We start from the raw sequence: 43,326 nt of genomic DNA, 5'->3' as shown, positions 1-43,326 counted from the left end.
GACGAGACAGGGATGTCTCGTCGAAAAAACCTGCCAGCGGAGTGGACCCGCGCCGCATAGCGGTGTGGGCGCGGAGGCAGGGTGTGTTTCTTTTGGTTATCTTTTCTTTGCACAAGCAAAGAAAAGTAACTCGCTCCCCGCAGGGGAGTGAAAGCTCTTGATCTTGATCTTGATCTTGCTATTGCTTAGCGCAACAACCGAAGCCAAAGCCAAAGCTCCCCCCATCCGCCCTTCGGGCCCCCCCGCCTTCGCGGGGGCAGGCCCTTTATTCCCCCGCAGGCGGGAGAAGGGAGTCTTCATGCACTTCTTGCCTTGCCCCAAAAGCAGAAGGGCCGCAATGCGGCCCTTCCTTCAAGCAATCTCAGCTAACTCACTTCTCAAGCAACGGCTTGCGCGGGAAACGCTCCTCGCGCATCGCAGCGTTGTAAACAAACGACGCCACAATCGCCGCCGCCTGCTTCAGATCCTCCGCCTCGGCGTGATCCCAGGTATCCAGATGGCTGTGGTGCACATTGCTGAAATAGTCCAGACGGTCCTGCACGAACTGGAAGCCCGGCAGACCTACCCGGTCATAACTGATGTGATCCGTGCTGCCGGTATTGCGCGACACCACCGTGGTTGCACCCACATCGTTGAACGGCTTCAACCACGCCTCGAAGATCGGCATCGCCGCCATGTTTTCCTGCGCATAGATACCGCGGAACCGACCCGAACCATTGTCCATGTTGAAGTAGACCTGGAACTTGTCGTAATCACGCAGCTTCTGCAGCGCCCCGGTCGGCTCGCGCAGCGACGCTGGCAGCGCCTTCTGCGCCGCATCGGTCGGCTCCGGATAACGCGCGAAGTGCTGCGCCACATACGCCTGCGAACCAATCAGGCCCTGCTCCTCACCGCTCCACAAGGCCACCCGGATGGTCCGCTTCGGCTTGGCACCCACCGCCTTGAGGATGCGCATCGCCTCCATCATCACCGCCACGCCGGCGGCATTGTCGGCCGCGCCAGTGCCGGTGTGCCAGGAATCCATGTGCGCGCCCAGCATCACGATCTCATCGGCCTTGCTGCTGCCACGGATCTCGGCCAGGGTGTTGTGGCCTGGCTGGTTGCTGTCATCGGTGAAGCGCGCCTGCACATCCACCCGCAGCTTGACGCTCTGCTTGTCCTTCAGCGCACGCACCAGCGGATTGAAATGCTCGGCGATCATCGCCAGCTCGGGGATGCCCACCGACTCGCCGGCCTTGCGCGAACCACCACCGGCCACGCGGATGATGCCGTTGTCCCAGCCACTGATGCTGATCGCCGCCAGCGCACCTTCCTCGACGAAGAACGCATTGACCGCCTTGCCCAGCTCCTGGCGCTCGTTGTACTCCTTCACCCGCTTGGCACGGTCTTCCTCGGCCGTCTTGGGAATGGTGAAGGCCTGCAGGCCTTCCAGCGAGGTGGCATCGTGGCGATGCGAATCAGACTCCGTGCCACGCTTGTACTCACGCGCATCGCCCAGCAACAGGATCTTGCCGCGCAGCTTGCCCTTGTACTTTTCCAGATCCGCCAGCTTCTTGATGTCGACCTGGATCAGCTCACCTTCCACCGGACCGTTGGTGCCCGGGGTCCACGCCTTGGGCAGGGCATGCAGCGGCTGCACGCGCTGGCCCAGCATCTCGACGCTGGCCGAGGTGAACTCCCAACCACGGCCAAAGTCCTCGAAGGCCTCGTCATGCACATTGACCAGGCCCCATTCGTTGAACTTGCCACGGCTCCAGCTATTGGCCTGGATCATGGCTGGCGAATTGGTCAGGCGCGGGCCGATGGTTTCGGTCAGGTGGCTGAAGGTATCCATCACCTGCGAACGATGGAAGGCCTCCTGACGGATCTTGCTGACCATGTCCAGATCCACCTGTTCGGCCGCGTGCGCCGTAGCGCCCACCGCCAAGCCCATGCACAACGCCAACAAACCCCGCTTGATCATGCTTCCCCCGGCCTTAGGCCCAATGACAACAAACCACCGAGTCTAGCCAGCCGTTGGCCGCATCGAGTCGGCCAATGGTCATGGTTTGCCGATAGCCGTCGCGATTCAGTCCACGCAGGTGACCACCGCATGCGCCAGCGCAGGCTGCAGCTGGCTTTGCCAATCACGGTCATTGGCCACCTGGGCACGCTTGCGGCTGGCCTCGAAGGCGGCAAAGTCGAGATCGGCATAAGCCCAAAGCTGTTGCCCATCAGTCTGTGCCAGCACGCCATCTGACGGGAACCCCACATCCATAGGTGCATAGATCGCGGCCTCGCCGGTATTTGTATCCAACGCTGGACTCCATTCGGCCAGCCCGGCAGTAACCGACTGCGCCACGAACATGCGATTTTCAAGCGCACGGGCCAGGCAACCGATGCGCACACGCATCGCACCGGCGGCAGTATCGGTACAGCTGGGTACGATCAACAAACGCGCCCCCGCCTCGTACTGGCGCCGTACCGGCAACGGAAATTCGCTGTCGTAACAGATGGCCACGCCGATGCGAATGCCGTCAATCTCGAAGACTTTCAGTGCATCGCCTGGATCGATGATGCCCGTGTTCTTCTCGAAACCGGTCAGCTGCAGCTTGTCCTGCCACAGGTGCAGGCCTTGCGGTGTCAGCCAGTCGCAACGGTTGCGGAACCGACCATTGCCGCCATCAAGCAGGAAACTTCCGGCCACCACGTGCATGTCCAGTTCCCGCGCCAGGCCGGAAAACAGTTCCAGCCAGCGCTGGCGGTACTGCTGGATGGCAACCAGCGAAGCGCACAGGTCGCTGAAGATCGGGCGACCAAAACTCGCCGCCAGTTCCAGCGACAGGTATTCCGGCAATACCGCGATACGCGCACCGGCGGCGGCCGCCTCACCCAGCACCAGCGCCTGGCGCGCCGCGAATTCTTCAAAGCTGGCGGGCGAGCCCACCGGATAACGAGAAACGGCGATCCTCATGCGACGGGCTCCAGGTTGCGGGTCCAGAATGTCAGAGGATGCATGACGCTGCCCTGCCCTGCCTCCTCCCACTGCAACTGCATGGTCATGCCCGGCTGACGCTGGTAACCGCGCTTGTGCCAGAACATTGCATTGTCGCGATGCCCGGGCGGCCGACGCGGGTCGTCGTCGGCCCGATCCACTGCACAGAACGCGGTCAGCGTGAAGCGGTCCAGCGCACGCGCATGCGCCTCGCGTGCATCGAAGAACGCATGACCCACACCCTGGCCGCGATACGCAGGCAGCAGCACGGATTCGCCGAAATAGAAGACCCCAGCAGGATCGATACCCGCCTGCTCGAACGGCTTGCGGAAAGCCGGACCATCATCGAGCAGTGGCAATCCGGTCGACGCCCCCACCACCGCGTCGCCGGAGCGTCCAATTACGCACACCGCATCCGGCGTCGCCGCGTAGGCCGCGAGGTAGTCACGCTCGTAGTCGAGGCTGCCCTGGTAGAGATAGGGCCAATCATTGAACACCTGGATACGCAGCCGCGCGATGTCGTCAAGATAGGGCAGCAGTTGCTGGCCACGCAGGCTGGTGATGATGGGAGTTGAGTGCATGGGCGAATTCTAGAGCTAACGGTGGGAAGACGAGCCTCTTCAGCTTATTCGTCGTGACGCCCCTCTCCCCAACCCCTCTCCCGCGAGGGGAGAGGGGCTTCAAGCTGCAATTGCATTTATCGCGTCTTTGGCCGCCGCAGTAGGCAACTGAGGAGTCTTATCCGCCAAAGGGGCCGCGGCGGTGACCGCCAGCTCAAGTCGCCTCTCCGGCTCCGGTTTTGGTTTTGGTGGCGGTTGCGGTTGCGGTTGCGGTTGCTACCGCTCTTGCTCTCAGCTTTTGACGTACCGGGCCCCTTCCGCAGCGACGGAGCTGGCAGCCAAGACCCCGCACGGGGCGACGTGCAGGACGCACGTCGTTCTTCGACGGTACAAGGATGTATCGTCGAAAAATCCTGCCAGCGGAGTGGACCCGCGTCGCGCAGCGGCGTGGGCGCGGAGGCAGGGTGTGTTTCTCTTGGTTATCTTCTCTTTGCACAAGCAAAGAGAAGTAACTCGCTCCCCGCAGGGGAGTGAACGCTGTTGCTGTCGCCTAGGCCTTTCATAAAAAGAGAGCAACAGCAAAATCCAAAGCCCCCCATCCGCCCTCCGGGCACCTTCCCCGCAAGCGGGAGAAGGGAGTGTCATGCAGCTCGGTGCATGTCTTCGGCCCGCCTTCGCGGGGATGCGCTTCGAATACCGCGCTTTTCGACTGCACGCCCATGGATTTCTGCTGAAAATCGGAGAACCGCAATATCACGCAACCCACCAAGCAACCACTCCACTCACTCCCACCACCCATATACCACCAAACGCTCCACAGGCAGCACCACAAACCATGCCCGTCCATCCAATGCCACCGCCGAATAGCCAGCCCCATGACCGGATGGCAACACCTCGGCAGCAAACGAAGCCCCCTCCGCCGCAAACGCCGAATACACCCAATCCCCTGACTCGAAGTACCGCAGCCCCTTGCGCCGGATCGCCAACGCCGTCGACAACGACAAGCGCAGCGCTACCATCCCCTGCGCCTGCCCACCAGCAAACATACTGCCAAGCAACGCCCGCTCCACCTGCCCCGGCGCCAAGCCGAAGTGCAACAAGCCGCAGGTCTCGATACCTGCCGGTAACAAGCGCTTCGCACGGCGATGGATCAATGCACGATTCATGTCATTCCTCCCTGCGAAAGAGGCGGGATGGCCAACGCCACCCCGCCCCGTCATCGCAACTGCCAGATCAGGCCTGCTTGCTCACCGCACGATTGCTCAGCTCGTACCAATCGACCTTGCGGGTGATCCACATGATCGCGGCGAGGATGCCGAACAACAGCAGCGACCCCATCAGCAACGCGTTGTTCTCCGAAACCAGCAGCACGTACAGCACGCCGTACAACATCGTCAGCATCGTCGCGAAACCGACACCACGCTTCCAGCTGTGCAGCACTCCGCTCAGATAGAAGCCTTGCAGGCCGATACACGCCGCCGCCGCGATCAGATAGGCCTGCCAGAACGCAATCTGCTCGGACAGGCTCAGCAGCAACAGGAAGAAGATCGCCAATGCCAGGCCAACCAGCAGGTACTGCAGCGGATGGATCTTCAACTGCTTGATCAGCTCGAACAGCGCGAAACCAACGAAGGTCAGCAGCACGAACAGGATGCCGTACTTGCTGGCCCGGTCCACCTGCGTATAGGTATCCACCGGGTCCACCAAAGCCACGTTCAATGACTCCACGCTGCCGCCGTCGCTACGTATCGCCCTGACCAGCTGCGACTGCGCCGCCGAGGCCAGCGAAGACACCGCCCACTCTGCCTTGAAGCCACTGGTATCGATGCTGCGCTCGTTGGGCAGGAAGCTGCCACCGAACAGCGGGTGCTGCCAGGTTGACGACAGCGAGACGCGGGTGTCATCGCCGACCGGCGCAACCGCCAGCGAACGCGTGCCGCCCAGCACGAACTCCAGCTCGACCTTGCCACCCTCGCGCAGCACGCCCTGCATTGAATCCGGCAATACCGACAGCGGCGCATGCAGGCCCTTGGAGGTTCCTTCCAATACGCCAGCGCCGGGCTGCAACTGGATCGCACGGCCGTCGACGCGCAGGTTCGGCGTGCCTACCAGACCGCGCACATCGGACACGCCCAAGGCCAGATAGGGACGGCCGTAGCTGCGCCCCGGCACCGCCACATAGCTGCTTTCGGCGAACTCGGCCTGCAGTTTGGCCTGCCAGTTGTAGACCGGCACCTTGAACAGGCCGACGGTGCGCTCGTCGGTGCGCATAGTGCCCTGCACATTCAAGCGCGTCGGCATCTGCAGGTCGTAGCCGCTCTCGACGCGCATTTCAGTCCTGCGCGGATTGTTGCCCTCGGCCGGAATCTCGACTTCGCGCTGCTGGGTCCACGGCAGCACCCGCACCGGGCCGATCAGCGACTGCTCGCCAGCCCAGCTCTGCGATACTCGTTCGACCGCCTCGTCGCGGTAACGCTCACGCTCATTGATGGTGCTGCGGATCAGCAGCAGGGGAATCAGCAGCAACAACACCAGCCCGCCGACAATGGCGAAGCGCAACAGCAGTTTCAGGGAAGTCATGTCCCGTCCTCGTGTGGAAACAGGGACAGGTTGAATGCGGCCGGTGAGCAGGGTTTGTGCCGAGTTTGAAGCGAATGTGAAGTCAGCCGGCCGGCAGCAGCAGGCGCGCTTCGGCGCCACCTTCGGGATGGTTGCCCAGCTGCGCAACGCCGCCATGCAGGCGCGCCACCTCGGCCACGAATGGCAGGCCCAGGCCGGAACTGCGTTGTCCCGTACCCGGCCGCGCCAGCGAATAGAAGCGCTCGAACACCCGCTCCTGCGCGTATCCCGGCACACCGGGGCCGTTGTCGCGCACGGCGATGCGCCAGTTCTGTTGCTGGTGTTGCACACTCAGCACGATGCGGCCACCCGGCGCGGAGAACGCGATCGCGTTGTCCAGCAGGTTCGAAAGCGCCTGCCGCAGCAGGAAGGTATCGCCCAGCACCGCTGCGCGCTCCGGCAGTTCCACATCCAGTTCGATCTGCCCCGCCTGCAGACGTGGCGCCGCATCCTCGGCCAACGCGCGACAGACCGCGACCAGATCCACCTCGGTACGCCGCTGCAGCCAGCCGTGCTGTTCAACCTCAGCCAGCCGCAGCAACTGGTCGATGGTTTCGGTCAGGCGCCGTTCCTGCTGCACGATGTTGGCAGCAAAACGCTGCCGGTCTGCTTCCGGCAAGGGCTCCTGCAGGAGTTCGGCAGCGCCACGTATCGCCGCCAGCGGACTCTTCATTTCGTGGGTCAGCGACTGCACGTACTGCTCGACATAGGCCTTGCCTTCGAGCTTGCGGCGCATCGTTTCCAGCGCCTGGCCGAGGTCGCCGATCTCGTCGCGTCGCCGCTTCGGCGGTGGCACCGGCTCACCGGCGCTCACCGCCTTGGCATAACGATTCAGTCCGCTGATACCGCGCGACAACCACCAGGTCATAAGCAGGCCGATCAAGGCCGACAGCCCGATCAACCAGGCGCCACGCGCGATGATGGCGCGCTGGCTGGCAACGATGAAGGGATCGATGGTGTCGTTGGGCTGCGACAGCGTCAGCACGCCGATCAGCGTGCGGCCATCGGCCGGGTCGTACATCGGCGCGGCCACGTGCATGACGGTGTTGGTTTCGTCGCCCGGAATCTCCGGGCTGGAGCGTGCCCCGTACTCGCCGCGCAGGGTTCGGTAGACATCATTCCAACGCGAGTTGTCGCGGCCCACGTCCTGCCCGCGTGAGTCGTAGACCACGATGCCTTGCGCATTGGTCACCGTCACCCGGTAATCGATGCTGCGCTTGGGGAACCGCCACACCATCGCCTTGGGATCGCGGCGCTGGGCGGTGGCCAAGCGCGCGGCGAAGTCACCATCGCCGATATGGCCGGCCTTCAGATCCGGCGCAGCCATGACCGCCAGCACATTGGCCGCGTCCACCAGGGTGGACTCCATCGCCTGGCGCACGCCGGGCTTCACTTCGTTGACGAACACACGCATCACGAAGAACGCGGCGATGCCGACAATCAGGAAGAACCCCAGGAACAGCTTCAGCCCGATCCGCATCGGTCAGACATCCAGGGCGTAGCCGACGCCGCGATGGGTGCGGATCGGTTCGCCCTGCGCGCCGGCCGCACGCAGCTTCGCGCGCAGGGTTTTGACGTGGGTATCGACGGTACGGTCGGTGCTGTCGCTGGCGTGGTCCCAGCCACGCTCCATCAACTGCGACCGGCTCAGGATCGCCCCGGGCCGCTGCAGCAGTGCTGCCAGCAAGGCGTATTCGTAGCGGGTCAGGTCCAGCAGCGCCTCGTCGTAGCGGATACGGCGGCCGTCGTGGTCAATCGCGAACCGCCCCAGCAGCTTCCAGCCACCCTCTTCGGCTGCAACTGACGCAGTCCGGCGCAGTCGCGCGCGCACCCGGGCCACCATCTCGCGCGGCGAGAACGGCTTGGTCACATAGTCGTCGGCCCCCAGCTCCAGCCCCAACACACGGTCGAACTCGTCGTTACGGGCGGTCAGGAAAATTACCGGCACCTGGCTGAAAGTGCGCAGTTCACGGCAGACCTCGAAACCGCCCAGGTCGGGCAGGCCGACGTCCAGCACCACCACATCGGCGCCATGCTGGCGCAGCAAGGCCAGTGCTTCGCGGCCCAGCGTGCAGTGACTGGCGGCATAGCCTTCGCTGCGCAGCGCATAAAGAAGGGTGTCGGCGATGGCGGCCTCGTCTTCGACGACGAGTACCCGGGCAGGTTGGCTGGACATTGCATCAGCATAGCTGGCCCTGCTGCAGACGCCAGCGGCCGGCAGCAATCGGCACGCCGTGGAAACAGCCGGATCGGCCCTCGGCACCGCTGCGCACACAGGCGCCCAGCCGGCTCCCTCCAATGAAAACGCCCACACCACGCCGCAAGCCGTAAACTTCGCCGATGAATTATCGCCACGCCTTCCACGCCGGCAACCACGCCGACGTCCTCAAGCACATCGTCATGCTGGCGATGATCGACGCGCTCAAGCGCAAAGACTCGCCCTTCTTCGTCCTGGACACGCATGCCGGCCGCGGCCGTTACCTGCTGTCCGCCGAGGAAAGCCGCAAAACCGCCGAAATCGATGAAGGCGTGCTGCGGCTGATGGCCGCCCCGGCCTTGCCGGAAGTGGTCGAGCAGTACCTGCGTGCCGTCCAGGCCGACAACCCGGTCGGCGCCCTGATCTCCTACCCTGGTTCGCCGCTGCTGGCCGCGCGCGCCCTGCGCGAACAGGACCGCATGGCCGCCTGCGAGCTGCAGAAGGACGAGGTCACCGCGCTCAAGGAACTGTTCGCGCACGACCGGCGGGTACAGGTGCATGCAGGCAATGGCTACGAAGCCATCCGCGCCTTCCTGCCACCGAAGAGCGGCGCCATCAAGATCGGCCGGGCGTTGGTGCTGATCGACCCACCCTATGAGGTGCAGGATGCCGAGTACCCGCTGATCATCTCAACCTTGCGTGAGATCCTGACCCGAGTGCCGCAGGCGCAATGCGCGGTCTGGTACCCGATCAAGCAGCGTCGTACCCTGCAACCGTTTTTCCGCAAGGCGGCCGCGCTGCCGGCCAAGTCCATCCTGGTCACCGAGCTGATGGTGAGGTCCGATGACTCCCCCCTGCGTCTGAATGGTAGCGGGATGCTGTTGCTGAACCCGCCCTGGCAGTTCGAGCAGGTGCTGGCCCCGGCCCTGCCCGTGCTGAAGCAGCATCTGGGAGAAACCGGCGCCTCAACCCGGCTGGAGTGGCTGAAGACGCCCGAGTGACGGGCATCGCCGCCAAACTGCAGCCGCTTTGGACCGCGTTCACAGAACGTAGCAGCCACGGTGACAGAATCAGGCGACTTTGGAGGAAACGTAGTCATGGCCACTCGCAACCGCATGCCCCCGTGGCATGAAAATTTCAAGGCACCCAGCGGCCGAGAGCTGCTGATACGACCTATCCGCCCTGAAGACGGTGCACCACTGCAAGGCGCGTTTGCCCTGTTCGGGCCGGAAGAAGTGCGCGACAAGTTCCTGCAGTCGGTCGAATCATTGTCTGATGAGACTGCGCAACGCTTGACCCATCCCAATCCAAAAACCGAGATCGCATTGGTGGCAGCCGAACCGCTGCCACCGGGCGAGGCACTGGTGGGCGCAGTGGCCCGGGCGTCCATCATTCCCGGCACCCGTGACGCTGAATACGCAATCCTGGTGAGCCGCTTCCTGGCCGGCCAAGGTCTCGGCCGGCAATTGATGCGCAAACTGGTCAAATGGGCGCGTGGCAAATACCTTGATCGCCTGTACGGCGACATCGCCCAGGACAATGAGCCGATGCTGCAACTGGCCGCTTCGCTGGGCTTCAAGCAGGTGCCTCACCCAGCGGCTGCCCCGGGACTGGTACGCATGGTGCTGGAACTGGCGACCTGAGCAGCGGTTCCAGACCTCATCTCCCGACAGGCGCCGGCAAGGCGCCTGTCGCTTTTAGGGCCAGTGCGCCGCCCGGCGTCGCAAATCGGACCTGCCCGGCAGGGCGACAGGGGCGCATCTGGTAAAATTTGCGGTCCATGTCGCCTATCACCTACCCCATTCCGCCGCTGCCCCGTTCGGGCCAGCTCCGCGCCTGGTGGCGCGCCCCGGCTTCCAGCAGCGCCCTGGCCTGGCATGTCGCCTGCGCGGCGCAGGCCCACGCCAAGCCGCTGCTGCTGATCACCCGCGATAACCAGAGCGCGCATCAGCTGGTGGCCGACCTGCAGACCCTGCTGGGCGCGGACAGCCAGCTGCCGGTAGTGCCGTTCCCCGACTGGGAAACCTTGCCCTACGACCAGTTCAGCCCGCACCCGGACATCATTTCGCAGCGTCTGGCCGCATTGCACCGCCTGCCGACGCTGAAGCAAGGCATCGTCGTGGTGCCGGTGCAGACGCTGCTGCAGCGTTTGGCGCCGCTGAGCTATATCGTCGGTGGCAGCTTCGACCTGAAGGTTGGCCAGCGCCTGGACATGGATGCGGAGAAGCGTCGCCTGGAAAGCGCCGGTTACCGCAATGTCGCCCAGGTCATGGATCCCGGTGATTTCGCCGTGCGCGGCGGCCTGCTTGATGTCTATCCAATGGGCGCCGATGCGCCATTGCGCATCGAGCTGCTGGACGAGGATATCGACTCCATCCGCGAGTTCGACCCGGAATCGCAGCGTTCGCTGGACAAGGTGACGGCAGTGAAGATGCTGCCCGGCCGCGAAGTGCCTATGGATGAGGCCAGCCTCAACAAGGTACTCGCATCGCTGCGCGAACGCTTCGACGTGGATACCCGGCGCAGTCCGCTGTACCAGGACCTGAAGGCCGGCCTGCTGCCCTCGGGCATCGAATACATGCTGCCGCTGTTCTTCAACCAGACCGCGACCTTGTTCGACTACCTGCCGGACGGTTTCATGACCGTTCTCGGCAGCGGCGTCAGCGAAGCCTCCGATGCGTTCTGGCTGCAGACCAACAGCCGCTACGAACAACGTCGCCACGATATCGAGCGACCGCTGTTGCCGCCTGACGAGATCTACCAGTCGCCGGACAAGCTGCGCGAGCAGTTCAACAAACTGCCGCGCGTGGAAGTGTGCGCGGCCGATCATCCGCGCGCCGCCGAAGCGCAGCCGCTGGGTGACCAGCCACTGCCGCCGTTGCCGGTCGCTGCCAAGGATGCACCGGCAGGGCAGGCATTGAAGTCCTTCATCGAGCACTACCCGGGTCGGGTGCTGATCGCGGCGGATTCGCCGGGACGGCGTGAGGCCTTGTTGGAAGTGCTGCAGGCGGCGGAGCTGCGGCCTGAGGTTGTGCCCAGCTTCAACGACTTCCTCCCTTTCCCCATCGGGGGAAGGTGGCCTGAAGGGTCGGATAGGGGTAAGGCTGCTAGCCAAAGCCAGACAGCTGGTGGGCTTACGCCCCCTACCCTCTCCCCAACCCCTCTCCCGAAGGGAGAGGGGCTTAGTCGCTTCGCCATTACCGTTGCGCCGCTGGATGACGGCTTTGCGCTCAGCGAGCCGGCCCTGGCCGTGCTCACCGAACGCCAGCTGTTCCCGGAGCGCGCCGGTCAGCCGCGGCGTACGCGTCGTGCCGGACGTGAGCCCGAGTCCATCATCCGCGACCTGGGCGAACTGACCGAAGGCGCGCCCATCGTCCATGAAGACCACGGCGTCGGCCGCTACCGCGGTTTGATAGCGATGGATGTCGGCGGCATGCCCGGCGAATTCCTCGAGATCGAATACGCCAAGGGCGACCGCCTGTATGTGCCGGTCGCGCAGCTGCACCTGATCAGCCGTTATTCCGGCGCGTCGCCGGAAACCGCGCCGCTGCACTCGCTGGGCGGCGAGCAATGGGCCAAGGCCAAGCGCAAGGCCGCCGAGAAGGTCCGCGACGTGGCGGCCGAACTGCTGGAGATCCAGGCGCGTCGCCGCGCCCGCGCCGGGCTGGCGCTGGATATCGACCGCGCCATGTACGAACCCTTCGCGGCCGGCTTCCCGTTCGAGGAAACCCCCGACCAGCAGGCCGCGATCGAAGCCACCCTGCGTGACCTGCAGTCCAGCCAGCCGATGGACCGCGTGGTCTGCGGCGACGTCGGCTTCGGCAAGACCGAAGTCGCCGTGCGTGCGGCCTTTGCCGCGGCCAGCGGTGGCAAGCAGGTGGCCGTGCTGGTGCCGACCACGCTGTTGGCCGAGCAGCACTACCGCAACTTCCGCGACCGTTTCGCCGATTACCCGCTGCGCGTGGAAGTGCTGTCGCGCTTCAAGACCAGCAAGGAAATCAAGGCCGAGCTCGACAAGGTGGCCGAAGGCACCATCGATGTGATCATCGGCACGCACCGCCTGTTGCAGCCGGATGTGAAGTTCAAGGACCTCGGCCTGGTCATCGTCGACGAAGAGCAGCGCTTTGGCGTGCGCCAGAAAGAAGCGTTGAAGGCCATGCGCGCCAACGTGCACCTGCTGACCCTGACCGCCACGCCGATCCCGCGTACCTTGAACATGGCGATGGCCGGGCTGCGTGATCTGTCGATCATCGCCACGCCGCCGCCGAACCGACTGGCGGTGAAGACCTTTGTCACCGCCTGGGACAATGCGCAGCTGCGCGAGGCGTTCCAGCGTGAACTGTCACGTGGCGGCCAGCTGTATTTCCTGCACAACGATGTGGAAAGCATGGGGCGGATGCAGCGCGAGCTGTCCGAACTGGTGCCCGAGGCACGCATCGGCATGGCCCATGGGCAGATGCCGGAGCGCGAGCTGGAACGGGTGATGCTGGATTTCCAGAAACAGCGCTTCAACGTGCTGCTGGCCAGCACCATCATCGAATCGGGCATCGACATCCCCAACGCCAACACCATCATCATCAACCGCGCCGACCGCTTCGGTCTTGCGCAGTTGCATCAGCTGCGTGGTCGCGTTGGTCGTTCGCATCACCGTGCGTACGCCTACCTGCTGGTGCCGGACAAGCGCTCCATCACCCCGGACGCGCAGAAGCGCCTGGATGCCATCGCCTCGATGGACGAGCTGGGCGCGGGCTTCACCCTGGCCACCCACGATCTGGAGATCCGCGGTGCAGGCGAGCTGCTCGGCGAAGACCAGAGCGGGCAGATGGCCGAGATCGGCTTCAGCCTCTACACCGAGCTGCTGGAGCGCGCAGTGCGTTCGATCAAGTCGGGCAAGCTGCCGGACCTGGATGCGGGCGAAGAAGCACGCGGTGCCGATGTCGAACTGCATGTGCCGGCGCTGATCCCGGAAGACTACCTGCCCGACGTGCACACCCGCCTGACCTTGTACAAGCGCATCAGCTCGGCGCGTGACAACGAGCGCCTGCGCGAACTGCAGGTGGAAATGATCGATCGTTTCGGTCTGTTGCCGGATCCGGTCAAGCACCTGTTCGCCATCGCCGAGCTCAAGCTGCAGGCCAACGAACTGGGCATCCGCAAGCTGGAGCTTGGCGAAAACGGTGGCCGCATCGTGTTCGACAGCAAGCCCAACATCGATCCGATGGTGGTGATCCAGCTGATCCAGAAGCAGCCCAAGCTCTACCAGATGGATGGCCCGGACAAGCTGCGCATCAAACATCCGCTGCCGGAAAGCGCCGACCGTTTCAACGCTGCACGTGCGTTGTTGACCACACTGCGCCCCGCAAACAGCTGAATAAATCAATTGGTAAAGATTGCGTGACGATGAAAGGGCGTTGAAAATAACGCCCCCTCTCTTACGCTCGCAGCCGCCCCCCACGCGGCTCCGTCATCATGTTGACCATCACCACGCCCGTGGGCCTGTCGCATCCACCGGATGACAGCTCCTGCGCCATCGATGTATTGGCAGCCGCGCTGGACCAGCGCGACAGCTATACCGACCATCACTGCGATCGCGTGTCGCAACTTGCCCAGGCCATGGGCCGCCGCTGCGACCTGTCCGAGGAGCGCATCGGCCATCTGGTGCTTGCCGCACGATTCCACGATGTCGGCAAGATCGGCATCCGTGACGACGTACTGTTGCATCCGGGCAAACTGGACGAAGACAAGATATCGGTCATGCGCACCCATCCCGAGCGCGGTGCACGCCTGTTCGCCGCCACCGGCCGCAGTGACGCCAAGGCTGTTGCCAAACTGATTCGACACCACCACGAAGCCTGGGATGGCAGCGGCTATCCGCACGGTCTGCAGGGCGAAGACATTCCGCTTGAGTCACGCATCCTGACCATCGTCGATGGCTTCGATGCGATGACTTCACAGCGCCCGTATCGCGGCCCGATGCCGATGCAGCGCGCCATCGAGATCCTGGCCAACGACCGCGGGCGTTTGATCGACCGGCGCCTGTTCGGCGAGTTCATGGGCCTGCTGCGCGGCGATAGCGCACCGGCCGCCTGAGGCTTCGCCTCACAACACCGGCGACATCATTGCTACGGCGTTGCGCACCAAGCGCGTGGCCAAGTGCCACGCCATCACCTGTGGCAACAGCACAGGCTCGGATACCGACAGATAGCCCTCCTGCCGCTGCACGATGCCGGCGGTAACCGCGTTGTCGGCAATCAGAAGATTGTTCTCGAAGTTCAGCTCCAGACTGCGCCGGTCCATGTTGGCCGAGCCGATCAAGGCGATCTCGCCATCGATGGTCAGTGACTTGGCGTGCAGCAGGCCCAGCGGATACTCGTGGACCTCCACGCCACACTGCAGAAGATCGGCATAGGTGCTGCGACTGCTCTGCCCCACCAGCCAGGAATCATTGTGCCTGGGGAAGATCACCCTTGTGCGTACGCCCCGTCGTGGTGCCGCGCAGATCGCGCGCAGCAGTGCTTCGTCCGGCACGAAGTACGGCGTGCTGATGATCAGCTCATGGCGCGCCGCATAGATGCAGGCCACGAACATATCAGTCATCGCGTTGTGGCGGGTAACCGGGCCGGTTTCAAACGCCATGGCCAGACAGCCATCGTCGAACTGCGGTTGCATCGTCGCTGCTGCGAAAGCATCCAGCCCCTGCTCTCCGGTTTCCGGGATCCAGCCACTGAGAAACAAACGCTGTATCTGCGCCACCACCGGGCCTTGGCAACGCAGCAGCAGGTCTATCCACGGTGCATAGCGCGGCTTGACCCGGAACTCCGGGTCGGCGCAGTTCTGGCTGCCGCAATAGGCGATGCAGTTGTCGATGATCACGATCTTGCGGTGATCGCGCAGGTCCATGCGGCTGAAGGCCACATGCTGCAGGCGGGTCAGATCATCCAGGGTGCGCACCAGCTTGACCCCGGCCTGCTGCAGCTGCGACCAGCGGGGGCTGCCACTGAAGGCCCGCGAGCCCAGCGCATCCACCATCACCCTGCAGGCGACACCGCGCCTGGCAGCCGCCGCTACCGCGTCGGCAACGCGGCCACCGGCACCATCATCCAGCCAGATGTAGAAGGCGATATGCACGCTCTGCTGCGCTTGGCTGATGTCCTGCACCAGTTGATCCATGGCTGCACGGCAATCCTCCATGGGGGCGTTCGCTAGCGACTGCGCGGCACCCAGCAGCACGACCCGGTTGCCCGGCTGTGGCACAAAGCCATTGATCGATTGCGCCAGCGCAAACAAGGATGCAGCCTTGCCATCGATTTCCGCAGCGGCGGTGTCGTGCGGATCGCCCGCCGCCTGCAGCATTCGAACGGTCTGCCGCAGGCGGCGCGCACGCGCACGTCCAATATTGGTTTCACCCAATAGCAGATAGGCGAACATGCCCAGCAATGGCGCCAGCATGATCACCGCCACCCACGCCGCGCGCGACGCCGGTGCACGGTTGGGCCGGGTCAACGCGCGCGCGGCCACCAGCAAATGCGCGATGAAAATCAGCACGCCCACTACCCATTGAATGGGAGCCTGCGGCCAGCCCAGTTCAAATAACATGCTGCTCCTCCCAACGCTGATGACGGAACAAGGCAGATCAATAGCACGCTGTTCGTGTGGCTGGAATCAGCGCGCTTCCCTTTCCAGCCAACGACAGATGAACCGAGCATCGCAACAAACACCGTCGCCCGCTATTTTTCACCTATCGCAAAGGCCTGGCGGCGCCTGCTATGCCGGCAGACAGCCGGATGGTCCGGCTTGGAGGAGAACGTGATGCGCATGTCCCGATCAGCACAAACGATACTGGCAGCAGTTTTACTCATTGGCGGCTATTCATTGGCACTGGCCGCACCACCCGCTGACACCACCTTGCCAAGCTATACAGAGCTGGATAAAGACAAGGATGGAATCGTCACCCTGTCCGAAATAGGTGTCTATCCGCCGGGTGTTGCTGCGCGACTGCAGCACTGCGACAGCAACAAGGACCACAAGCTGAGCCAACGGGAATACGCGCAGTGCGCGGCCAGCCCCCACCCACATACCCCAGCCAAATAGCCCAGCCCACCCAATCCTTCAGAGCGGCAGCCAGGGCGTCTGCGCCAATGCGGATTGCAGGCGAACCAACAACACATCGGACTGTTCCAACCGCTGTTCACCGATTGCGGCCAATGGCCAGATACCGGAGGCATTGAATGCCACCGCGCCATTGCACCGGGCCAGCGTCGGCACGTGCACGTCGGCGTGATGCTGCAACTGACCAAGCGCGGCCAAGCCATCCATCAGCAGGCGCTCGGTGCTGCCGCGCAGCGCCGACGCCTGTGGCCAGCACACCTTGGTGCCGTCCCAGAACGCCAGGTTCCAGGTCGTGCCTTCGCTGATGCGGCCTTGCGCATCGACAAACAAGGCGTCATCGAATCCGCGTTGCAACGCCTGCCTGCGCAACTGGAACAGCGGGAAGGTTCCCACGTGCTTGATATGCGCCAGCTCGCGTTGATACGGCAGCGGCAGCACTGAACGCGCAATCGCTGGAATCGATGCCGGCGCGGCGATGGCCATCAACACATCCACCGGCACTGCACGCAGCGGCTGGCGGAAATCGAACTGCCGCGAGAACACTGTGATCCGCACCGACGCATCCGCCGCATCGAGCTGCTGCAGTGCCTGCCGCAACCATGCCACGACCTGCTCGCAATCCAGTTCAACCCCAAATAGCTCGCGCGTACCCTGTTGCAGCCGCTGCAGGTGCAGCGCCCAACCCTGCACCGCGCCAGCGCGCACCTGTAGCGAGGTGAAGTGACCGTAATTGACCAACGCCGCACTCAAGGCGCCGGCATCGGCCAGTTGCCCGTTGCAGAACAGCACCGTCACGGCAACGCCTGCGCCTGCGCCCACATCGCGCGCAGGATCCCTGCCGCCGGTGCGCGCTTGGCCAGCCATGCCGACTGCCCTGCCCAGGCCTGCATCGCGTCGAGCCGGTTGGCGGCACTGGCCTGCTTGCGCATGCCGGCGGTCAGTCCGCGCTGCACCGGATAGGGACGTGGCACTGGCGCGTCGGCCGCCTCGGCAGCGCGCACATAAGCGGTATCGAGGGCGCGTCCAAGTCGGCCACTGAAGGCCCGCGTCGCGCGCGTGGCTTCGGGCTCGGCAACAGCCAGCGCCTGTTTCCACGCCGCAGGAATATCGGATTCATCGGCGGCCAGGAATGCCGTACCCACCTGCACTGCGCTGGCCCCCAGCATCAGGGCGGCCGCGACACCACGACCATCGGCAATGCCGCCAGCAGCGATCACCGGCACGCTCAGGTGATCGACCAGACGCGGCAGCAAGGCAAACAGACCGACCATCTGCCGCTCGGCGAGCGCTGGGTCAAACGCACCACGATGACCGCCCGCCTCCAGGCCCTGCGCGACCACTGCATCGGCACCGGCGGCCTGCGCCTGCAGCGCTTCACTCAAGGTGGTCGCGCAGGCGAACCAGGCAATGCCTGCGGCCTGCAGTCGTGCCACCTGTGCAGCAGAAAACACGCCCATGATGGTTGATGCCACCGCGGGTCGGGCGGCAATCAGCGCATCGAACTGGGCATCAAAATCGGCAGGACCGGCGTCGCCGGCGTCCGCCGCGACCTGTGGTCCCCATTGCGCAAGAAATTCGCGCGTCGCCGTTTCGGCGGCAGGGTCACGCAGCGGAGCAGGATCCGGCACCCATAGATTGACCTGCGCCGGCCCCTGCGACTGCTGGCCAAACGCCTGCATCCATTGGCTGATCTGTTCCGGCGTGGACAGCACCGCGCCCATCGCGCCCATGCTGCCGGCGTTGGCAAGCGCTGCAGACAGCGGCACCGGGCAGGCGCCGGCCATCGGCGCCAGCAGGATGGGAAGTTCAAGACCGAAGCGCTGGCAGAACGCTTCGGTCCGGGTCGAGATGAGGGCGTTGTGCATGGCGGTGATCATACCGCCGATGCCCGCACCACTCAGCGCAGCGAAAGCGCGTAGGAACGCACCAGCTGGCTGTCCATCTCCTCGTTGAAAGTGAAGTTCACGTACTGCGCATCATCGGCAGCGAAATCCACGTCCACCCGTGAGCGGCCGATCTCGGCACCGGATTCGTCCAGTGCACGCGCCAGGAACGCGCCCTTGTACGGCTTGGTCGCCACCACATACACCGACGCATCCTTGGAGCCCATGCCGCGGCTCTTGCCCAAGGTCACGGTCATGCCGTTGCTGACCACTTCCGGGGCGACGTCGAGCTTGAGCGACATGCGCTTGTCGACGCCTTCGCCCAGACCGGCAACGAAGTCGGTGGCAGTGCCGCTGATCGCACTGCCCGCCTTCTGTGACAGCGAGCGATCCTCACCGCAGGCGCTCAGCGCCAGCACCGCCAAAACCAGATACATCCTGTTCTTCATGCACCACTCCCTGTTCAACCGGTTGGAATCAAACGTTATCAACGGAACGGCAGGCCGCCCTTGCCACCCATGGCACCGAGCATGCCCTTCATGTTGCGCATCATGCCCTTCATGCCGCCACCGGCAAGCTTGCCCATCATCTTTTCCATCTGCATGTACTGCTTCATCAGCTTGTTGACGTCGGCCGGCTGGGTGCCGGAGCCACGCGCGATGCGGGCACGACGCGAACCATTGAGCAGGCCCGGGTTGCGGCGCTCCTTCTTGGTCATCGAGCCGATGATGGCAATCATGCGCGGCACTTCCTTGCTCTGGCTGACCTGCGCCTTGAGGTGCTCGGGAATCTGCCCCAAGCCCGGCAGCTTGTCCATCAGGCCGCCGATGCCGCCCATGTTCTGCATCTGCTCCAGCTGGTCGCGCATGTCGTTCAGGTCGAACTTCTTGCCCTTGGCGACCTTCTCGGCCAGCTTCTGAGCCTTGTCCTTGTCGACCTGCTGCTCGACCTGCTCCACCAGCGACAGTACGTCGCCCATGTCGAGGATGCGGCTGGCCACACGTTCCGGATGGAACACGTCCAGGCCGTCGACCTTTTCACCGGTACCGGTGAACTTGATCGGCTTGCCGGTGATGTAGCGCACGCTCAGCGCGGCACCGCCACGGGCGTCACCGTCGGTCTTGGTCAGCACCACGCCGGTCAGTGGCAACGCTTCACCGAAGGCCTTGGCGGTGTTGGCGGCGTCCTGGCCGGTCATGGCATCGACCACGAACAGGGTTTCAGCCGGGTTGACCGCCGCGTGCAGGGCCTTGATCTCGGCCATCATCGCTTCGTCGATGGCCAGGCGGCCGGCGGTATCGACCAGCAGCACGTCGGCGAACGACTTGCGCGCGTCTTCGATGGCGGCACGGACGATGTCCACCGGCTTCTGGTCCGGGGCGGACGGGAAGAACAGTACGCCGACCTGTTCGGCCAGGGTCTTCAACTGCTCGATGGCGGCCGGACGGTAAACGTCGGCGGACACCACCATCACCTTCTTCTTGCGCTTTTCCTTCAGGTGCTTGGCCAGCTTGCCGACCGTGGTGGTCTTGCCCGCACCCTGCAGGCCCGCCATCAGGATGATGGCCGGCGCCGGCACATTGAGATTCAGGTCGGTGGCCTGGGCGCCCATGACAGCGGTCAGCTCATCGCGCACCACCTTGATCAGGGCCTGGCCCGGGGTCAGCGACTTGAGCACCTCCTGGCCAACCGCGCGGACCTTGATCTTCTCGATCAGGGCCTGCACCACCGGCAGGGCCACATCGGCCTCCAGCAGGGCGATGCGCACCTCGCGGGTGGCCTCGCGGATGTTTTCTTCAGTCAGGCGGCCGCGCCCACGCAGGCGCTCGATGGTGCCGGAAAGGCGCTGGGTCAGTGACTCGAACATGCGACGGAACCTGCGGAAATCGTGGAAACAGAGGCGGTAAGTATAGCGGCCAGCCGCCGCCACCGCCGGTTCACGTCGCCAGCGACGGGCCTGTATGCGAAACTGCATCGATGACAATCGTTCTCATCGCCACCGCCCTCTATCTGGTGTCCACCGCCCTGCTGGTCCGCGGGCTGGCCGGCGAACGCAGCCCACCGCCCCGCAACTGGCTGCTGCCCACCATCGGTGCGGTGCTGCTGCATGCCGGTTACCACCTGATGGTGGCGATGAACACCGCGGGGGGGCCGGACATGCACTTCTTCGCAGCCCTGTCGCTGGTGGGCCTGGGCATGGCGGCATTGACCTCCGTGGTGGGTGCACGCGGGCGGATGTCGGCCTTGGGCGTGGTTGTGTTTCCGATGGCGGCGATCCTGTTGCTGGCCTACCACGGCTACGGCCATGAACCGAGCAAGCTGCTGGGCTGGCGCCTGGCCACCCACGCCTGGCTGGCACTGCTGGCCTACGCCACCCTGAGCGTGGCGGCCTTGCTGGCGATCATGTTGTGGTTGCAGGAGCGGGCGCTGCGCCGCCGCGACTTCCGCCCCTGGCTGCGTGCCCTGCCACCGCTGGCCGACCTTGAAACCCTGCTGTTCCGCACGATCACGGTGGGCTTCTGCCTGCTGACCCTGACCCTGCTGACCGGCGTGTTGTTCGTCGACAACCTGCTGGCGCAGAAGCTGGTGCACAAGACCGTGCTCAGCGTGCTGTCGTGGATCGTCTTCGGCACCTTGCTGATCGGCCGCCGCCGTTATGGCTGGCGCGGCAGCAAGGCCGTGCACTGGACGCTGACCGCGATGGCGCTGCTGTTGCTGGCCTTCTTCGGCAGCCAGTTCGTGATCGAACTGATCCTCGGCCGCGGCCGATAAGCGGTAGGCGGTAGGCGGTAGTGCCGAGCCATGCTCGGCAGGGGCCTTCCCGGCAATGCATCAGCCCACCGCCATCTTGTAGGAGCGGTGCAAGCCGCGAAGCTGGCTGCAATGAAACGCCGGCTATGCCTGCAATCTGATCGACTATCAGCTTCGCGGCTTACGCCGCTCCTACGGGCTGGGTCTTTGATAAGGCCCCTGCCGAGCATGGCTCGGCACTACGCTGGGCATTCCCGGGAAAGCCTCTGCCGAGCATGGCTCGGCACTACAGCCGCCCTCACTCCATCGCCGCTTCCAGCGCCTGCGACAGACGCTCCACTGCGATCACTTCCATACCCTTCACCGTGCCGGCCTTGGGCGCATTGGCCTTGGGCACGATGGCGCGCTTGAAGCCATGCGTCGCCGCTTCGCGCAGGCGATCCTCGCCATTGGGCACCGGGCGGATCTCGCCGGACAAACCCACTTCGCCAAAGGCAATGGTCTTCTCCGCCAGCGGCCGGTCCTGCAGCGAGGACAACACCGCCAGCAGCACCGGTAGATCGACGGCGGTTTCCTGCACGCGGATACCACCAACCACATTGACGAACACGTCCTGGTCGCCGACCAGCACGCCGCCATGACGGTGCAGCACCGCCAGCAGCATTGCCAAGCGGTTCTGTTCCAGACCCACCGCCACCCGCCGCGGGTTGGACAACGGCGAGGAATCCACCAGCGCCTGCACCTCCACCAGCAACGGGCGCGTGCCTTCACGGGTGACCATCACGCAGCTGCCGGGCTGGCGGGTACTGCCGCCGGACAGGAAGATCGCCGAGGGATTGGGTACTTCCTTCAGGCCCTTTTCGCCCATCGCGAACACGCCGAGTTCGTTGACCGCGCCGAAGCGGTTCTTGAAGGCGCGCAGGATGCGGAAGCGGCTACCGCTTTCACCTTCGAAATACAGAACCGCATCCACCATGTGCTCGAGCACGCGCGGGCCGGCAATGCCGCCCTCCTTGGTGACATGACCCACCAGGAATACGGCGGTGCCGGTCTCCTTGGCGAAGCGCACCAGCCGCGCCGCGCTCTCACGCACCTGGCTGACCGAACCCGGCGCGGCCGTCAGCGCCTCGGTCCACAAGGTCTGCACCGAGTCGGCGACGATCAGCTTGGGCCGCGCCTTCACCGCGTGCTGCAGGATGTTCTCGACACCGGTCTCGGACAGTGCGTTGATGCCCTCCAGTGGCAGGTCCAGGCGCACCGCCCGGCCGGCCACCTGCGACAGCGACTCTTCACCGGTGACGTACAGCACCGGCAAGGTGCTGGCCATCTTCGCCACCGCCTGCAATAGCAGGGTGGACTTGCCGATGCCCGGATCACCGCCGACCAGCACCACCGCACCTTCCACCAAACCACCGCCCAGCACCCGGTCGAACTCGCTGATGCCGGTGGAAACCCGCAGATGCTCGGTCTGCTGCACATCCTTCAAGGCGGTGATCTTGGGCGCCTCGACCTTGCCGGCCCAGCCACTGCGGCGTGCCGCCGGCGCCTTTGCCGCGGCGGCGGTCTCCAGCACGATCTCGCTCAGCACGTTCCATACACCACATTCGGTGCACTGGCCCTGCCACTTGCTGTACTCGGCGCCACATTCGCTGCAGACGTATGCGCTGCGGGTCTTGGCCATGAACATTCCTATCTGCGTCAGCGCCGCAGGATAGCCCACCGATGTCGCAAACGCTGCGACAGCTAAAGTCCCCGCCACTGCTGCCGCTAGGTAAGCGGGGCTTTGCTCCGTCACGATGTTCAGGAATCCGCATGATCGGCAGTTACAACCAGGGCCTCGTCGTCGTCTCGTTGTTGGTGGCAATACTTGCCTCCTACACCGCATTGGACATGTCCGCGCGCGTGGCCAGCAGCCAAAGTCGACGGGCGGCACGCATCTGGCTGATAGGCGGCGCAGCGGCGATGGGGCTGGGCATCTGGTCGATGCATTTCATCGGCATGCTCGCCTTCAAGCTGCCGATCCCCGTCGGCTACGACCTTTTCCTCACCACCTGCTCGCTGGCGGCCTCCGTTGGCGCATCGATGTACGCGCTCTGGCTGGTCTCCCGCCAGCACCTGCCGCTCAGCCGCCTGCTGGCCGGCGCGGTGCTGATGGGCCTGGGCATCGCGGCCATGCACTACATCGGCATGGCCGCGATGCAGATGCAACCCGGCATCGACTATGACCCGGCGTGGTTCACCCTTTCGATCCTGATCGCCATTGGCGCCTCGGCGGCGGCACTGTGGATCGCACAACGCCTGCGCCATGAACAGCCGCGCCTGATGCCGATGCGCCTGCTCGCATCGTTGGTGATGGGTGTGGCCATCGTCGGCATGCACTACACCGGCATGGCCGCCGCGCGCTTCCCTGCCGACGCGATCTGCGGGGCCATCAGCGACGGCGGGCTGGATACACATCTGCTCGCCGGCCTGGTCATCGTCACCACCATCGCCACCCTGGCGGTCGCGCTGCTGGCCTCGGTCTTCGACGGACAGATGCGGCTGCGTACCGGCATACTGGCCCACTCGCTGGCCAACGCCAATGAAAAGCTGGTGCAGGCCGCGCTGCACGACCCGCTAACCCAACTGCCCAACCGGGTACTGCTGCAGGACCGCATCGAACGGGCGATCGAGAAGGCCAATCGCCGCGAGTTCGGCCTTGCCCTGATGTTCTGCGACCTGGACGGTTTCAAGAACGTCAACGATGCCTACGGCCACCAGCTCGGCGACCGCCTGCTGGTGCAGTTCAGCAAAAAAGTCAGCGCCCTGCTGCGCAGCCAGGACACCTTCGCCCGACTCGGCGGCGATGAGTTCGTCATCGTGATGGCCATCGACACACCCGACGATGCCGCCTTGATGGCCGAACAGATCAGCGCCGCCATCAGCGCGCCGTTCCTGATCGACAATGCCGAGCTGCTGGTCAGCACCAGCATCGGCATCGCGCTGTACCCGGAGGACGCCAGCAACGAGCGCGAGTTGATGATGCATGCCGATGCGGCGATGTATCACGTCAAGCACAGTGGGCGAAACGGCCACGCGTTCTTCACTTCGACAATGCAGGCCGGCACCCGCCAACGCCTGCGCCTGCTGCAGGACCTGCGTCACGCAACCGCGCGCAATGAGCTGGTGCTGCATTACCAGCCGAAATTCCCGGCCGGCGGCAGCCGCGCCAACGGTGCTGAAGCGCTGCTGCGCTGGAACCATCCAGAGCTCGGCATGCTGTCGCCCGATGTATTCATTCCCGTTGCCGAGCGCAGCGGCTTGATCATCCAGATCGGCGAGTGGGTGCTGGACGCGGCCTGCGCGCAGCTGCGTGCCTGGCATGACGCCGGCAACACCGATTGGTCGATGGCGGTGAACCTGTCTCCCCTGCAGTTCGCCTCGCCGACGCTGGTGGAAACCGTGCGCTGCGCGCTGGAACGCCATGCGCTGGACCCGCGCCAACTGACCCTGGAAGTGACTGAAAGCACGGCGATGAAGGACGTGGACGCCAGCCTGCAGATGCTGGAAGCGCTGACCGCGATGGGCGTACGCATCGCCATCGACGACTTCGGCACCGGTTACTCCAGCCTGCTCTATCTCAAGCGCATGCCGGCCACCGAGCTGAAGATCGATCGCGCCTTCGTCCGCGACCTGGAGCACAACAGCGAGGATGCGGCCATCGTCTCCTCGATCATCGCGTTGGGCCGCACGCTGCAGCTGCAGGTGGTCGCCGAAGGTGTGGAAACCGAAGCGCAGCGCAATTTCCTGGGCGAACTTGGCTGCGATGTATTGCAGGGCTATCACCTCGGCCGGCCAATGGCGGCCGCCGATTTCGTAAGCCGCAACAGCTGAAGCCAGACCGCAGGCGTAAGCCGCGAAGCTGGCAACGCCTGAAAAGCCCAAAAGCCACCCCTTCCCCCAGCCCTCCGTTGGCCTGCCCCTATGGTGGGGTCCACGGGCTTCGGGCGGAGCCTTGCGGGGCTGGGGTTCCACCCAAAAGCCACCCAAATTTTGGGGGCGCGGCGTACCCCGCGAAGCCCGTGATTCTGCAGATCCCAGGAATGCTGATCCCTGGAATATGGTCAGCTTCGCGGCTTACGCCGCTCCTACAACTGCGGCTGGCGGATGTATTGTCGGGAACGCCTTTGCCGAGCATGGCTCGGCACTACAAAAAAAACAAAAACAAAGGCCGCCTTGCGGCGGCCTTTGCTGTGCATCAAGCGATCAAACCGCTCAGTGCATCATGTGGGCGTTCATGTTCCACATGACCCACAGCGTACCCAGCACGATGATGCCGATCACCACCAGGGTGAACATGCCGGCATTGACGTTCCAGCGGGCAGCCGAGGAACGATCAAGGTGCAGGAAGAACACCAGGTGCACCAGCAGCTGCAGGATGCCTGCAACCACGATCACCGCGCCGGTGGCGAAGCTGGACATGCCACCACTCATCACCACCCAGAACGGGATGATGGTGAGCACGGCAGCCAGCACGAAGCCGATCAGGTAAGACTTGACGCTGCCGTGGCTCTCGCCAGCGGCACCGTGTGCATGATTGTCATGTGCGGACATTACATCGCTCCCGACAGATAAACGACAGAGAACACGCCGATCCAGACCAGATCCAGGAAGTGCCAGAACAGGCTCAGGCACGCCATGCGGGTCTTGTTGCGCGGAGTCAGGCCATCCTGCTTGAGCTGGATGAACATCACCGCCAACCACAGCAGACCAGCGGTCACGTGCAGACCGTGGGTACCAACCAGGGCGAAGAACGCCGACAGGAAGGCACTCTTGTCCGGGCCGTGGCCGTTATGGATCAGGTGGTTGAACTCCCAGATTTCCATGCCCATGAAGCCGGCACCCAGCAGCCAGGTGATGGCCAGCCAGAAGAACATCAGGCCCTTCTTCGACTGGTGCATGGCGATCATGCCCAGGCCGAAGGTCAGCGAGGACACCAGCAGCAGCGCGGTTTCCCACGCCACGAACGGCAGCTCGAACAGGTCCTTGGCCGACGGGCCACCATTGGTGCCGCCGGACAGAACCACATAGGTCACGAACAGGGTGGCGAAGATGAGCAGATCGCTCATCAGGTACACCCAGAAACCGAAGACGGTGTTCTCGCTGGTGTCGTGATGCTCGTGATGGTCATCGCCATGGTCCGCAGCGTGCGCTGCGGAACCGTGGGTCATCGTGTGGGCGTTCGTGCTCATGCCTTCACCTCGGTCTTCACCAAGCCCTGAGCTTCCAGGTGCTTACGGTGTTCGTTCTCGATACGTTCCACCTCGGCAGCCGGCACCCAGTAATCCACGTCCTTGTCGAAGGTACGGTAGATGAAGGTGGCGATCATGCCGACCAGGCCGATGATGGCCAGCACCCACATGTGCCAGACCATCGCAAAGCCCAGCACCAGGCTGAACGCGCCGATGACAACACCGGTACCGGTGTTCTTCGGCATATGGATGTCGCTGTACTTGGCCGGCTTCTGCCAGGCTTCGCCGCGCTGCTTGCGGTGCCAGAATTCGTCCAGCTCCTCACCCTTGGGCAGGGTGGCGAAGTTGTAGAACTGCACCGGGGAAGCGGTTTCCCACTCCAGGGTACGGGCATCCCACGGATCGCCGGTCAGGTCAGCATTCTTCTTGCGGTCGCGGATGGACACGGCGATCTGGATCACCTGGCACAGGATGCCGAGGGCGATGATCGCGGCGCCGACAGCGGCAACGATGAAGTACGGCTGGTAGTCCATGTTCGGGTAGCTCTGCATACGACGCGTAGCACCCATGAAGCCCAGTGCGTACAGCGGCATGAAGGCCACGTAGAAGCCGATGAACCAACCCCAGAACGCGCGCTTGCCCCAGGTTTCATTCAAGGTGAAGCCAAACATCTTCGGCCACCAGTAAGTGATACCGGCAAACATGCCGAACACCACGCCGCCGATGATGACGTTGTGGAAGTGGGCAATCAGGAACAGCGAGTTGTGCAACACGAAGTCGATGGCCGGGATCGCCAACATCACGCCGGTCATGCCGCCGATGGTGAAGGTGACCATGAAGCCGATCGTCCACAACACCGGCGAGGTGAAGTGCACGCGGCCGCGGTACATCGTGAACAGCCAGTTGAAGATCTTCACGCCGGTCGGGATCGAGATGATCATCGTCGTGATGCCGAAGAAGGCATTGACGTTGGCACCCGAGCCCATGGTGAAGAAGTGGTGCAGCCACACCAGGAACGACAGCACACCGATCGCACAGGTGGCGTAGACCATGCCCTTGTAGCCGAACAGGGTCTTGCGCGAGAACGTGGCGATCACTTCAGAGAACACACCGAATGCCGGCAGCACCAGGATGTAGACCTCGGGGTGACCCCAGATCCAGATCAGGTTGATGTACAGCATGGCGTTGCCGCCACCATCGTTGGTGAAGAAGTGCGTACCCAGGTAACGGTCCAGGGTCAGCAGCACCAGGGTGATGGTCAGCACCGGGAAGGCAGCAATGATCAGCAGGTTGGTGACCAGGGCGGTCCAGCTGAACACCGGCATGTGCATCAGCTTCATGCCCGGGCTACGCATCTTGAGGATGGTGATGAAGAAGTTGATACCGCTCAGCGTGGTACCCAGGCCGGAGACCTGCAGCGCCCAGATGTAGTAATCCATACCGACGCTTGGACTGTATTCCAAGCCTGACAAGGGCGGGAACGCCAACCAGCCGGTCGCCGCGAATTCACCGATCCACAGCGAGATCATCATCAGGCCGCAGCCTGCGACGAACAGCCAGAAGCTCAGCGAGTTCAGGAACGGGAAGGCAACGTCGCGCGCACCAATCTGCAGCGGCACCACCAGGTTCATCAAACCGGTGATCAGCGGCATGGCCACGAAGAAGATCATGATCACGCCGTGGGCGGTGAAGATCTGGTCGTAGTGGTGCGGCGGCAGATAGCCTTCGGCACCGCCGGCGGCCACGGCCTGCTGGGCACGCATCATGATCGCGTCGGAGAAGCCGCGCAGCAGCATCACGAACGCCACGATCAGGTACATCGCGCCGATCTTCTTGTGGTCCACCGAGGTGAACCACTCCTTCCACAGGTAGCCCCACAGCTTGAACTTGGTGACCGCGGCTACAACAGCCAGGCCGCCCAGCACCGCGCCGATGAGGGTGGTAAGCACGATCGGATCGTGCGGCAGTGAATCAAGAGAGAGTTTTCCAAGCATCGTCATTCTCCCGAGGCGCCATGGCCGGCATGTGCGGCTTCGGCGGGCTCGTTGGCAGTGTGACCGGCGTGGCCGTCAGCCGTGGCGGCAGCAGGCGCAGCGGCGGCAGGAGCCTCGTGGCTCATGGCGGCGTGGTCCATCGCGTCATGGCCCATCGCAGCGTGGTCCATGGCTTCGGCCTGCATCGCCTCGTGGCCAGCACCTTCGTGCGACATCTTCTTGCCATCGTGCTTCATGCCGAAGTGGTGGTTCTCACCGGCATGCTTGGCAATGATGGCGTCGAACAGGCCCTTCTCGGTGCTGCCGTAATAGGTCACCGGGTGCCAGTCGTGGTTCTGCTCGGTGGTGAGTTCGGTAAATGCCTTCTGGTCCATGACCTTGGCATCGCCGCGCACCTTGGCCAACCAGGCCTGGTATTCCTCGTTGCTCACCGCGTGCGCGGTGAAATGCATCTTGCTGAAGCCTGCACCGCTGTAATGCGAGGAACGGCCTTCATAGCTGCCGGCCTCGTTGGCGATCAGGTGCAGCTTGGTTTCCATGCCGGCCATCGAGTAGATCATGCTGCCCAGATGCGGAATGAAGAACGCATTCATCACCGTATCGGCGGTGATCTTGAAGTTCAGCGGGGCATCAACCGGGAAGGTCAGCTCGTTGACCACGGCGATGTTTTCTTCCGGGTAGACGAACAGCCACTTCCAGTCCAGCGAGATCGCTTCGATCACCACCGGCTTGGTATCGGACTCCAGCGGCTTGTACGGATCCAGCGCATGCGAAGAACGCCAGGTCAGCACGGCCAGGACCAGGATGATCATGCACGGGATCGACCAGACCACCACTTCGATGGCGGTGGAGTGAGACCAGTTGGGCTCGTAACGGGCCTTGGTGTTGGATGCGCGGTACTTCCACGCGAACACCAGCGTCAGCACGATCACTGGGATGACCACCAGCAGCATCAGCACCGTACAGGTGATCAGCAGCGTGAGTTCGTCCCGGGCGATCTGGCCCTTGGGGTCAAACAGGGCCCAGTCGCAGCCCGTCATCAAGACGGCCATAGCGACAATGAGGCCCGGACGCAAAAAGCGTCCAAGAGTTTTCAACGGAATCATCGGTCGATCCAATTGCGAGGGAGAGCCGCACCTGGCAAGCCCATACATGCAAACGCAAACAAGCGCCCGGGGATTGCCCACCGGGGAGACATGTAGGGGGTTGTCAGATTTCAGCCCCGCAATTTTAGGCCTTCACACACCACTTAAGAAAGGGATTGACAATGATTTCGCGCAGCAAAAGCGGGCAATCCCGTGCGACACGTTGTCGCACCTGCGCGCAGCGAGGGGCAGATACAGCAAAGCCCTGCGTTGTTCACAACGAAAGCGACTCATCGCCTTCGCGGCCGCCAGCATCCAGCAACTGCGACGGCAAAAGCCGGCCCCGAAGAGAAGATCTGCCGATGCGATGAATGCGCGCAGTAACCGCCCCCCGTCCCGTTCAGGTTTATGAGCAACAACATGCACGCCCCCATGCTCAAACGCGCATCGGGCCTCACATACAGAAAAGGCCCGCGCAAGGCGGGCCTAATCTGGTGCCGGAAATAGGAATCGAACCTACGACCTACGCATTACGAATGCGCCGCTCTACCAACTGAGCTATTCCGGCGAAGGCGCGAATTGTAGGCAAAGGCGGGAGCCGCGGTCAATCCACCCGCTGCAAGAGACTGTCCCGAGCCTTGGGGCAGTTGGCGCTGGCCAAGCCCGGCAATTGCCCGAAGTGATCATCAGTCCGAGTGCAGGAGGGAAACCACAGCACTCGACCCGGCACCACAACACCATCTACCGCCCCAGCCGCCGCACCGCAGCCAGCCGATACGCCCTGAGCCTTGCGTGCAGCATCGGGTCGCCTGCAAACCCTATCCCGGCCGGTAACAACGCCGGATCGAAGGCCACTTTGCGCTGGCTGGCCTGCTGCGGCAGCAGCCGCTCCAGCCAGATGTGGCCAAGCGCGAATGATGGCGTGGCCGGGTCCCAGCCGCGGCTGATGTCGGCCGGATCCTCATCCTCGGGCACCGGGGTGAACAGCAGGGCGAATACCACGCTGCCCTTCGATAGTTCGCCGCGCAGACGCTTGTCCAGGTAGTCCGGACCGTCCGGCGGCGCGCGGGCGACGTAGTGTTTGGTCGCGCGCACACTGAGGCGGCCGATGCGCGCGTGCCCGTCCGGAGCGATCAGCCGGTAGGCGTGCAGCATGTGGTAATCCAGGGCGCTGAAGCTGCTGGTCACCGCACCTGCGCGCAATTCCTCGAAACGCGCCGCCGCCGGGCATGCAGCCAACTGCGCCGCCAGCATCGCTGGTGAGCGCTCGCGTTGATTCAGTGCATTCAAGAAAGCGAGAAACGCTTCCGGATCGCTGGCCGGAAAGCCTTCCAGCGAGTGCCCTATCAGCACCATTCCCGCCTTGTTGCCAATCCGCAGGGCGAGGCCGCGCGGTTCGCCGGCGGGGCTGCGCTGATCTATATGTGGATTGGCACCGGAGCTGGAAAAGCGCGCGACTACGCGCTGGTCCTCGCCGCCAAATACGGCGGCCATGCAGAACTGCGGCGCAGTGGCGGTGGCACGGAAATGCCCTTCCACCAGCAGGCCGCGTGCATGATTCACCCGGCCACCGGTGGCCACCTTTGCCCCGGCGCGCAGGGCAGCGAACAGCGCCTGCGAGATGTCTGTCGCCATCGTCGTGTCCTCGCACCGCACCGCCGCGGCAGCAGACAGCAGCTCGCGCAGGCGCGGCGCAGATCAGCACTCACTCATACCAGGGCGCAGCGCGATATGTTTGTATTCCAGAAAGTCTTCCAGGGCGGCCAGTCCATTCAGTCGCCCCAGCCCGGACTGCTTGAAGCCGCCCTCCTCCGTGCCGTCGAAAACCCGCGCCCAGTCATTGATCCAGACCGAGCCGGCATCAAGCGCCTCGGCAACACGCAATGCGCGGTCCACGTCGCGCGTCCAGACGCTGGCAGCCAAACCGTATTCGCTGTCGTTGGCCAGGCGGATCGCCTGTGCCTCGTCATTGAAGCGTTGAATGGTGAGCACTGGGCCGAAGGTTTCCTGCTGGATGATGTCCAACGCGTTGTCGAACACTTCCAGCAAGGCCGGGCGGAAGAACGCGCCTTTGCGCAGCGGACCGGTGGTAATGGGGCCTCCACGTTCGACCACGATCGCGCCGGAGCCGATTGCGTGCTCGACCACCGCATCCACCCGCGCCACATTTGCGCGATCGATCAACGGCCCCATGTCACTGTGCGGGTCCGCCGCCGGGCCCACCTTGACCATGCGTAGGCGCGCGCCCATGCCATCACGCACCGCGTCGTAGAGCGCGTCATGCACCAGCAGGCGTGAGCCGGTCATGCAGAACTGGCCACTGAAGACGGTCAGCGCTTTCTCCAGCATGGGCAATGCCTGGCCCAGATCGGCATCCTCGAACAGGATCATCGGCGTCTTGCCCCCCAGCTCCATGCCGAAGCGTTTGAGGTGCCTGGCCCCGCTACCGCTTATCGCCCGGCCGGTGCGGGTGGATCCTGTAAAACTCACCACCGGTACTTGCGGCGACTCCACCAGGTAACTGGAGCCCTCCGCGCCGCTTTCGAAGAACAGATTGATGACACCACGCGGCAGGGATTCGGCTTCGGCCATGATCCTGGCCATGGTGCTGGCGATCTGCGCTACCTGCGCCGGCAGTTTGATCACTGCGGTGCAGCCAGCGGCCAATGCCGGTGCCAACGAACGGATGGTCAGCACCACCGGCGAGTTCCAGGGAGCAATCACCGCTGCCACCCCCATCGGCTGGCGCAGGACCATCGACAGCCGGCCCGGCTTCGGGCGCAGCGCGCGGCCCGCCTCCAGCATCGCGGTCGCCGCCGAATAGCGCAGCTTGCTGGGCACCATGTCCAGTTCGAACTTGGCCTCGGCGGCGATCTTGCCGTTCTCCAGTGAAAGGATCTTGGCCAAGCGATCCCGGTTGCGTTCGAATGCCTGCGCCAGCTGTTCCAGCACCTGCGCGCGCAACTCATGGTCGTGCGCCCACAGGGTCTGCTGGAAGGCCTGCGACGCAGCCGCTACCGCCGCCATCGCCGCAGCACGACCATTGTCCGGGTAACTGCCGATCACCTCATATGTAGCCGGATTTATAGAATCCTTGAGCACGCCATCAAAACGCGGAATGCCATTGATCCAGTTGGCAGCCCGCCGCAGGTGATCCGGGGATTTGCTCGATCCGCTCATGCGGCCTCCGCACGTTGATTAGTCAGGGTCCACCGGCCCGTGCCGGTCGTTTGCTGCAGAGCGCCACACTGCGGATACCAGCAGCTCCACCAAGGGCGCGCTGATGTTGACCACGATCGACACGATGATCAGCGTCGACCCCATCACCCGCAGCGGCAATGGCCACTGTTTGAAGTACGAGCCGAACACACTCACCACCGTCAACACGGTGGGATACACCGCCAGCCAGATCAGCACGGTGCGCTTCAAACGCGATGCGAGCTCGTTGCGCCACATCAGCAGCCTGCATCCCGCATCCACTGGCTGATGCGCTCGGCCAGCATGATCACCGTCGGATTGGTTGCCACGCATGGCACGTCCGGAAATGCTGAGGCATCGGCCACGCGCAACCCGTCCACACCGCGTACGCGCCCCTGGTAGTCGGTTACCGCGTGCGCATCGTTCGCACCGCCCATCGGCGCGGTGGAGGTGGGGTGGTGGTAGATGTCCAGCGCCATGGGCAGCGCCGCCTCCAGTGCCTCGTACGAGGTTGCCAGCGCGCCCGGCACCATCTCCTCGGCAATCAACGCCGCCAAGGGGGCTTGTCTGGCGATATGCCGGATCAGCTTGATGCCTTCCACCATCAATTGCCGGTCCTGTGCATCGTTCAACAGGTTGAGTGCAATGACCGGTGCCACCTCCGGCGCGCGCGAACGCAGCGTCACCGAGCCCAGCGCGCGTGGCCGGGTCAACGCCAAGGCCAGCATGAAGATCGCCCCGGTGGGCGAGGCCTGCGGGTCACCGTAATGCACTGCCGACACATGCAGATCACCGACATTGGCGGCAGCCTGGGACGAGCGCGCCCACAGGATCGCGCCGACCGGCGGCACCGGCAGACCGAGCCGATCCGGGCGCGCGGCCCAGGTGGTATAGAAGAATGGGTGTTCCTGCAGTCGCTGGCCGACCGGCAGGTCAGCAACCACCTCGATATCCAGCTCCTGCAGATGCTTCGCCGGGCCAATCCCGGAGCGCAGCAACACCGCTGCGGTGCCATAGGCGCCGGCACTCAGCACGATGTTGCCAGCGGCAATACGTTGGCCATCGGCCAGCAGCACCGCTGCCGCGCGTCGGCCCTCGAAAATGACACGATCAACCAGGACCTCGCTGCGGATCGTCAGGTTGGGTCGCATCCGCACATCAAGCGAAAGATAGGTCATGCCGGTATTGAGCCGCTGCCCCATCCGGTTGTTCATCGGATAAGGACCGACGCCGAACGGCTGCTCGCCGTTGAAGTCATCCACCCGCGCAAAGCCCGCCTGCACTGCCGCGGCGATGAAGGCGCGCTGCATGTCCGACACTTCATCATCCTGCAGGTAATGGATGGGCCACGGCCCGCTGCGGCCATGCACGGCATCCTCGCCGTGCACCGTGCTCTCGCTGCGCTGGAAGAACGGCAGCACCTCCTGTGCCGTCCAGTGTTCCAGACCCGCCGCGGCCCAGCGCTCGAAGTCACCGGCTGGCGCGCGCATCGCCACACCCGCATTGACCGCCGAACAGCCACCCAGCACCTTGCCACGCGGGACCGGTATCGTCGTCCCGTAGCGCGTTGGTTCGGCCGAATATCCCCAGTCGTGCGTGGCATCGCCGCCGATGATGTGCTGCTGGCGTACCGCATCGGGGTAGGCGTCGGGCGCATAGGCTGGCCCGGCCTCGATCAGCAGGACACGCCGGTACGACTCCTCGCTGAGCCGACGCGCCATCACCGCGCCCGCCGAACCGCCCCCGACAATCACCACGTCGTAGTGCGACTCCTCCGAACTGGCCAGCGCATGCGCACTGTCACCGCGCACCTGCGCCCCTGTACCCGCGTATTTTTGCCGAGTCGCCATGGCGAGCACCTCCTTGCCGCAGAACCGTCAAACCAACCTCCGCCAGCTTCAAACAGCCGTGCCGCAAGCGCTGCCGTTGGCGGAACCTTGGCGTCCATCGTCGGTCGCCGGCGGCGCAATCAGAATCCATGCAACTGTCATCACAGCCAGGAACAAATGTCCTCAGTCCTCTCATCGCTGGAATCATTGAATGGTTTGATCGCGTTCGCTTCCGCAGTGCGGGCGGGAAGCTTTTCGGCCGCAGGCCGGCAACTGGGCCTATCCGCTTCGGCGGTCGGCAAATCCGTCGAGCGACTGGAGTTGCGCCTGGGCATGCGCCTGCTCAACCGCACTACCCGTTCCCTCGCGCTCACCGATGAGGGCGAGGTGCTATACCGCTACGCGAACAAAGTGGTGAGCGACCTGCAGGAGGCCGAGCGCGAACTGAACATGCGTCAACGCACGCCACGCGGACGCCTGAAGATCACTGCCAGCCCCCTTCTGGGGCGCAAGTTCGTGCTGCCCGCACTGCGCGACTTCGCCATGCAGCATCCCGAAGTCAACGTCGCGCTCAGTCTCGATGCCGACCGTCGCGACATCGTCGAGGATGGCTTTGACCTCGCGCTATGGGCAGGCGAACTGGAAAATTCCAGCCTGCAGGCGCGCCGACTGGGGTCTTATGCACTCATTACTTGTGCTTCGCCGCGCTATCTTGCCGAGTGCGGTGTTCCCGGCTCGCCCATGGATCTGGCCTGCCACTGCTGCATCCATTACCGGCATCCGGACAACGAGCGACTGGAACCCTGGCGATTCCGGGACGGGGCGCTACCCAGGTCCACCACACCCGACTCCGCCCTCAATGATGTGGCGGCGCTGGCAAGTGCCGCACTGGTCGGACTGGGCATCGTGCAACTGCCTGACTATGTCGTTCGCGAAGACGTCGTCAATGGTCGGTTGCTGCAGGTGCTTGGCAACTACTCCGCCGCACCGACCGGCATCTTTCTGGTCTGGCCGCCGATGGCAGCGCAGGTGCCGCGGGTGCGTGTCTTCATCGACTTCATCGCCAAGCGCGCGAGCCAGGAATTCAATACCTCAGGCACTGCGATTACGGCAACGCCCAAAAACGAATAAAGCCGACCCGGAGGATCGGCTTCATCGCTCGTAGTACCGTAGTGTCCGCCCTCAGTCCACAAGGCGCAGACGCAATTCCTTCGGCAGCGCGAACACCATCGTTTCCGGCTCGCCACCCGTCTCGCGCACGCTGCCCGCGCCCAGTTCGCGCAACCGTGCAATCACACCGTCGACCAGCACCTGCGGTGCCGATGCACCGGCCGTCAGGCCGATGTGCTGCTTGCCGACCACCCATTGCGGATCGATCTCGTCCGCGCCATCGATCAGGTAGGACTCCACGCCTTCACGACGTGCAAGCTCGCTTAGACGGTTGGAATTGGAGCTGTTCGGCGAACCCACCACCAGCACCAGATCACATTCCTTGGCCAGGTCGCGCACCGCATCCTGACGGTTCTGCGTGGCGTAGCAGATGTCGTCGTTCTTCGGCCCCTGGATCTTGGGAAAATGCTTGCGCAGCGCTTCAATCACCGCGCGGGTGTCATCCACCGACAAGGTGGTCTGGGTGGTGTAGGCGAAGTTCTCCGGCTGCGATACCTGCAGCTTCTCGACATCTTCCACGCTCTCGACCAGATAGATATGGCCCACGCCCTTCTCGCGGTTCCACTGGCCCATGGTGCCTTCCACTTCGGGATGGCCTTCGTGGCCGATCAGCACCACGTCGCGGCCGGCGCGGCAGTGACGTGCGACTTCCAGATGGACCTTGGTCACCAACGGGCAGGTGGCATCGAAGACCTTCAGGCCACGCCGATCGGCCTCCATGCGCACCGCCTGCGACACACCATGCGCACTGAAGATGACGGTATTTCCATCCGGCACCTCATCGAGCTCTTCCACGAAGATGGCGCCGCGCGCCTTCAGGTCATCGACCACGAAACGGTTGTGCACCACCTCGTGACGCACATAGATCGGCGCACCCAGGGTTTCGATGGCGCGTTTGACGATCTCGATGGCGCGGTCGACACCGGCACAGAAACCACGGGGATTGGCGAGCAATACGTCCATCTTCAACGACTCCGACCGCTGACGGTCGCTAATGCGGGAACAGATGCCGGAATCATCCGGCTTTTTTCTCGGCCTTGCCATCAAGCAGGCCCATCAACGCGATGCCAATGGCGCCACCCACGATCGCCGCGTCGGCGATGTTGAACGAGGGCCAGTAATGGTCACCGATATACCACTGGATGAAATCCACCACGTGACCATGAATCTGGCGGTCGATGACATTGCCGATGGCACCACCGATCACCAGCGCATACGGCAGCGCACTGCGCCAGTTGGCGCGCGGCGTGCGCGACAGCCAGAACGCCATCAACCCACTGATCGCGACGGCCAGAAACGTGAAGAACCACAGCTGCCAGCCACCGGCATCACTGAGGAAGCTGAATGCTGCGCCGGTGTTATAGGTGCGGTACCAGTTCCAGAAACCCTCGATCACCGGCACCGGGGTGAACTCAGGCAGGCTGGACAGCACCCAGGCCTTGCTCCACTGGTCCAGGCCGATCACGGCCACCGACACCAGCAGGTAGATCAACGCATTGGGTTTAACCGCTTTGGACTGCATGCAAACACCCTTGAAAGTTCAACAACCAAAGAAGCGAGAAGGAGACCGTTGCCGTTTCTCGCTTCTCACCCCTGTTCACTCGCTGCTCGCCATCAGAACCAGCGGCGGTCTTCGCCAGCGCCATCGATATTGCTGACGCAACGGCCGCACAGTTCCGGATGCGCTTCGACCGAGCCGACATCGGCGCGGTAATGCCAGCAACGCACGCACTTGGCCTTGTCGGTCGGCTGCGCGCTGACAAACACCTCGTCGGTGGTCGCCGGGCGCACGCTGACATCGCCACTGATGAACAGGAAGCGCAGTTCCTCGGCCAGCGGCTGCCAGCGCGCGGCCTGCTCCTCGTTGGCAGCGACAGTGATCTCCGCTTCCAGCGCGGCACCGATGGCGCCATTGGCACGCATCGGCTCCAGCACCTTGGAGACCTGCTCACGCAGCGCCAGCAACTGGTCGAAATCGGCTGCGCCCAGCTGGGCATCGGCCGGCAACGGCGCCAGGCCGTCGTACCAGGTGGTGAACAACACGTTGTCGGCACGCTTGCCCGGCAGATAGCCCCACAGCTCTTCGGCGGTGAAGGTCAGGATCGGTGCCACCCAGCGCACGAACGCTTCGGCGATGTGGAACATCGCCGTCTGCGCCGACCGACGGCCGCGCGAATCCTCCTGCATCGTGTACAGGCGGTCCTTGGTCACGTCCAGGTACAGCGAGCCCAGGTCGACGCTGCAGAAGTTCAGCAGCAGCTGCACGATCTCGGCCATGTTGTAGTTGGCGTAGGCGGCCTTGATCTTCTCCTGCAGCTCGAACGCGCGATGCACGATCCAGCGGTCCAGGGCGACCATTTCCGCCAAGGCAACCAGGTGCTGGGTCGGATCGAAACCATCCAGGTTGCCGAGCAGGAAGCGCGCGGTGTTGCGCAGGCGGCGGTAGGCGTCGGCGTTGCGCTTGAGGATTTCCTGCGACAGCGACATCTCGTTGCTGTAATCGGCCGAGGCAATCCACAGGCGCAGGATGTCCGCGCCCAGGGTGCGCATGATTTCCTGCGGCTCGATGCCGTTGCCCAGCGACTTGGACATCTTGCGGCCGTGCTCGTCCACGGTAAAACCGTGGGTCAGGCACTGCTTGTACGGCGCGTGCTTGTCGATGGCCACGCCGGTCAGCAGCGAGGACTGGAACCAGCCACGGTGCTGGTCGGAACCTTCCAGGTACAGGTCGGCCGGCTTGCCATAACCACGTGCCAGCAGCACGCCTTCATGGGTCACGCCGGAGTCGAACCAGACATCGAGGATGTCGGTGACCTTTTCGTACTGGGCGGCTTCGCCTCCAAGCAGTTCGGTGGCGTCCAGCGAATACCAGACGTCGATGCCGCCCTGCTCCACGCGATCGGCCACCTGCTGCATCAGCTCGACGCTGCGCGGGTGCGGCTCACCGGTTTCGCGGTGGGTGAACAAGGCAATCGGCACGCCCCAGGTACGCTGGCGGCTGATGCACCAGTCCGGGCGACCGTCGACCATGCTGCTGATACGCGCCTTGCCCCAGCTCGGGAACCAGCCCACGTTGTCGATGGCCGCCATCGCGTCGTTGCGCAGGTTGGCCTTGTCCATCGAGATGAACCACTGCGGGGTGGCGCGGAACACCACCGGCGTCTTGTGGCGCCAGCAATGCGGGTAACTGTGCTGGATCTCGAAGAACGCCAGCAACGCGCCGCTCTCTCGCAGCACATCGACGATCAGCGGCTGTGCCTTCCACAGATGCTGGCCAGCCAGCTCGACCGTGCCAGCCGGCGGCGTCGACGACAGGTAGACGCCACGGCCATCGACCGGGTTGATCTGGCCGGCGTTGTACTTGTCCATCAGCCCGTACTGCTGGCTGACCGCGAAGTCTTCCTGGCCGTGGCCGGGCGCGGTGTGCACCGCACCGGTACCGTCGGCATCCGAAACGTGCTCACCGTTGAGCAGCGGGATGTCGCGGTTGGCATAGAACGGGTGTGCCAGCAGCTGGTTTTCCAGCGCCGAACCCTTGGCATGGCCGTGCACGACCACCTCGGTCACGCCGTAGCGCGACAGCGAACGCTCGGCCAGCGCCGAGGCCAGCACCAGCCAGCGCGGCTGGCCGTTATGGGCCGGGCCTTCGACCAGCGCATATTCGATATCCGCACCCAGCGACACAGCCAGCGAAGCCGGCAGCGTCCACGGCGTGGTGGTCCAGATCGGCACCGCCACTTCCACGCCAGCCGGCAGCTCGACGCCGAAGCTGGCGGCAAGCGCCTTGGAATCGCGCGCGGCGTAAGCCACGTCGATGGCCGGCGAGGTCTTGTCCTGGTATTCGATCTCGGCCTCGGCCAGCGCCGAGCCACAGTCGAAGCACCAATGCACCGGCTTGGCACCGCGCACCAGGTGGCCGTTGGCAACGATCTTGGACAGCGCACGGATCTCGTTGGCCTCGAAATCGAAGCTCAGCGTCTTGTACGGATTCTCCCAATCGCCAATCACACCCAGGCGCTTGAAATCAGCGCGCTGCAGGTTGATCTGCTCTTCGGCGTACTCACGGCACTTCTGCCGGAACTGCTCGGCATCGAGTTTGACCCCGACCTTGCCCCACTTCTTCTCGACCGCGATCTCGATCGGCAGGCCATGGCAATCCCAGCCCGGGATGTAGGGTGCATCGAAGCCGTCGAGGTAACGCGACTTGACGATGATGTCCTTGAGGATCTTGTTGACCGCGTGGCCCAGGTGGATCTGGCCATTGGCATACGGCGGGCCGTCGTGCAGCACGAACAGCGGGCGACCCTTCGCGTTCTCGCGAAGCTGCGCGTAAATGCCCTGCTCTTCCCAACGTGCCAGGATGCCCGGCTCGCGCTTGGGCAGGTCGCCGCGCATCGGGAATTCCGTTGCCGGCAGATGGAGGGTGGCTTTGTAATCCTGGCTCACGCGGTAGCTCGCAATCTGTGTTCGTTGAGGATGCGACGCGCTTGCTCTGCGTCGCGGTGCATCTGCTCGGTCAACGCCGGCAGATCGTTGAACTTCTCTTCATCCCGCAGCTTGGCGACAAATTCCACTTCGATATGGCGGCCGTAAAGATCGCCATGGAAGTCGAACAGGTGTGCCTCGAGCAGCGGTTCCACACCTTCAACCGTGGGGCGCGTGCCGAAGCTCGACACCGACGGCCATGGCTGCTCGAAAACGCCATGTACCCACGTAGCGTAGATACCAGAAAGTGCGGGTGTTTTCGGGAAACGCAAGTTGGCGGTCGGGAAGCCCAAGGTGCGGCCCAACTGGCGCCCGCGCACCACCCGGCCACCAATCGAATACGGCCGACCCAGCAACTCGCCGGCATGATCGAACTCACCGGCCACGATCAACTCGCGGATGCGGGTGCTGGAAATGCGCTCGCCGTTCAGGTGCACCGGCTCGATTTCACCAGCGACAAAGCCGAGCTCGGCGCCCATCGCCTGCAGCAGCGCGATATCGCCGCCACGGCGGTTGCCGAAATGGAACTTCGGGCCGATCCAGACTTCACGCGCACCGAGCCGGCGCACCAGCATGTCACGGACGAAATCCTCGGCGGTGATCGCCGCCATCCTGGCGTCAAAGCGCAGCAGGCCGACGCTGTCGACCCCCAGCTCACGCAGGGTGGCGACCTTGTCACGGGCCAGCATCAAGCGCGGCGGCGGGTTGTCCTTGGCGAAGAACTCACGCGGCAGCGGCTCGAAGCCCAAGGCTACCGCGGGCACACCCAAGGCGCGGGCACGGGCAACTGCGTGGCGCACCAGCGCCCGATGGCCCAGGTGCAGGCCATCGAAGGCACCAATGCAGACCACGCTTCCCTGCGGGAACAACACCCCGCCTTCGACGTCTCTAAAAAGCCTGCTCATTCCATCCGGATCCGGCCCATACGGGCCGGTTCTGTCGTGTGTAGCCCTGAAGTATAACGGGCGGCTCAATGCCCGCGCAGGTCGCGGGGACGGAAGCCCATCGCAATCATCGCCAGCAGATAACTCGCACCGCCGGCGCCGACCAGCAGCGCCAGGGCGCTGGCACGCTGCCACTTATCCATCGGCGTGAACTCCGGCAACCAATGCAGCAGGCCCAGCAGCACCGCCACCATCGCAATACAGGCCACAACCAAGCGAAGCAGGTAGCCCGCCCAGCCCGGCCGGCGCTGGTAGACCCCGGTCTTGCCCAGCCAATACCAGAGCAGCGCCAGGTTCAGATAGCTGGACAAGGCACTGGCAATGCCCAGCGCCAGATGCAGGCCCGGCTGCTTGCCCAGGGCCACCATCACCCCCTGCTGCCTCAGCTCCGGCGGCACCATGAAGTGGAAAACCACCGCCAGCAGGATGAAGTTGAAGACCATATTGGCCACCAGCGCGACCAGGCCGGCGCGCACCGGGGTCTTGGTGTCCTGGCGCGAATAGAAGGCCGGCAGCACCACCTTCAGCAACGCGAAGGCCGGCAGGCCGAAACTCAGGCCATAAACCGCCAATGCGGTCATCTGGGTATCGAATTCGGTGAATCTGCGGTACTGGAACAAGGTGGCGATCAGCGGCTCGGCCAGCAACAGCAGGGCCAACATCGCCGGCACGGCGATCAGCAGCGTCATCCGCAGCCCCCAATCCAGCGCATTGGAGAAGCCCTCGCCGTCCGTCTTGACGTGGTGGCGGGCCAGCGCCGGCAGGATCACCGTACCCAGGGCCACGCCAAACACGCCCAGCGGCAGCTCCAGGAAGCGGTCCGCCAGCGACAGCCAGGACTGCGAGCCATCGGTCAGGTGGGCGGCAATCACCGTATCCAGCAGCAGGTTGATCTGCGCCACCGAAGAGCCGAACAGGGTTGGCACCATCAGGGTCAGCACTTTGCGCACATCGGGGTGGTTCCAGCCCCAGCGTGGCAAGGTCAGCAGATTGATGCCTTTCAGGCCCGGCAGCTGGAACAGCAACTGCAGCACGCCGGCCGCCAGCACCGCCCAGCCCAGCGCCAGGATCTGCTTCTCCGGCGTCCCGCCGAGCCGTGGCGCCAGCCACAACGCGCCGGCGATCATGCACAGATTGAGGATCACCGGCGTCAGCGCCGGCATCGCGAACCGCTGGAAGCTGTTCAGCGCACCGCCGGCCAGGGCGGTCAGCGAGACAAACAGCAGGAACGGAAAGGTCAGCCGGAACAGATCGACCAACAGGCCCTGCTTGGCCGGATCGCTGACGCCACTGCTGAACAGGAAGGCCAGCTGCGGGGTGAAAATCAGCGCCAGGGCGGTGATCACCAACAGCGCGCCGCCCAGGGTGCCGGACACCCGCGACATCAGCTCGCGCAGGTCGGCATGCGGCCGGGTCTCCTTCACCTCGGTGAAAACCGGCACGAAGGCGGTGGCGAAAGAGCCCTCCGCGAACAGCCGGCGCAGGAAGTTGGGCACCCGGAACGCGACCCAGAATGCATCCGTGACCGCGTTGCTACCGAAGGTGGTAGTGATAACCTGATCACGGACCAGGCCCAGGACCCGGGAAATCATCGTCATGCTGCTGAACGACAGCAGCCCCCGCAACATGCGCGGTGAACTCACCCACGGCCCCCTTGACAACTTGACTTGACGTTCATTCGGACAGCCATCATACTTGCATGCTTGCTGTTCCCACCACATCGATTTTCAGGAAACCACCACTGTGGCCAATATCAAGTCCGCCAAGAAGCGCGCCAAGCAGACCGTTGTGCGCAACGCGCGTAACACGGCTCAGCGTTCGATGCTGCGCACCGCCGTCAAGAAGGTGATCAAGGCTCTGGACGCCAACGACGCCGCCGGCGCCGAGGCAGCCTTCGCCGTCGCCCAGCCGATCCTTGACCGTTTCAGCGCCCGTGGCCTGATTCACAAGAACAAGGCTGCGCGTCACAAGAGCCGTCTGACCGCTCGCATCAAGGCCATCAAGGCTGCCTGATCCGCGCGATCACCCGGGGTCGCAAGACTCCCGGCATGAAAAACCCGACCTTGCGTCGGGTTTTTTATTGCCCGCGATTTCACCTGTAGTGCCGAGCCATGCTCGGCAGAGGCTTCACCGGTAAAGCCAGCCGGTAGTGCCGAGCCATGCTCGGCAGAGGCTTCACCGGCAAGGCCAGCCAGTAGTGCCGAGCCATGCGCGGCAGAGGCCTTCCCGATAAAGCCAGCCAGTAGTGCCGAGCCATGCTCGGCAGAGGCTTCACCGGCAAGGCCCCTGCCGAGCAT

Annotated in this window: 35 protein-coding genes and 1 tRNA gene; 9 read left to right on the top strand and 27 right to left on the bottom strand. The window is 64.0% G+C overall.

The genetic code is table 11. The features are described 5' to 3' along the window. Positions 1-370: 370 nt before the first annotated feature. From ACVOLQ_RS15390 to creB, 7 genes are all read right to left on the bottom strand, one after another. Positions 371-1,963 (bottom strand): M20/M25/M40 family metallo-hydrolase, encoded by a 1,593-nt coding sequence (locus tag ACVOLQ_RS15390; RefSeq protein ID WP_313169229.1) that lies wholly within the window; start codon positions 1,961-1,963, stop codon positions 371-373. 105 nt (positions 1,964-2,068) lie between these two features. Beyond that, the gene (locus ACVOLQ_RS15385) at positions 2,069-2,953 is read right to left on the bottom strand and encodes a carbon-nitrogen hydrolase family protein (protein ID WP_481528525.1); all 885 of its coding nucleotides are present in this window, start codon (positions 2,951-2,953) and stop codon (positions 2,069-2,071) included. Next, entirely contained in the window at positions 2,950-3,555 is a 606-nt protein-coding gene (locus ACVOLQ_RS15380) for a GNAT family N-acetyltransferase (RefSeq protein WP_481528524.1), read from the bottom strand. Before ACVOLQ_RS15380 ends, ACVOLQ_RS15385 begins: the two co-directional genes overlap by 4 nt. 761 nt (positions 3,556-4,316) lie before the next feature. After that, entirely contained in the window at positions 4,317-4,700 is a 384-nt protein-coding gene (locus tag ACVOLQ_RS15375) for a hypothetical protein (RefSeq protein WP_313169223.1), read from the bottom strand. Between the two features lie 67 nt (positions 4,701-4,767). After that, positions 4,768-6,114, bottom strand: a complete 1,347-nt coding sequence (gene creD / locus ACVOLQ_RS15370; RefSeq protein ID WP_313169222.1) for a cell envelope integrity protein CreD — start codon at positions 6,112-6,114, stop codon at positions 4,768-4,770. An 82-nt stretch (positions 6,115-6,196) separates the two neighbouring features. Continuing rightward, positions 6,197-7,633 (bottom strand): two-component system sensor histidine kinase CreC, encoded by a 1,437-nt coding sequence (gene creC / locus ACVOLQ_RS15365; RefSeq protein WP_481528523.1) that lies wholly within the window; start codon positions 7,631-7,633, stop codon positions 6,197-6,199. 3 nt (positions 7,634-7,636) lie between these two features. Next, entirely contained in the window at positions 7,637-8,329 is a 693-nt protein-coding gene (gene creB, locus ACVOLQ_RS15360) for a two-component system response regulator CreB (protein WP_481528522.1), read from the bottom strand. 164 nt (positions 8,330-8,493) lie between these two features. Between creB and ACVOLQ_RS15355 the strand changes: the two genes are divergently transcribed. From ACVOLQ_RS15355 to ACVOLQ_RS15340, 4 genes are all read left to right on the top strand, one after another. Beyond that, positions 8,494-9,351: a 23S rRNA (adenine(2030)-N(6))-methyltransferase RlmJ gene (locus ACVOLQ_RS15355; RefSeq protein ID WP_481528521.1), complete on the top strand. Its 858-nt coding sequence runs from the start codon at positions 8,494-8,496 to the stop codon at positions 9,349-9,351. Between the two features lie 96 nt (positions 9,352-9,447). Further along, entirely contained in the window at positions 9,448-9,993 is a 546-nt protein-coding gene (locus ACVOLQ_RS15350) for a GNAT family N-acetyltransferase (protein ID WP_313169217.1), read from the top strand. Positions 9,994-10,130: 137 nt separating this feature from the next. After that, positions 10,131-13,721 carry a transcription-repair coupling factor gene (gene mfd / locus ACVOLQ_RS15345; RefSeq protein WP_313169215.1) on the top strand — a complete coding sequence of 1,197 codons (3,591 nt, stop codon included), beginning with the start codon at positions 10,131-10,133 and terminating at the stop codon, positions 13,719-13,721. Between the two features lie 98 nt (positions 13,722-13,819). Further along, entirely contained in the window at positions 13,820-14,440 is a 621-nt protein-coding gene (locus ACVOLQ_RS15340) for an HD-GYP domain-containing protein (RefSeq protein WP_313169213.1), read from the top strand. Positions 14,441-14,449: 9 nt separating this feature from the next. Here ACVOLQ_RS15340 and cls read toward each other — a convergent pair whose 3' ends face one another. Next, complete coding sequence (gene cls / locus ACVOLQ_RS15335; protein WP_481528520.1) at positions 14,450-15,946, bottom strand: cardiolipin synthase; 1,497 nt, start codon at positions 15,944-15,946, stop codon at positions 14,450-14,452. 213 nt (positions 15,947-16,159) lie between these two features. Here cls and ACVOLQ_RS15330 point away from each other — a divergent pair, with 213 nt between their 5' ends. Further along, on the top strand, positions 16,160-16,441 hold the full coding sequence (locus ACVOLQ_RS15330) for an EF-hand domain-containing protein (protein ID WP_481528519.1): 282 nt from the start codon (positions 16,160-16,162) through the stop codon (positions 16,439-16,441). An 18-nt stretch (positions 16,442-16,459) separates the two neighbouring features. Here ACVOLQ_RS15330 and ACVOLQ_RS15325 read toward each other — a convergent pair whose 3' ends face one another. Genes ACVOLQ_RS15325 through ffh form a run of 4 tightly spaced genes read right to left on the bottom strand, consistent with a single transcriptional unit; the run spans position 16,460 to position 20,209 of the window. Further along, entirely contained in the window at positions 16,460-17,323 is an 864-nt protein-coding gene (locus ACVOLQ_RS15325) for an aminotransferase class IV (RefSeq protein ID WP_481528518.1), read from the bottom strand. Continuing rightward, entirely contained in the window at positions 17,251-18,324 is a 1,074-nt protein-coding gene (locus ACVOLQ_RS15320; protein WP_313169205.1) for an NAD(P)H-dependent flavin oxidoreductase, read from the bottom strand. The genes ACVOLQ_RS15325 and ACVOLQ_RS15320 overlap by 73 nt, the downstream gene beginning before the upstream one ends. Positions 18,325-18,356: 32 nt before the next feature. Beyond that, positions 18,357-18,791, bottom strand: a complete 435-nt coding sequence (locus ACVOLQ_RS15315) for a hypothetical protein (RefSeq protein ID WP_481528517.1) — start codon at positions 18,789-18,791, stop codon at positions 18,357-18,359. Positions 18,792-18,829: 38 nt separating this feature from the next. Then, positions 18,830-20,209, bottom strand: coding sequence for a signal recognition particle protein (ffh, locus tag ACVOLQ_RS15310; RefSeq protein WP_313169202.1), 1,380 nt, complete (start codon positions 20,207-20,209; stop codon positions 18,830-18,832). Between the two features lie 110 nt (positions 20,210-20,319). On the opposite strand from ffh, the gene ACVOLQ_RS15305 reads away from it, so the two are divergent. Further along, the gene (locus ACVOLQ_RS15305; RefSeq protein ID WP_313169200.1) at positions 20,320-21,114 is read left to right on the top strand and encodes a cytochrome C assembly family protein; all 795 of its coding nucleotides are present in this window, start codon (positions 20,320-20,322) and stop codon (positions 21,112-21,114) included. 277 nt (positions 21,115-21,391) lie between these two features. On the opposite strand, the gene radA is transcribed toward ACVOLQ_RS15305, so the two are convergent. Then, positions 21,392-22,774: a DNA repair protein RadA gene (gene radA / locus ACVOLQ_RS15300; protein ID WP_481528516.1), complete on the bottom strand. Its 1,383-nt coding sequence runs from the start codon at positions 22,772-22,774 to the stop codon at positions 21,392-21,394. A gap of 131 nt (positions 22,775-22,905) precedes the next feature. On the opposite strand from radA, the gene ACVOLQ_RS15295 reads away from it, so the two are divergent. Then, the gene (locus ACVOLQ_RS15295) at positions 22,906-24,966 is read left to right on the top strand and encodes a putative bifunctional diguanylate cyclase/phosphodiesterase (protein WP_481528515.1); all 2,061 of its coding nucleotides are present in this window, start codon (positions 22,906-22,908) and stop codon (positions 24,964-24,966) included. A gap of 381 nt (positions 24,967-25,347) precedes the next feature. Here ACVOLQ_RS15295 and cyoD read toward each other — a convergent pair whose 3' ends face one another. The 9 genes from cyoD to ACVOLQ_RS15250 all read right to left on the bottom strand — a co-directional run bounded on the left by cyoD (position 25,348) and on the right by ACVOLQ_RS15250 (position 34,451). After that, positions 25,348-25,686: a cytochrome o ubiquinol oxidase subunit IV gene (gene cyoD / locus ACVOLQ_RS15290; RefSeq protein ID WP_313169194.1), complete on the bottom strand. Its 339-nt coding sequence runs from the start codon at positions 25,684-25,686 to the stop codon at positions 25,348-25,350. Further along, positions 25,686-26,324 (bottom strand): cytochrome o ubiquinol oxidase subunit III, encoded by a 639-nt coding sequence (gene cyoC, locus ACVOLQ_RS15285; RefSeq protein ID WP_481528514.1) that lies wholly within the window; start codon positions 26,322-26,324, stop codon positions 25,686-25,688. The genes cyoD and cyoC overlap by 1 nt, the downstream gene beginning before the upstream one ends. Then, complete coding sequence (cyoB, locus tag ACVOLQ_RS15280) at positions 26,321-28,318, bottom strand: cytochrome o ubiquinol oxidase subunit I (protein WP_481528513.1); 1,998 nt, start codon at positions 28,316-28,318, stop codon at positions 26,321-26,323. The genes cyoC and cyoB overlap by 4 nt, the downstream gene beginning before the upstream one ends. Before the next feature lie 2 nt (positions 28,319-28,320). Continuing rightward, positions 28,321-29,424 (bottom strand): ubiquinol oxidase subunit II, encoded by a 1,104-nt coding sequence (cyoA, locus tag ACVOLQ_RS15275; RefSeq protein WP_313169190.1) that lies wholly within the window; start codon positions 29,422-29,424, stop codon positions 28,321-28,323. Positions 29,425-29,895: 471 nt separating this feature from the next. After that, positions 29,896-29,971, bottom strand: a tRNA-Thr gene (locus ACVOLQ_RS15270). Between the two features lie 173 nt (positions 29,972-30,144). Further along, positions 30,145-31,038, bottom strand: coding sequence for a catalase (locus tag ACVOLQ_RS15265; RefSeq protein WP_481528512.1), 894 nt, complete (start codon positions 31,036-31,038; stop codon positions 30,145-30,147). A gap of 63 nt (positions 31,039-31,101) precedes the next feature. Next, on the bottom strand, positions 31,102-32,583 hold the full coding sequence (locus ACVOLQ_RS15260) for an aldehyde dehydrogenase family protein (RefSeq protein ID WP_481528511.1): 1,482 nt from the start codon (positions 32,581-32,583) through the stop codon (positions 31,102-31,104). A gap of 18 nt (positions 32,584-32,601) precedes the next feature. Further along, complete coding sequence (locus tag ACVOLQ_RS15255) at positions 32,602-32,859, bottom strand: hypothetical protein (protein ID WP_481528510.1); 258 nt, start codon at positions 32,857-32,859, stop codon at positions 32,602-32,604. After that, entirely contained in the window at positions 32,859-34,451 is a 1,593-nt protein-coding gene (locus ACVOLQ_RS15250; protein WP_481528509.1) for a GMC family oxidoreductase, read from the bottom strand. The genes ACVOLQ_RS15255 and ACVOLQ_RS15250 overlap by 1 nt, the downstream gene beginning before the upstream one ends. 186 nt (positions 34,452-34,637) lie before the next feature. Here ACVOLQ_RS15250 and ACVOLQ_RS15245 point away from each other — a divergent pair, with 186 nt between their 5' ends. Beyond that, a complete protein-coding gene (locus ACVOLQ_RS15245; protein WP_481528508.1) occupies positions 34,638-35,561 on the top strand; it encodes a LysR family transcriptional regulator in 924 nt (307 codons plus the stop codon). Between the two features lie 51 nt (positions 35,562-35,612). Here the strand turns inward: ACVOLQ_RS15245 and ispH are convergent, their stop codons facing one another. The 5 genes from ispH to murJ all read right to left on the bottom strand — a co-directional run bounded on the left by ispH (position 35,613) and on the right by murJ (position 42,657). Next, the gene (ispH, locus tag ACVOLQ_RS15240) at positions 35,613-36,563 is read right to left on the bottom strand and encodes a 4-hydroxy-3-methylbut-2-enyl diphosphate reductase (RefSeq protein WP_313169179.1); all 951 of its coding nucleotides are present in this window, start codon (positions 36,561-36,563) and stop codon (positions 35,613-35,615) included. 52 nt (positions 36,564-36,615) lie between these two features. Then, positions 36,616-37,122: a signal peptidase II gene (lspA, locus tag ACVOLQ_RS15235; RefSeq protein ID WP_313169177.1), complete on the bottom strand. Its 507-nt coding sequence runs from the start codon at positions 37,120-37,122 to the stop codon at positions 36,616-36,618. A gap of 92 nt (positions 37,123-37,214) precedes the next feature. Further along, a complete protein-coding gene (gene ileS, locus ACVOLQ_RS15230) occupies positions 37,215-40,046 on the bottom strand; it encodes an isoleucine--tRNA ligase (RefSeq protein WP_481528507.1) in 2,832 nt (943 codons plus the stop codon). Continuing rightward, the gene (locus ACVOLQ_RS15225) at positions 40,043-40,990 is read right to left on the bottom strand and encodes a bifunctional riboflavin kinase/FAD synthetase (protein ID WP_313169174.1); all 948 of its coding nucleotides are present in this window, start codon (positions 40,988-40,990) and stop codon (positions 40,043-40,045) included. The genes ileS and ACVOLQ_RS15225 overlap by 4 nt, the downstream gene beginning before the upstream one ends. Before the next feature lie 65 nt (positions 40,991-41,055). Next, entirely contained in the window at positions 41,056-42,657 is a 1,602-nt protein-coding gene (murJ, locus tag ACVOLQ_RS15220; protein ID WP_481528526.1) for a murein biosynthesis integral membrane protein MurJ, read from the bottom strand. A 115-nt stretch (positions 42,658-42,772) separates the two neighbouring features. Between murJ and rpsT the strand changes: the two genes are divergently transcribed. Then, positions 42,773-43,042, top strand: coding sequence for a 30S ribosomal protein S20 (rpsT, locus tag ACVOLQ_RS15215; protein WP_057629708.1), 270 nt, complete (start codon positions 42,773-42,775; stop codon positions 43,040-43,042). Positions 43,043-43,326 lie beyond the last annotated feature (284 nt).

The sequence above is a fragment of the Stenotrophomonas sp. STEN031 genome (genome assembly GCF_056759975.1).
This window is presented reverse-complemented; position numbering and strand designations above follow the sequence as displayed.

Excerpts from the sequence above, each read along its gene's own strand:
- ACVOLQ_RS15355 (WP_481528521.1), top strand. The coding sequence starts at position 8,494 with ATGAATTATCGCCACGCCTTCCACGCCGGCAACCACGCCGACGTCCTC.
- mfd (WP_313169215.1), top strand. The coding sequence starts at position 10,131 with ATGTCGCCTATCACCTACCCCATTCCGCCGCTGCCCCGTTCGGGCCAG.
- cyoA (WP_313169190.1), bottom strand. The coding sequence starts at position 29,424 with ATGATTCCGTTGAAAACTCTTGGACGCTTTTTGCGTCCGGGCCTCATT.
- ACVOLQ_RS15340 (WP_313169213.1), top strand. The coding sequence starts at position 13,820 with ATGTTGACCATCACCACGCCCGTGGGCCTGTCGCATCCACCGGATGAC.
- ACVOLQ_RS15250 (WP_481528509.1), bottom strand. The coding sequence starts at position 34,451 with ATGGCGACTCGGCAAAAATACGCGGGTACAGGGGCGCAGGTGCGCGGT.
- ffh (WP_313169202.1), bottom strand. The coding sequence starts at position 20,209 with ATGTTCGAGTCACTGACCCAGCGCCTTTCCGGCACCATCGAGCGCCTG.
- radA (WP_481528516.1), bottom strand. The coding sequence starts at position 22,774 with ATGGCCAAGACCCGCAGCGCATACGTCTGCAGCGAATGTGGCGCCGAG.
- cls (WP_481528520.1), bottom strand. The coding sequence starts at position 15,946 with ATGTTATTTGAACTGGGCTGGCCGCAGGCTCCCATTCAATGGGTAGTG.
- ACVOLQ_RS15390 (WP_313169229.1), bottom strand. The coding sequence starts at position 1,963 with ATGATCAAGCGGGGTTTGTTGGCGTTGTGCATGGGCTTGGCGGTGGGC.
- ACVOLQ_RS15320 (WP_313169205.1), bottom strand. The coding sequence starts at position 18,324 with ATGCACAACGCCCTCATCTCGACCCGGACCGAAGCGTTCTGCCAGCGC.
- cyoB (WP_481528513.1), bottom strand. The coding sequence starts at position 28,318 with ATGCTTGGAAAACTCTCTCTTGATTCACTGCCGCACGATCCGATCGTG.
- creB (WP_481528522.1), bottom strand. The coding sequence starts at position 8,329 with ATGTCCAGCCAACCTGCCCGGGTACTCGTCGTCGAAGACGAGGCCGCC.
- ACVOLQ_RS15295 (WP_481528515.1), top strand. The coding sequence starts at position 22,906 with ATGATCGGCAGTTACAACCAGGGCCTCGTCGTCGTCTCGTTGTTGGTG.
- creD (WP_313169222.1), bottom strand. The coding sequence starts at position 6,114 with ATGACTTCCCTGAAACTGCTGTTGCGCTTCGCCATTGTCGGCGGGCTG.
- murJ (WP_481528526.1), bottom strand. The coding sequence starts at position 42,657 with ATGTTGCGGGGGCTGCTGTCGTTCAGCAGCATGACGATGATTTCCCGG.
- ACVOLQ_RS15305 (WP_313169200.1), top strand. The coding sequence starts at position 20,320 with ATGACAATCGTTCTCATCGCCACCGCCCTCTATCTGGTGTCCACCGCC.
- ACVOLQ_RS15330 (WP_481528519.1), top strand. The coding sequence starts at position 16,160 with ATGCGCATGTCCCGATCAGCACAAACGATACTGGCAGCAGTTTTACTC.
- ACVOLQ_RS15375 (WP_313169223.1), bottom strand. The coding sequence starts at position 4,700 with ATGAATCGTGCATTGATCCATCGCCGTGCGAAGCGCTTGTTACCGGCA.
- cyoC (WP_481528514.1), bottom strand. The coding sequence starts at position 26,324 with ATGAGCACGAACGCCCACACGATGACCCACGGTTCCGCAGCGCACGCT.
- cyoD (WP_313169194.1), bottom strand. The coding sequence starts at position 25,686 with ATGTCCGCACATGACAATCATGCACACGGTGCCGCTGGCGAGAGCCAC.
- ACVOLQ_RS15225 (WP_313169174.1), bottom strand. The coding sequence starts at position 40,990 with ATGAGCAGGCTTTTTAGAGACGTCGAAGGCGGGGTGTTGTTCCCGCAG.
- ACVOLQ_RS15325 (WP_481528518.1), bottom strand. The coding sequence starts at position 17,323 with ATGGCTGGCCAAGCGCGCACCGGCGGCAGGGATCCTGCGCGCGATGTG.
- creC (WP_481528523.1), bottom strand. The coding sequence starts at position 7,633 with ATGCGGATCGGGCTGAAGCTGTTCCTGGGGTTCTTCCTGATTGTCGGC.
- ispH (WP_313169179.1), bottom strand. The coding sequence starts at position 36,563 with ATGGACGTATTGCTCGCCAATCCCCGTGGTTTCTGTGCCGGTGTCGAC.
- ACVOLQ_RS15380 (WP_481528524.1), bottom strand. The coding sequence starts at position 3,555 with ATGCACTCAACTCCCATCATCACCAGCCTGCGTGGCCAGCAACTGCTG.
- ACVOLQ_RS15315 (WP_481528517.1), bottom strand. The coding sequence starts at position 18,791 with ATGAAGAACAGGATGTATCTGGTTTTGGCGGTGCTGGCGCTGAGCGCC.
- ACVOLQ_RS15260 (WP_481528511.1), bottom strand. The coding sequence starts at position 32,583 with ATGAGCGGATCGAGCAAATCCCCGGATCACCTGCGGCGGGCTGCCAAC.
- ACVOLQ_RS15265 (WP_481528512.1), bottom strand. The coding sequence starts at position 31,038 with ATGGCGACAGACATCTCGCAGGCGCTGTTCGCTGCCCTGCGCGCCGGG.
- lspA (WP_313169177.1), bottom strand. The coding sequence starts at position 37,122 with ATGCAGTCCAAAGCGGTTAAACCCAATGCGTTGATCTACCTGCTGGTG.
- ACVOLQ_RS15385 (WP_481528525.1), bottom strand. The coding sequence starts at position 2,953 with ATGAGGATCGCCGTTTCTCGTTATCCGGTGGGCTCGCCCGCCAGCTTT.
- ACVOLQ_RS15255 (WP_481528510.1), bottom strand. The coding sequence starts at position 32,859 with ATGTGGCGCAACGAGCTCGCATCGCGTTTGAAGCGCACCGTGCTGATC.
- ACVOLQ_RS15350 (WP_313169217.1), top strand. The coding sequence starts at position 9,448 with ATGGCCACTCGCAACCGCATGCCCCCGTGGCATGAAAATTTCAAGGCA.